Origin of the sequence: Parabacteroides bouchesdurhonensis (genome assembly GCF_900186615.1) — a bacterium.
GTDB lineage: Bacteria > Bacteroidota > Bacteroidia > Bacteroidales > Tannerellaceae > Parabacteroides > Parabacteroides bouchesdurhonensis.
Map to the genome: position 1 here is coordinate 707,280 of NZ_LT896588.1, position 57,671 is coordinate 764,950.

General features: G+C 40.2%; 51 protein-coding genes, 1 tRNA gene and 2 pseudogenes (1 of these 54 only partly in view). 27 read left to right on the plus strand and 27 right to left on the minus strand.

The window, feature by feature from the left end; genetic code table 11:
* Positions 1–696: hypothetical protein (locus tag C1721_RS03125; RefSeq protein WP_159063528.1), on the minus strand; the 696-nt coding region annotated here is incomplete at its 3' end.
* Between the two features lie 1,099 nt (positions 697–1,795).
* On the opposite strand from C1721_RS03125, the gene surE (C1721_RS03130) reads away from it, so the two are divergent.
* From surE (C1721_RS03130) to C1721_RS03165, 8 genes and pseudogenes are all read left to right on the plus strand, one after another.
* Positions 1,796–2,563 carry a 5'/3'-nucleotidase SurE gene (surE, locus tag C1721_RS03130; RefSeq protein ID WP_102407085.1) on the plus strand — a complete coding sequence of 256 codons (768 nt, stop codon included), beginning with the start codon at positions 1,796–1,798 and terminating at the stop codon, positions 2,561–2,563.
* Positions 2,564–2,579: 16 nt separating this feature from the next.
* Positions 2,580–3,107, plus strand: a pseudogene (locus tag C1721_RS03135) (lipid-A-disaccharide synthase); the annotation flags it as partial.
* An 824-nt stretch (positions 3,108–3,931) separates the two neighbouring features.
* On the plus strand, positions 3,932–4,699 hold the full coding sequence (gene surE / locus C1721_RS03140; RefSeq protein ID WP_102407085.1) for a 5'/3'-nucleotidase SurE: 768 nt from the start codon (positions 3,932–3,934) through the stop codon (positions 4,697–4,699).
* Positions 4,700–4,715: 16 nt separating this feature from the next.
* Positions 4,716–5,849 (plus strand): lipid-A-disaccharide synthase, encoded by a 1,134-nt coding sequence (gene lpxB / locus C1721_RS03145; protein WP_102407087.1) that lies wholly within the window; start codon positions 4,716–4,718, stop codon positions 5,847–5,849.
* A gap of 94 nt (positions 5,850–5,943) precedes the next feature.
* Positions 5,944–6,690 (plus strand): NigD1/NigD2 family lipoprotein, encoded by a 747-nt coding sequence (locus C1721_RS03150; protein ID WP_234347273.1) that lies wholly within the window; start codon positions 5,944–5,946, stop codon positions 6,688–6,690.
* A 132-nt stretch (positions 6,691–6,822) separates the two neighbouring features.
* Entirely contained in the window at positions 6,823–7,353 is a 531-nt protein-coding gene (locus C1721_RS03155; RefSeq protein WP_102407092.1) for an RNA polymerase sigma factor, read from the plus strand.
* Position 7,354: 1 nt separating this feature from the next.
* On the plus strand, positions 7,355–7,900 hold the full coding sequence (locus tag C1721_RS03160; protein WP_102407094.1) for a hypothetical protein: 546 nt from the start codon (positions 7,355–7,357) through the stop codon (positions 7,898–7,900).
* Positions 7,901–7,907: 7 nt separating this feature from the next.
* Positions 7,908–8,999 carry a DUF4097 family beta strand repeat-containing protein gene (locus C1721_RS03165; RefSeq protein WP_102407096.1) on the plus strand — a complete coding sequence of 364 codons (1,092 nt, stop codon included), beginning with the start codon at positions 7,908–7,910 and terminating at the stop codon, positions 8,997–8,999.
* A gap of 66 nt (positions 9,000–9,065) precedes the next feature.
* Here C1721_RS03165 and C1721_RS03170 read toward each other — a convergent pair.
* The 8 genes and pseudogenes from C1721_RS03170 to C1721_RS03205 form a co-directional block, all read right to left on the minus strand.
* A pseudogene (locus tag C1721_RS03170) lies at positions 9,066–9,479 on the minus strand (ORF6N domain-containing protein); the annotation flags it as partial.
* Positions 9,480–9,517: 38 nt separating this feature from the next.
* Entirely contained in the window at positions 9,518–9,913 is a 396-nt protein-coding gene (locus C1721_RS03175) for a hypothetical protein (protein ID WP_102407098.1), read from the minus strand.
* Entirely contained in the window at positions 9,910–10,473 is a 564-nt protein-coding gene (locus C1721_RS03180) for an RNA polymerase sigma factor (protein WP_102407100.1), read from the minus strand. Before C1721_RS03180 ends, C1721_RS03175 begins: the two co-directional genes overlap by 4 nt.
* A gap of 12 nt (positions 10,474–10,485) precedes the next feature.
* Complete coding sequence (locus tag C1721_RS03185; protein WP_102407102.1) at positions 10,486–10,869, minus strand: DUF6249 domain-containing protein; 384 nt, start codon at positions 10,867–10,869, stop codon at positions 10,486–10,488.
* Between the two features lie 211 nt (positions 10,870–11,080).
* Complete coding sequence (locus C1721_RS03190) at positions 11,081–12,736, minus strand: Gfo/Idh/MocA family protein (RefSeq protein WP_102407104.1); 1,656 nt, start codon at positions 12,734–12,736, stop codon at positions 11,081–11,083.
* A gap of 7 nt (positions 12,737–12,743) precedes the next feature.
* Entirely contained in the window at positions 12,744–13,250 is a 507-nt protein-coding gene (locus tag C1721_RS03195; protein WP_102407106.1) for a DoxX family membrane protein, read from the minus strand.
* A 124-nt stretch (positions 13,251–13,374) separates the two neighbouring features.
* On the minus strand, positions 13,375–14,229 hold the full coding sequence (locus C1721_RS03200; RefSeq protein WP_102407108.1) for a 3-keto-disaccharide hydrolase: 855 nt from the start codon (positions 14,227–14,229) through the stop codon (positions 13,375–13,377).
* Between the two features lie 24 nt (positions 14,230–14,253).
* A complete protein-coding gene (locus C1721_RS03205) occupies positions 14,254–15,741 on the minus strand; it encodes a Gfo/Idh/MocA family protein (RefSeq protein WP_102407110.1) in 1,488 nt (495 codons plus the stop codon).
* A gap of 287 nt (positions 15,742–16,028) precedes the next feature.
* Here C1721_RS03205 and C1721_RS03210 point away from each other — a divergent pair, with 287 nt between their 5' ends.
* From C1721_RS03210 to cls, 6 genes are all read left to right on the plus strand, one after another.
* Positions 16,029–16,256, plus strand: a complete 228-nt coding sequence (locus C1721_RS03210; RefSeq protein WP_102407112.1) for a DUF4492 domain-containing protein — start codon at positions 16,029–16,031, stop codon at positions 16,254–16,256.
* Positions 16,257–16,267: 11 nt separating this feature from the next.
* Entirely contained in the window at positions 16,268–17,842 is a 1,575-nt protein-coding gene (locus C1721_RS03215; protein ID WP_102407114.1) for a cytochrome ubiquinol oxidase subunit I, read from the plus strand.
* Between the two features lie 36 nt (positions 17,843–17,878).
* The gene (locus C1721_RS03220; protein ID WP_102407116.1) at positions 17,879–19,033 is read left to right on the plus strand and encodes a cytochrome d ubiquinol oxidase subunit II; all 1,155 of its coding nucleotides are present in this window, start codon (positions 17,879–17,881) and stop codon (positions 19,031–19,033) included.
* Between the two features lie 252 nt (positions 19,034–19,285).
* Complete coding sequence (locus C1721_RS03225; RefSeq protein WP_102407118.1) at positions 19,286–20,203, plus strand: ribonuclease Z; 918 nt, start codon at positions 19,286–19,288, stop codon at positions 20,201–20,203.
* Between the two features lie 154 nt (positions 20,204–20,357).
* Positions 20,358–20,678 (plus strand): hypothetical protein, encoded by a 321-nt coding sequence (locus C1721_RS03230; RefSeq protein ID WP_102407120.1) that lies wholly within the window; start codon positions 20,358–20,360, stop codon positions 20,676–20,678.
* Positions 20,679–20,772: 94 nt separating this feature from the next.
* Complete coding sequence (cls, locus tag C1721_RS03235) at positions 20,773–22,209, plus strand: cardiolipin synthase (protein WP_102407123.1); 1,437 nt, start codon at positions 20,773–20,775, stop codon at positions 22,207–22,209.
* On the opposite strand, the gene rsmD is transcribed toward cls, so the two are convergent.
* The 3 genes from rsmD to C1721_RS03250 are packed head-to-tail and all read right to left on the minus strand — an operon-like array spanning position 22,181 to position 24,275.
* Entirely contained in the window at positions 22,181–22,759 is a 579-nt protein-coding gene (rsmD, locus tag C1721_RS03240; protein WP_102407125.1) for a 16S rRNA (guanine(966)-N(2))-methyltransferase RsmD, read from the minus strand. The two genes, cls and rsmD, sit on opposite strands and share 29 nt — an antisense overlap.
* A complete protein-coding gene (locus tag C1721_RS03245) occupies positions 22,747–23,574 on the minus strand; it encodes a DUF3822 family protein (RefSeq protein WP_102407127.1) in 828 nt (275 codons plus the stop codon). The genes rsmD and C1721_RS03245 overlap by 13 nt, the downstream gene beginning before the upstream one ends.
* 11 nt (positions 23,575–23,585) lie before the next feature.
* Positions 23,586–24,275 (minus strand): hypothetical protein, encoded by a 690-nt coding sequence (locus tag C1721_RS03250; RefSeq protein WP_102407128.1) that lies wholly within the window; start codon positions 24,273–24,275, stop codon positions 23,586–23,588.
* 93 nt (positions 24,276–24,368) lie between these two features.
* On the opposite strand from C1721_RS03250, the gene C1721_RS03255 reads away from it, so the two are divergent.
* From C1721_RS03255 to C1721_RS03275, 5 genes are all read left to right on the plus strand, one after another.
* Positions 24,369–25,784, plus strand: coding sequence for an ATP-dependent DNA helicase (locus C1721_RS03255; RefSeq protein ID WP_102407129.1), 1,416 nt, complete (start codon positions 24,369–24,371; stop codon positions 25,782–25,784).
* Positions 25,785–25,887: 103 nt separating this feature from the next.
* The gene (locus C1721_RS03260; protein WP_102407130.1) at positions 25,888–26,574 is read left to right on the plus strand and encodes a hypothetical protein; all 687 of its coding nucleotides are present in this window, start codon (positions 25,888–25,890) and stop codon (positions 26,572–26,574) included.
* An 8-nt stretch (positions 26,575–26,582) separates the two neighbouring features.
* The gene (rsmI, locus tag C1721_RS03265) at positions 26,583–27,287 is read left to right on the plus strand and encodes a 16S rRNA (cytidine(1402)-2'-O)-methyltransferase (RefSeq protein WP_102407131.1); all 705 of its coding nucleotides are present in this window, start codon (positions 26,583–26,585) and stop codon (positions 27,285–27,287) included.
* A 19-nt stretch (positions 27,288–27,306) separates the two neighbouring features.
* Positions 27,307–28,179, plus strand: coding sequence for a Cbp1 family collagen-binding glycoprotein adhesin (locus C1721_RS03270; protein WP_102409212.1), 873 nt, complete (start codon positions 27,307–27,309; stop codon positions 28,177–28,179).
* A complete protein-coding gene (locus C1721_RS03275) occupies positions 28,179–28,871 on the plus strand; it encodes a YjjG family noncanonical pyrimidine nucleotidase (RefSeq protein WP_187117335.1) in 693 nt (230 codons plus the stop codon). Before C1721_RS03270 ends, C1721_RS03275 begins: the two co-directional genes overlap by 1 nt.
* Before the next feature lie 302 nt (positions 28,872–29,173).
* Here the strand turns inward: C1721_RS03275 and C1721_RS03280 are convergent, their stop codons facing one another.
* From C1721_RS03280 to C1721_RS03290, 3 genes are all read right to left on the minus strand, one after another.
* Positions 29,174–32,305 carry a DUF6383 domain-containing protein gene (locus C1721_RS03280; protein WP_102407134.1) on the minus strand — a complete coding sequence of 1,044 codons (3,132 nt, stop codon included), beginning with the start codon at positions 32,303–32,305 and terminating at the stop codon, positions 29,174–29,176.
* Between the two features lie 804 nt (positions 32,306–33,109).
* Positions 33,110–33,871 carry a Fic family protein gene (locus C1721_RS03285; protein WP_102409213.1) on the minus strand — a complete coding sequence of 254 codons (762 nt, stop codon included), beginning with the start codon at positions 33,869–33,871 and terminating at the stop codon, positions 33,110–33,112.
* 197 nt (positions 33,872–34,068) lie between these two features.
* Positions 34,069–34,143: transfer RNA gene (locus tag C1721_RS03290), tRNA-Pro, on the minus strand.
* Between the two features lie 323 nt (positions 34,144–34,466).
* Here C1721_RS03290 and C1721_RS03295 point away from each other — a divergent pair.
* Together C1721_RS03295 and C1721_RS03300 are read left to right on the plus strand one after the other, a co-directional pair.
* Positions 34,467–35,774, plus strand: coding sequence for an inositol-3-phosphate synthase (locus C1721_RS03295; protein ID WP_102407135.1), 1,308 nt, complete (start codon positions 34,467–34,469; stop codon positions 35,772–35,774).
* A gap of 48 nt (positions 35,775–35,822) precedes the next feature.
* Positions 35,823–36,722 (plus strand): PIG-L deacetylase family protein, encoded by a 900-nt coding sequence (locus C1721_RS03300; RefSeq protein ID WP_199830395.1) that lies wholly within the window; start codon positions 35,823–35,825, stop codon positions 36,720–36,722.
* A gap of 98 nt (positions 36,723–36,820) precedes the next feature.
* Here the strand turns inward: C1721_RS03300 and aroB are convergent, their stop codons facing one another.
* Positions 36,821–37,885 carry a 3-dehydroquinate synthase gene (aroB, locus tag C1721_RS03305; protein ID WP_102407136.1) on the minus strand — a complete coding sequence of 355 codons (1,065 nt, stop codon included), beginning with the start codon at positions 37,883–37,885 and terminating at the stop codon, positions 36,821–36,823.
* 161 nt (positions 37,886–38,046) lie between these two features.
* On the minus strand, positions 38,047–40,668 hold the full coding sequence (gene alaS / locus C1721_RS03310; protein WP_102407137.1) for an alanine--tRNA ligase: 2,622 nt from the start codon (positions 40,666–40,668) through the stop codon (positions 38,047–38,049).
* Between the two features lie 94 nt (positions 40,669–40,762).
* Between alaS and C1721_RS03315 the strand changes: the two genes are divergently transcribed.
* The 4 genes from C1721_RS03315 to C1721_RS03330 are packed head-to-tail and all read left to right on the plus strand — an operon-like array spanning position 40,763 to position 43,564.
* Positions 40,763–41,746, plus strand: coding sequence for a M23 family metallopeptidase (locus C1721_RS03315; RefSeq protein WP_102407139.1), 984 nt, complete (start codon positions 40,763–40,765; stop codon positions 41,744–41,746).
* A 17-nt stretch (positions 41,747–41,763) separates the two neighbouring features.
* A complete protein-coding gene (locus tag C1721_RS03320; RefSeq protein ID WP_102407141.1) occupies positions 41,764–42,156 on the plus strand; it encodes a MerR family transcriptional regulator in 393 nt (130 codons plus the stop codon).
* Positions 42,157–42,208: 52 nt separating this feature from the next.
* A complete protein-coding gene (locus C1721_RS03325; RefSeq protein ID WP_102407144.1) occupies positions 42,209–42,607 on the plus strand; it encodes a DUF3127 domain-containing protein in 399 nt (132 codons plus the stop codon).
* 6 nt (positions 42,608–42,613) lie between these two features.
* Complete coding sequence (locus C1721_RS03330) at positions 42,614–43,564, plus strand: calcium/sodium antiporter (RefSeq protein ID WP_102407146.1); 951 nt, start codon at positions 42,614–42,616, stop codon at positions 43,562–43,564.
* 12 nt (positions 43,565–43,576) lie between these two features.
* On the opposite strand, the gene C1721_RS03335 is transcribed toward C1721_RS03330, so the two are convergent.
* The 5 genes from C1721_RS03335 to C1721_RS03355 all read right to left on the minus strand — a co-directional run bounded on the left by C1721_RS03335 (position 43,577) and on the right by C1721_RS03355 (position 49,946).
* Entirely contained in the window at positions 43,577–45,859 is a 2,283-nt protein-coding gene (locus tag C1721_RS03335) for a RelA/SpoT family protein (RefSeq protein WP_102407148.1), read from the minus strand.
* 92 nt (positions 45,860–45,951) lie between these two features.
* On the minus strand, positions 45,952–47,517 hold the full coding sequence (locus C1721_RS03340) for a lytic transglycosylase domain-containing protein (RefSeq protein WP_102407150.1): 1,566 nt from the start codon (positions 47,515–47,517) through the stop codon (positions 45,952–45,954).
* 10 nt (positions 47,518–47,527) lie between these two features.
* Positions 47,528–48,253, minus strand: coding sequence for a DUF5683 domain-containing protein (locus C1721_RS03345; protein WP_102407152.1), 726 nt, complete (start codon positions 48,251–48,253; stop codon positions 47,528–47,530).
* Positions 48,250–49,134, minus strand: coding sequence for a ParB/RepB/Spo0J family partition protein (locus tag C1721_RS03350; RefSeq protein ID WP_102407154.1), 885 nt, complete (start codon positions 49,132–49,134; stop codon positions 48,250–48,252). The genes C1721_RS03345 and C1721_RS03350 overlap by 4 nt, the downstream gene beginning before the upstream one ends.
* A 47-nt stretch (positions 49,135–49,181) precedes the next feature.
* Positions 49,182–49,946 carry a ParA family protein gene (locus C1721_RS03355; protein ID WP_102407156.1) on the minus strand — a complete coding sequence of 255 codons (765 nt, stop codon included), beginning with the start codon at positions 49,944–49,946 and terminating at the stop codon, positions 49,182–49,184.
* A gap of 450 nt (positions 49,947–50,396) precedes the next feature.
* Here C1721_RS03355 and C1721_RS03360 point away from each other — a divergent pair, with 450 nt between their 5' ends.
* Both C1721_RS03360 and rprY read left to right on the plus strand, forming a co-directional pair.
* Positions 50,397–51,956: a sensor histidine kinase gene (locus C1721_RS03360; RefSeq protein WP_102407158.1), complete on the plus strand. Its 1,560-nt coding sequence runs from the start codon at positions 50,397–50,399 to the stop codon at positions 51,954–51,956.
* Positions 51,957–51,958: 2 nt separating this feature from the next.
* Positions 51,959–52,690 carry a response regulator transcription factor RprY gene (rprY, locus tag C1721_RS03365; protein WP_102407161.1) on the plus strand — a complete coding sequence of 244 codons (732 nt, stop codon included), beginning with the start codon at positions 51,959–51,961 and terminating at the stop codon, positions 52,688–52,690.
* 172 nt (positions 52,691–52,862) lie between these two features.
* Here rprY and C1721_RS03370 read toward each other — a convergent pair whose 3' ends face one another.
* The 5 genes from C1721_RS03370 to C1721_RS03390 form a co-directional block, all read right to left on the minus strand.
* Complete coding sequence (locus C1721_RS03370; protein ID WP_102407163.1) at positions 52,863–54,272, minus strand: carbon starvation CstA family protein; 1,410 nt, start codon at positions 54,270–54,272, stop codon at positions 52,863–52,865.
* A 102-nt stretch (positions 54,273–54,374) separates the two neighbouring features.
* Entirely contained in the window at positions 54,375–54,824 is a 450-nt protein-coding gene (locus C1721_RS03375) for a GatB/YqeY domain-containing protein (protein WP_102407164.1), read from the minus strand.
* Positions 54,825–54,848: 24 nt separating this feature from the next.
* Positions 54,849–56,219, minus strand: coding sequence for a cell division protein FtsZ (ftsZ, locus tag C1721_RS03380; RefSeq protein ID WP_102407165.1), 1,371 nt, complete (start codon positions 56,217–56,219; stop codon positions 54,849–54,851).
* A gap of 27 nt (positions 56,220–56,246) precedes the next feature.
* Positions 56,247–57,584 carry a cell division protein FtsA gene (gene ftsA, locus C1721_RS03385; RefSeq protein ID WP_102407166.1) on the minus strand — a complete coding sequence of 446 codons (1,338 nt, stop codon included), beginning with the start codon at positions 57,582–57,584 and terminating at the stop codon, positions 56,247–56,249.
* Positions 57,585–57,589: 5 nt separating this feature from the next.
* Positions 57,590–57,671, minus strand: the 3' portion of a protein-coding gene (locus C1721_RS03390) for a cell division protein FtsQ/DivIB (protein WP_102407167.1). It continues 647 nt past the right edge of the window; only the last 82 of its 729 coding nucleotides appear in the window; its start codon lies beyond the right edge, outside the window; the stop codon is at positions 57,590–57,592.

A 57,671-nucleotide genomic window follows, 5' to 3' on the forward strand; every position in this document is an offset into this window, starting at 1 on the left:
TTCCGACAGGATGTTACCTTCAGTCGGTTTAACCGGAGCATTCTTATCACTGGTATTGACAGCATTGAAATAGAATTTACCCTTTACAACATTGTTGAACTGAGTAGCATTCATTGCAAATTCTGTGCGTACGAAACGTGCCAATACATTAGCTTCATCAGTAGTAGGAGCGGTTGTTCCAGCAACAGCCTGTACATAAAACTTCTTATCAGCTTCACTCCAGCACAATGTACGTACGGAGTCTTTTCCGTTTACATTATTAATTGCATAGAAAGCACTTCCGTTATAAGCCCAGTCGGTAATACCGTCTGCTGTAAATTTAGCATCAACTTTACCATCTTCGCTTGTAGAAACCTTCGGCATAGCCAGGTAAGCCAAAGTACGTTTGTTTTGCAATTTGTAAGTTACACCGGCAGTTGTTACAGTAGACTGTACAGTCCACAACATAGAGTCGGCACGCATCCAGCTTTCACCGGGTTTAATGGCTGTTGTATCAGCTTTTGCCATACCGAAAGCCGGAGCTAAAACCCCTGCTAATGGAATTGCTGTAGCATCAACCTTTACAGGAGACAAATAGATGTAAGTACCGGACTTAACATCTTTCAGATCCTGTTCTCCCATAATTGCCTGTTGAGCACTCACGGAAGAGACAGCTACCAAAGCGGTAGCCAATAATGTAGAGAATCTCTTGTTCATACTTTTTCTCATTTAATATTAATAATAGTGTTCATTAAAAAACTTATTTATCAAAGGCTTTCGCTTTCCACAAGACATTGGAAATGACTAACGAAAACGTTGGTCTAGAATCGTCGTTTTTTAGCCTGTTTTTGAAGCGTTCGTAATACGAAGCCTTTGTTTTGTAACTAATAGCCTATATTATTGATAAGAAAGCATATAGAGGGATAAAAAATTATTCAAAAAGGGTTGCAGGAATAAAAGAAAGATGTACCTTTGCATTGACGAATCTAGACGAACGTTTTCATTAGTCATTTAAACGCCTCTTAAACACATAGTTTTGGAAGGTGAGCCTACTATTCTGTTTTTCCTAATAAATAAATGTACGCGCGTACATTATATATAAGAAAAAAATCCACTCCCTAAAATTTCTTTATTTTATCCTTTTATCTTATTCGCGCAACCGGAAAGTGATTTATAAATCATCGGGATCTTTTTCCAAAATCATCCCGATGATTTCAAAAAAGGCCTCGATGATCCCGTATATATTAACAGTCCGGAAAAGGACTTTCAAAAGAGCTATCTTTTGAATACAGAAGTCCCGTCTTAACACTTCAAAGGTCTGCTCTTTTGAAATGTTAAGACGGGACTTTTAAGTGCAAAAGTCAGCTCTTTTAAAACGAAAACAGAAATACCTCTCCGGATTAACAGATATTAAGGAAAACCAGCTTATCCCTAAATCTTCAACAAGTTGTTGAAGATTTGGGCCTCATTTCATGGAGGCATTGTATCCGCATTATTTATATTACATCTTAAAAAGACGAGCTGGACGAAAATTCAGTTACCAAGAAATTCTCGATAACTGAATCAGAAGGAAAGGCCTAAAGAGATAAAGTGAATTGAAGGAAAACGAAACAATTCCAATAACTAAAAGGCTATCGGATTTTAGGAAAATAGAATAAAAATGTCGATATTTGCAATGAGTTATTTGCGGGAATGTAGCGTAAAACGCAGAAACAGGCACGGTTGCCGGCCCGTTACCCCTACCGCTGAAATATTCCGCTTATAACCTTTTGTTCAAAGGGTTATCTCTCAAAGATGATTTTATAAAATAAACATTATGGCAAAAGAAAGACCGCTCATTCTAATTACAAATGACGATGGCGTTTTAGCAAAAGGAATAAATGAATTGATTGGATGCCTCCGCGATTTAGGAGATTTAGTTGTGTTTGCGCCGGATGGTCCTCGCTCAGGTATGGCAAGTGCCATCACATCGCTCATTCCTATTAAATATACGTTGCTGAAAAAAGAAGAAGGCTTGACAATATATAGTTGCACAGGGACTCCTGTAGACTGCGTTAAGCTGGCTATAAATGAGATATTGGATCGTAAACCGGATTTGTTGGTTTCCGGCATCAATCATGGCGGAAACATGGCGATCTGTGTAAACTACTCCGGCACAATGGGAGCTGCCGCCGAAGGCTGCATTTTCGACGTTCCTTCTATGGGAGTATCCTTACTGGACCATGCGGCAGACGCCGACTTTACGGAATCTTGTCGTTTGGGACGCATGCTTGCCCGTCGTGTGCTGAAAGAGGGCTTGCCTCATGGCGTTTATCTGAATCTGAACGTCCCGAAAACAGATCATGTACTGGGACTTAAAGTTTGCCGCCAGGCGGATGGTAGATGGATTAAAGAGTTTAAACGTTCAGAAGATGCCGGCGGGAAACCGGTATTCTGGCTTACGGGAGAATTTAAAAGTTACCAGCCAATCCTTCCGGACAACGATATGCTGGCGCTTGACAATGGTTATGCCTCTCTTGTTCCCTGTAAAGTAGACATCACCGATTACGATTTCATGTCTACCTTAAATACATGGATCGACTGACAAGAATGAATTTGATATGAAGTATTACCTGATAGCCGGCGAAGCCTCCGGAGACTTACATGCCTCCAACCTGATGGCTGCATTAAAGGAAGAAGATCCGGAAGCCGATTTCCGCTTTCTGGGCGGGGATCTTATGCAATCGGCAGGAGGCACACTGGTAAAGCATTACCGTGAAATGGCTTTTATGGGATTCATTCCGGTACTGCTTAATCTCCGCACGATACTTAATAATATGAAGACGTGCCGGGAAGATATCCGCCGCTATCAACCGGATGTGGTTATATTGATTGATTACCCCGGATTCAACCTTAAGATTGCCAAGTTTGTAAAAACGCAATTACACCTGCCGGTATATTATTATATCTCCCCCAAGATATGGGCCTGGAAACAATACCGCATTAAGGATTTCAGGAAATATGTAGACCGCATGTTCTGCATCCTTCCTTTTGAAACCGAGTTCTTCCGGAAGCTCAATTATCCGGTAGACTATGTAGGTAATCCTTCTGTGGACTCGGTGGCACAATACAAAGAACATCAAGCCACATCAAAGGAANATTAGTCATTTAAACGCCTCTTAAACACATAGTTTTGGAAGGTGAGCCTACTATTCTGTTTTTCCTAATAAATAAATGTACGCGCGTACATTATATATAAGAAAAAAATCCACTCCCTAAAATTTCTTTATTTTATCCTTTTATCTTATTCGCGCAACCGGAAAGTGATTTATAAATCATCGGGATCTTTTTCCAAAATCATCCCGATGATTTCAAAAAAGGCCTCGATGATCCCGTATATATTAACAGTCCGGAAAAGGACTTTCAAAAGAGCTATCTTTTGAATACAGAAGTCCCGTCTTAACACTTCAAAGGTCTGCTCTTTTGAAATGTTAAGACGGGACTTTTAAGTGCAAAAGTCAGCTCTTTTAAAACGAAAACAGAAATACCTCTCCGGATTAACAGATATTAAGGAAAACCAGCTTATCCCTAAATCTTCAACAAGTTGTTGAAGATTTGGGCCTCATTTCATGGAGGCATTGTATCCGCATTATTTATATTACATCTTAAAAAGACGAGCTGGACGAAAATTCAGTTACCAAGAAATTCTCGATAACTGAATCAGAAGGAAAGGCCTAAAGAGATAAAGTGAATTGAAGGAAAACGAAACAATTCCAATAACTAAAAGGCTATCGGATTTTAGGAAAATAGAATAAAAATGTCGATATTTGCAATGAGTTATTTGCGGGAATGTAGCGTAAAACGCAGAAACAGGCACGGTTGCCGGCCCGTTACCCCTACCGCTGAAATATTCCGCTTATAACCTTTTGTTCAAAGGGTTATCTCTCAAAGATGATTTTATAAAATAAACATTATGGCAAAAGAAAGACCGCTCATTCTAATTACAAATGACGATGGCGTTTTAGCAAAAGGAATAAATGAATTGATTGGATGCCTCCGCGATTTAGGAGATTTAGTTGTGTTTGCGCCGGATGGTCCTCGCTCAGGTATGGCAAGTGCCATCACATCGCTCATTCCTATTAAATATACGTTGCTGAAAAAAGAAGAAGGCTTGACAATATATAGTTGCACAGGGACTCCTGTAGACTGCGTTAAGCTGGCTATAAATGAGATATTGGATCGTAAACCGGATTTGTTGGTTTCCGGCATCAATCATGGCGGAAACATGGCGATCTGTGTAAACTACTCCGGCACAATGGGAGCTGCCGCCGAAGGCTGCATTTTCGACGTTCCTTCTATGGGAGTATCCTTACTGGACCATGCGGCAGACGCCGACTTTACGGAATCTTGTCGTTTGGGACGCATGCTTGCCCGTCGTGTGCTGAAAGAGGGCTTGCCTCATGGCGTTTATCTGAATCTGAACGTCCCGAAAACAGATCATGTACTGGGACTTAAAGTTTGCCGCCAGGCGGATGGTAGATGGATTAAAGAGTTTAAACGTTCAGAAGATGCCGGCGGGAAACCGGTATTCTGGCTTACGGGAGAATTTAAAAGTTACCAGCCAATCCTTCCGGACAACGATATGCTGGCGCTTGACAATGGTTATGCCTCTCTTGTTCCCTGTAAAGTAGACATCACCGATTACGATTTCATGTCTACCTTAAATACATGGATCGACTGACAAGAATGAATTTGATATGAAGTATTACCTGATAGCCGGCGAAGCCTCCGGAGACTTACATGCCTCCAACCTGATGGCTGCATTAAAGGAAGAAGATCCGGAAGCCGATTTCCGCTTTCTGGGCGGGGATCTTATGCAATCGGCAGGAGGCACACTGGTAAAGCATTACCGTGAAATGGCTTTTATGGGATTCATTCCGGTACTGCTTAATCTCCGCACGATACTTAATAATATGAAGACGTGCCGGGAAGATATCCGCCGCTATCAACCGGATGTGGTTATATTGATTGATTACCCCGGATTCAACCTTAAGATTGCCAAGTTTGTAAAAACGCAATTACACCTGCCGGTATATTATTATATCTCCCCCAAGATATGGGCCTGGAAACAATACCGCATTAAGGATTTCAGGAAATATGTAGACCGCATGTTCTGCATCCTTCCTTTTGAAACCGAGTTCTTCCGGAAGCTCAATTATCCGGTAGACTATGTAGGTAATCCTTCTGTGGACTCGGTGGCACAATACAAAGAACATCAAGCCACATCAAAGGAAACATTTATCCGCGACGCCGGATTGTCCGGCAAACCCGTTCTTGCTCTATTAGCAGGCAGTCGCAGGCAAGAGATAAAGGATAACCTCCCTGTCATGCTGGAAGTAGCCTCCTCTTATCCGGATTATGAACCGGTAATTGCCGGAGCTCCGGGAATAGAACCGGCGTATTATGACCTGTACACCGGCAACCGTTCTGTAAAAATCGTATTCGGCCGGACTTATCCGTTGCTCCAACACAGCTATGCCGCATTGGTGACTTCCGGTACGGCAACGCTCGAAACATCTTTATTCCGCGTCCCGCAGGCGGTCTGCTATTACGTGCCCGCCGGGAAGCTGGCCAGCTTTATTTTCCGGCATTTCTTTCATACTAAATATATATCACTGGTGAATCTGATAGCCGGAAAGGAGGTTGTGCAAGAGTTGTTCGGAGATCGCTTTTCACACCGGCAAATACAAGACGAACTAGGACGCATCCTGCATGATACCGACTACCGGAATACAATGCAGAGCGGCTATGATGAAGTAATACGTGCTCTTGGTGCTCCGGGAGCTTCAAAGCGTACGGCACAACTAATCTATAAATCTTTGCAGCATTAACATCTTTTATTAACCGCCTTTGCAGCATTTCATTACGAACATTCATCTTCCTTAATATAACAGAAAAAATAATATTGTAATGATACTAAAAGGCATGAAAACGTTGAAATCAATTTTACTTGTTGCGGGAGTTACCTTAACTTCACTCCTTTTTCATTCCTGTCTGGATGACGACAGTTATTCTCTGGATAAATTCTGGATAGAGCCGGCTACAGTAGTACCTATTAACGATAATTCTTTTTATCTGAGAACAGATGACGGGGCTACCTTATGGCCTGCGGCTCCTATTTATATCAACTATGAAGCAAAAGCCCGCCAAAGAGCCTGGGTAGACTATACGATATTGGGAGACTCCATCGGCCCGTATTCCCATTCCGTAAAGATCAACCGTATCTGGAATGTATTGACGAAAGACATTGCGGAGAATCTGGGAGACAAGAACGATGAGACCTATGGCACAGACCCGGTACTTATCAATTCACCGAAAAACAATCTTTGGATTGCGGATAACTTCCTGAATGTTGTATTCCGTGCGAATTACGGAGGTTCGGAAAAACATTTTATCAATGTAATACAACCGGACAAAGAGAATGATCCTTATACATTGGAATTCCGTCATAATGCTTACAATGATCCGGCTGTAACAGCCGTAGAAGGGCTGGTATGCTTCCGTCTGGACGAGTTGCCCGACACAAACGGGGAAACGGTAAAGCTGAAACTGCATGTGAAGACATTTACCGGAGATGAAGTATATGAGCTGGATTACAATACCAGTAAGCAAGCCCCCTCGGGAAATAGCAAAAGCATCAGTCCGACAGGGGATTTAAACAACTTAATGTAAACCTTCCCACATAACTTTTATTTTTATCATTTAGTTCAGGAGGAGAGGCGTCGCGATGATGCCTTTCTTTTTTTGTATATTTTTGTACGGGATATGCAACGTTGGGGTTGTTATCCTCGTTTATATAAATAAATGGAGAAAAATACTGCACATCTGATAGAAGATTGCCGCTCCGGTAAACGAACTTCACAGCTTGCCTTGTACAAACAATATGCGCGATGGCTTTATGTGGTTTGTCTACGAATTACAGGCAATCAGGAAGAAGCGGAAGAAGCAATGCAAGATTCGTTCTTGAAAATCTTCTCCCGGCTGGATCAATATCACGACGACCAGTGTTTTGAAGCATGGATGCACCGTATAGCCATCCATACCGCCATCGATTACGTTCGTAAACAAAAGCCGGAATGGGAAGAGATTCCCGACAATTATGCTGAACCAGAACCGGACAGGCCGGATGAAGAACAAATCCGATATTCGGTAGCTCTGGTAAAAGAAGGCATGAAGAAACTGGCTGCCGGTTACCGCGTAATCCTCTCGCTTTACCTCTTTGAGGGATATGACATGGAAGAGATTGCCTCTATCCTCAACATTCAACCGCCCAGTGTACGCAGTCAATACCTTCGTGCCAAACGGAAACTTTTAGAAATTATAGGAGTCAACTGATATGGATAAATTAAAAGATTTCATTGATGCCAACAAGGATGAGTTCAACGATGAAACGCTTCCTGCAGGACACCTTGAACGGTTCGAACAAAAACTACCCACTTCGCCTAAACACAGGAAACGGGTCTATATAATAGCGGCATTCGCCGCGGCAGCCTGTTTTGCTTTACTGTTCCTGCTTCGCTTACCGGGAGGAACTTCTATTCCGGAACCGGGCAGCAAACAGACGGCTTACCAAGCTTGCGAAAAACAGGAAATAGAAGAACTGCGTATCTACTACAACATGCAAATAAACGACGTAATGGCGCAGATGGAGGAGATATACAAGTCCGGCAAGACTCCGGGTACTACCGGATTATTGGAAGAAACAAAACAAATTCTTCGTGACAATTATATGTTTGAGCAAACAGTTCTTCCTACTCTGCCTTGTACCAATGCAGGAGTATATGCCATGACCTTGCACTACAACAACAGCCTGGAAGGGCTTTCTTTCATGCTCAAACAAATGGAGAGAGTTGCTAATAAAGAAGATAACAATAATAAATAACAGGATCATGAACACATTACAAAAAACAAATCGCCCGCTGATTTTATTGGCTATATTAATGTTTGCTTATTGTCTGCCGGCGTTGGCTAAAGATCTGGAATATTCCAAACGTAAAGAAATAAACAAATCGTTCAATGTTAGCATGAGTGATCTTTTGCAAGCAGACAACCGCTATGGGAACATCACCGTTAGCTATTGGGATAAAAAGGAAGCGGCATTCCGGATTGTAATAGAGGCAAAATCGAACGACGAATCCAAAGCGCAGGCCAATCTGGATCGCGTGGAGATAAACTTTACCAAATCAGGAAGTACAGTTTCTGCCATTACGAACCTGAAAGAAGTGAAAAGCAGCTTTTGGGGTGATTGGGGCGATGGCAACAATAACCGTCTTACCATCCAGTATTACATCAACATTCCGAACGGATTGGCGATGGACTTAACGCAAAAATATGGAAACATAGACCTGCCAAGAGATAATAAAGGGAAATGCAACCTGCACGTAAAATACGGGAATCTGGCCGGTGGCAACTTTAAAGGGGATGTGGAAATAGAAGCAAAGTATAGCAATGTTAATCTGGGAGACCTTGCCAATGCCGATATAGACCTGGGCTACGCAGGTAGTACCGTTATAGGTAATGCAGACGAACTGACAATAGACAGTAAATATTCCAATCTGGAAATACAGAACGTAAAAAGACTTACTCTGGAAAAGAAATACGGCAACCTGAAAGTGAATACTGTTGATAAGGCGAATCTGGAAATAAAATACAGTGATATAACGATACAGTCTGTAAACGATGAACTGATTGTTGGCTCTTTGAGCTATAGTTCACTGAACGTAAAAGAGCTTTCCGACAGGTTCAAGAAGGTAAATGTAAGCGCCCGTTATGGGAATCTGACGCTAGCTATTCCTGAGCATACAGCTTTTACCGTAAAGGCGGACAACATGAAGTATGGAGATTTCAGCATCAAAGGTTTCAATATTACAAATTCGGAGAAAACAAATTCGAACTACCGTTCCGAAATAAACAACGGAGGTGAACAAACCATTTATTTTGATGGTAACGGATACAGTAACCTCAAGATAAAAGCGAAATAAGGACTAATAAAATAGGAAACATAGGAACAGTCCATAAGATTGCAAAAACAAATCTTATGGGCTGTTTCATTTTTTCTTTTGCCGGGATGCCAGATATCCAATAGGATTACGAGGCTTGCCGTTCTGTTTGTTTTGTGCTTGTAATTCCGTCAATGTTTCATTGATTAATTCCAATTGAGTACGAGTATCGTCGTTGATGTCGTTGTAGTCGGCAAAGACTTCTTCTATGTAATCTTTTAGTTGTTTTACTTCCTGTTGAAGTTCCTGAACAGGGTTTGCCGGAGGGTTTAATATTAAATGACGCATGGCAACAAAAGCACGCATGATACCTATATTGATTTGTATAGCCGCCTTTGAATTGAGAACACTACTAAGCATTGCGACGCCTAATTCAGTGAACGCATAGGGATTGCGCCTGACACCCATTTTTATAGAATTGGAGGTCACAATTTGTGACTTCCAATCTTGCGTCTCTTCATTAAGTGGAAGATTGATTCGGGAACGGGGAGCAGAACTTCTTACCCGATTTTCTTTCCGACATTAGTTTTCATCGACTCTTTTGTATTCAACCAGTTATCGAGCTGAGTGAAGAAAAAGAACAATGATACACAAGTGCCTATAGTTAATAGCATAGGAAATATATTTTTTAATCCTTCCAACAAATTACTCATCGTTTCGGATTGCTTCATAAATAAAGAAGCAACACCGGCTATTAACATCATATAAACAACAAAACAGCCTATTACCATACTAAGCGACGGCATCCGTTTTATATAGCATTTACGGATCAAAGACCGTTTTTCACCCATAATCAGTGCCATAATACGGGTATTCAGGGATGGAGATGGCTGCTCAAAAGTACCGTTCATCAATTTCTTCGTTAATTTGTCAATATGTTCTTCTGATGTATTCATAACAAATCGGAAACTTCTTGTTTCATCATTTTCTGTAATGTCTCGTAAAAGTGTTTACGTCCACGAAACAATTTAATTTTAACATTGGAAGCTGTCAAGTCGGTAATCTGACGAATCTCATCTACCGAACATTCTTCCAGATAATAGAGGGTAAGCAACAGGCTTTCATCAGCCGGAAGCTTTTTTAATACACCGGAAATAATCTCCTTGCGGTCTTCTCTTTCCAATATGGAAGATGCCGCATCCATCTCGGCCATTGTCAGGTCGGTTGCTCCGGCTTCTTCATAATCAGCAAAATTACGTTGTTGACGCAATGCACTCAGGGCGGTACGATAAACAATGCGATAAAACCATGTAGAGAACTTACTTTCAAACTGGAAATCGGGTAATGCGCGATACATCTTTACAAAAGCATCCTGTACAGCTTCTTCCGCCTCCTCACGGTTTTCGAGAATACGAAAAGCTATCGTATAAGCCATCTTCTCATACTTCGCGACGAGGCAGGAGAAACTTTGCGTATCCCCTGCCAAAATGTGCATTATCCACTTTTGCTCATCCATCCAAACCGGATTCTATCGGTTATCATCTTCTTGCATTTCTTTTTTCTGCATATTGCGGGATATAAAGAAATACAAAATGAACGCTAAACCGGCAAACAATAGCAACATTGTAGGAATTGTAAGATTCATCCATCCATTATCCAAATACATATATGGATAAAATACAATACTCATTACTAATCCTACAGCCAGACCTATCATCACCATTCCATTTCTCAAAGCCGGATAGCGATTGGCTTTCTTTTCCGGTTCTTCCAAAATCATACCGTTTGAAATCATAGCCATCCTCTCTTCATGGCGACCTTTAATTGTGTAATAACAAGCAACTATTCCCAACACGACGGGAAGGCCTACCGCACAAACAATTGCAATAATCGGAATCCACAGCTCATTCATATTTTTAAGTTTTTATCGTTAATAATCTTGTTTTGTATATAGGACACAAAGTAACGAAAATCGGTTACAGAAAAACGAAAGTTTTTTCTTTTTTCCTCGACTTACTGATTCATACCGGGTAGAACATAAACGGTTTGACGAGCCAACATGGCAACAAAAAAGGGGTTGCCTATTAGTAAGCAACCCCTCATTTCCTTTATATTTAAAGCATTTACGCTTTTTCGCCTCTTACTATTTCTTCTTTATCCTTATCCCAATACATAGTACGTCCTTCCAGATAAGCACGAGTACCCATATGGGCAGTCATGGCTTCCTCAAATGCACGGTCTATATTACAACTTGGTGTTTTACCCTGACGGATACATTCCAGCCACTCGCGGATATGCAGATGACTTGTGTCGTAGCGACGTCCGTTGACATAAGTATAAAGCAAACCACGTTTCGCAAAATACAACTCCGTAGGAGATGTTACAGAGTCGGTACTATTCTGACCGGGCACATAAGTATAAAACGGTGTATCCGTAGGAATAATACCTTGTGCAATCTTCTCAGCATAGCGGGTTGAATCTCTGTCTACTGTAATAGCCAGCATATTGGAAACTTCCATAGAAGCATCATGCCCCATAAATACTTTACCCCGTTCACGGGTACTTGACAAGGTAGCGCTATACAACATGGAGAGATCTCTATCCGGCCATTCAAATACGGTTTGCAGAACATCCGGAACCGTACGTCCATCCTTATAGAAATAAACTCCTCCGGAAGAAGTTGCGGAGTGAGGAATACCTACGTGCATAATTTGATTAACAGCATCATACTCATGCGTCAGCAAATCACCGGAAAGACCGGTACTGTAATCCCACCAGCAGCGCCAGCGGAAGAAGCGTTCCAAACTGAACTTATCGCGTTCATCCGGACCGATATATCTTTCCAGACCGTTCTTTGTCATATAATCCATGTATTCTTTTATGCGGTCGGGATTACCTTCAAACTGTTTCCAATCGATAGTCTGTGGAGATGCTCCTTCTATAATATCGTAAACCCAGGCACCATTGGGTGAGTTACGGTTAGTGCATACTTCAATCAGATTAACGTCGCCCAGTAATCCTTTATTGATGATTTCCGCAGCTTTCTGATAGCAATCAGTCTGGCGTCCCTGATGACCTAATTGAAATACAACGCCTGTTTCTTTAATAGCCTGGCGAACCATATAGGTTTCGGGAACAGTCCATGAAAGAGGCTTTTCACAATAAACATGCTTGCCTGCGCGAGCAGCATCCATCGCCATTGTGCTATGCCAATGATCAGGCGCAGCGATAATCACAGCGTCAATATCATCTGCCGCCAACAGTTCCTTATAAGTACGGTAACGTTTCGGAGCGGGACCGAACTTACCATTACTGCCCTCGCGACGGATATTGGAACCTGCCAACTGAGCAGCCTCTCCATATTTATCAAATATATCGCACACACCGTTTACAACGACATTCAAGTCATCCTGTGCCATATATTGCTCGTAATTGGTATCCTTTTTATTTTTTCTATGAGCTTCTATAACTGTATCTATCCACGAAGGTTCGGCGAATCCGGCGGCACGCAGCAAGTCCTTTCCACGAATACCGAAACCGATAATGCCTAAACGGATTTGTTTACCGTCTTTAACAGGTTCGAGATACTGTGCCTGAGCGTTGCCTACCTGAAATACATCTGAAATGTTACGTCCTTTAAGGGCATCTTTTTTCTTCTGATAAACGCCATAAGCTAAAGCGCCCAATACGGGTACGGTTGCCAGTGTTTTCAACGCATCCCGACGTCCTTTATCGGGTTGCTTATCTTGAGCGGGAGTCTTATTTACATCTTCTGCCATAATCGTATCAAATCAATTTAAGTTTATGTAATATAGGACAAACACGTCCTACCACACGGTCGAAACCAATTATTTGGGAAGTAGGGAACACGCACAACAATCCCAATGCCGCAAACTCAACCAAGTTCTTGTCAATCCACAAATAAGATCCTTCAAAAGGCATCATGTAATCCGCTCCGATAAAAGACGGATGCGATAAGGTATACATAGCCAATAAAATCATACCTCCCACAGAAGAAAGGCGATAAAGAAGCCCTAACGTTAGTCCCAAACCTATCAGCAAAAGTGCCCATTCATTAACAAAATTGACTAATTCCATCAAATCCGCATTCTGCGTCAGATCAATAAAAAAGGAAGAAGCAAAGCCTTTCGAATCGAGCAGGTAAGGAAGAGAAGTCCATTTAGGATTCATAATCTTTACCATACCTTCATACATGAAATGCCAGCCAATAAAAAGCCGCAACAACATCAACCAAGTAAGCTGCGCCTTTGTGTAACAATGTTCTGTACTCATCATTCTATATTATTAAGTCTGAAATTCGATTCACTGAATATCCGTTTTTACAAATAAATGCCCGAAGCTAGAATAGTAAGTTCCGGCCCCGGGCATTTGTTTATTCTAAATCTGGTGTTAATGATCAATCAAGAACCTTAACTGTAATATTACGGAACCAAGCATCTTCACCATGGTCTTGGAGTCCAATAAAGCCTTCCTTATTTTCACCACCACAATTTAACAACAACTCATAAGCCAAGGGCCATTTATCCTTGCTGAACTTGCTCTTGTCAAGCATTTCCTTCCACTGCGGAGTCCACAAGTGATATTCAACTACAGCCTCATCGTTCTGATAGTAAACAACTGTTCCTTTGTAGCAAAGAATCTTACCTTTGTTCCATTCTCCAAACGGTTTAGAGTTCTGCGGCTTAGCAGGAATCATGTCATAAAGAGATGCAGACATACGGTTACCATCTTTACCTAATTTAGCATCCGGATGGTTTTCATTATCCAATACCTGATATTCCGGAGCAGAAATGTAAGAAGGTTCCCCTTCCACTTCCTGAATCAGAATAAACACACCGGAGTTAGCCCCTTTTCCAACTTTCCATTCAAACTCCAATTCGAAGTTCTTTAGCTTGCTGGCAAAAATCAGGTCGCCACCGTCTTTTGCACCGGCTTCACCTTCACCAGAACCTTTGATATGGATTGCTCCGTCATCAATAACCCATGCACCCGGAACATCAGTTTTGTCATAACCTCTCCAACCATTAAATGATTTTCCATCAAAGATTGTAATCTTTCCATCTTTATCTTTCGGGAAAGTAGATAAGTCTACAGTAGGAAGATCGTTCATGAGTTTATATTCAGGAACCGCAGCTTCTGCTGTTGCAGTTTCCGCAGTAGCTGGAGCTTCTTCTGTTTTCTTTCCACCACCGCAAGATGTAAAGTAACACATCATCACAGCAGCGCTAGCTAATAATACTGACTTTTTCATTTTGGATTTATAATTTAATACTTATTATCTTGGCATATCAGGTAATTTCCATCCATCACGATATGTATGCTTAACCAATTCAGCTGCAAATTGCTGTGCATTGATTGGATCAGTCCATATCTTATTGAATTTCGGGTCACCATCAACAACTTTGAAATCATCCTTAATCAATATCTTCAACATTTCGTCATCACCGATATTAGTGAACTTCATGTTAGGACCATCCCAATACAATTCTTTATTAAGAGTTTGCAAACGAACTGCCAACACACCCATTACTACCATTTCGTTGAACGGACCTGCAAAAGAGAAGTCTGATTTTGATTTCACGCGGCTTCCTGCACTTTCTTTACAAGCACGAATCCAATCTTGTTCATGTCCACCTCTCGTTGCATTAGCCACACGACGTTCCGTCTTAGGAACATTAGGAACACGACCTGACAGCAACCAAGGATTCTGTCCATAGCAACCGCAAATTAATGTATCTTTCGTTCCATGGAAGATACACAAACCGCCACCGTAACCCATAAGTTCTTTACCTTGAGGGAATCCAGCTGGACGATCAGGCATCAAACCACCGTCATACCAATGAATTTCTACTTCCGGCATAGCAACTTTAGGCATATTGTCACGAGCAGGGAATGTCAATTTTACATGCTGAGCCTGAGGTGCACAGTCACGAAGTAATAATGTAGAAGAACCTTGTGCTTTAGTAGGATAACCTAACTTTAATGACTTAAACGGAGCACTCATTATATGGCAAGCCATATCACCTAGTGCACCTGTTCCGTAAGCCCACCATCCACGCCAGTTCCAAGGATGATAAATATGATTAAACGGACGAACTTCTGCAGGACCGGTAAACAAATCCCAGTTCAATGTAGAAGGAATCTTATCTGCCTTTTCAGGAGCATTCAAACCTTGCGGCCAGATAGGACGGTCTGTAGCACATTCTACTTTCGTCACTTCACCGATTTCACCGTTCCAAATCCATTCACAAACCAGATTTTCGCCTTCATCGGAAGAACCTTGGTTACCCATTTGAGTAGCTACCTGATATTTATCGGCCAATTTAGTTAACAAACGAGATTCGTAAACAGAGTGCGTTAACGGCTTTTGAACATATACATGTTTACCTAAAGTCATTGCATCTGCAGCAACAATGGCGTGAGTATGATCGGCTGTAGCTACCAACACAGCGTCAATAGATTTGCCCATTTCATCATACATCTTACGGAAATCCCAATATTTCTTAGCTTGAGGATGACGTTCGAATACCGGTTTTGCATATTTCCAGTCTATATCACAAAGAGCTACGATATTCTCTGTAGTCTCCATGTTTTTCAGGTTTGCATTACCCATACCACCGATACCAACGGCAGCAATATTCAATTTATCAGATGGGGCTATATATCCATGACTTTTACCAAGAATAGAACCCGGAACGATTGAAAATGCAGCGGCTGCTGCAGCTCCTCTTTGAAGGAATGACCTTCTTGAAATGTTTGACATAGTAATAATTTTTTTATAGATTAGCACTTAACAATAATATTTCAACTGTTTTCTACCTATTTAAGGTTCAAATTGTCGCAAATATAACCAATACGGCAGTAAAGACAAGCTTCAAAAAGTGTTTTCTTATTTAAAATAGTTTTTTTTAACAGTGAATAGATGGTATCTATATTTTTATAAATAATATCTATTGCTTTGTAATTAAATTAAATACTTCTTTCCATATATTTGTACTTATCTAGGAACTTTCTTATTTTCACTTTTGTTGTCTTAATGAAAATACATGTATGAAAAAAGATTCTATTATCGTCCGGATTTACCATTTTTACCTGGAAGGTTTTAGGGAAATGACATTAGGTAAAACTCTTTGGCTGATTATTTTAGTCAAACTATTCATTCTATTTTTCATATTAAGGCTTTTCTTTTTCCCAAACTATCTAAACCAATTTGACAACAATTCGGAAAAAGAAAAACATGTTTCCGATGAACTTATAAACAGAGCTATTACTCCTTAAACATTGATAATATGATTGAAAGCATTGACACTTCTCTGATTGACTGGTCGAGGGCTCAATTTGCACTCACGGCCATGTATCATTGGCTTTTTGTCCCTCTAACATTAGGACTTGGCGTTATACAAGCCATTATGGAGACAATTTATGTCCGGACAGGTAAAGAATTCTGGAAAACCACTGCACAATTCTGGATGAAACTTTTCGGTATCAATTTCGCTATCGGGGTTGCCACCGGGTTAATTCTCGAATTTGAATTCGGAACAAACTGGTCTAATTATAGCTGGTTCGTAGGGGATATTTTCGGAGCACCTTTGGCTATAGAGGGTATCCTTGCATTTTTTATGGAAGCAACATTCATTGCCGTTATGTTCTTTGGCTGGAATAAAGTAAGTAAACGTTTCCATCTGGCATCTACATGGTTAACCATCATAGGGGCAACTCTATCGGCCTTATGGATTCTGATTGCAAACGCCTGGATGCAACATCCGGCAGGTATGCATTTCAACCCGGATACGGTACGTAATGAAATGTTCGATTTTTGGGCAGTAGCTTTATCGCCCGTAGCAATCAATAAATTCTTCCATACTGTACTTTCCGGATGGATCGTAGGGGCATTGTTTGTAATAGGGATCAGCAGTTGGTATCTATTAAAGAAAAGAGAAACTGAATTTGCTCTGTCAAGTATTAAAATAGGAGCAATTTTCGGACTTGTAGCGTCTATTCTTATTATTTGGACAGGTGATGGCTCTGCCTATCAGGTAGCCCAAAAACAGCCTATGAAGTTGGCAGCCATGGAAGGTTTATACGAAGGCAGCTACGGGCAGGGAATCGTTGCCGTTGGTATACTAAATCCAGACAAAACGAGTTATAAAGATAATGTAAATCCATTTTTATTCCGCATTGAAATCCCCAAAGTACTATCATTCCTTGCGGAACGCAAAGCAGACGCCTATGTACCCGGTATCGTCAATTTAATTGAAGGTGGATATACAACACATAATGGGACACCGGCACTTTCTGCCCATGAAAAAATTGCCAAAGGAAAATTGGCAATTAAAGCTCTGGCTGATTACAGAAATGCAAGAAAAAACAAAGACGAAGTAAGTGCCCAACAAAGCCTTACCATACTGAATGAGAACTTCCCTTATTTCGGATATGGCTACATTAAAGACCCGGCCGAACTAATTCCCCATGTAGGTCTCACTTTTTATTCATTCCGCATCATGGTTATACTGGGGGCTTATTTCATTCTGCTGTTTATCGTGGCTTTAATATATAGTAATAAGAAGAAATTCACTCAAACACGTTGGTTACAATACGTTTGCTTATGGTCTATTCCATTAGCCTATATAGCAGGACAAGCCGGTTGGATTGTGGCTGAAGTAGGACGTCAGCCATGGGCTATACAAGATATTCTGCCGACTTGTGCAGCTATATCCAAATTGAATCCCTCGTCGGTACAGACAACATTCTTCCTCTTCCTTTTACTTTTCACTATTTTACTTATTGCTGAGATCGGTATCATGGTGAAAGCAATAAAAAAAGGGCCGGAAAAGATTACTGTCAACGTTCCAAACAACGACTAATGGAAACTATTAAAAACATTTTAATAAACGAACACAATGGATAGTACATATATATTATTGCAACATTATTGGTGGCTCCTTGTTTCCTTACTAGGAGCACTACTTGTATTCCTGCTTTTTGTACAAGGCGGACAGTCTTTGCTTTTCACGATAGGCAAAACCGAATTACAACAAAAAATGCTGTTGAACTCAACAGGTCGTAAATGGGAATTTACTTTTACAACCCTGGTTACTTTCGGAGGAGCCTTTTTTGCATCCTTTCCTCTTTTCTATTCCACCAGCTTTGGTGGAGCTTATTGGGTATGGATGCTCATTCTTGCCTGTTTTGTAATTCAAGCTGTATCTTATGAGTATCAAGCCAAGAAAGGGAACTTCTTAGGAAAGAAAACCTATCAGATTTTTCTCATTATTAATGGGGTAGCCGGCCCTATATTATTAGGAACAGCCGTAGGAACATTTTTCAACGGTGCTGAATTTACAGTAAACAAAGAACAACTTACCGATATAGCAATGCCTGTCATATCCACTTGGGACAATCCATGGCATGGACTGGAAGCAGCTATTGTATTCTGGAATCTTTGTTTAGGATTAGCTGTATTTTTCCTTGCACGGGTGCAAGCTTTGCTCTATTTCATTAATAATATAGACGACCGGGAAATTACAGAGAAAAGTCGCAAGCAACTTATTCCAGAAACGATTCTTTTCCTCCTGTTTTTCCTCATGTTCATTATCCATCTGATGCTTACAAAAGGTTTTGCTGTAAATCCGGATACAGGAGAAGTCTTTATGCAACCCTACAAATACTTTATTAATTTAATTGAGATGCCGGCTGTATTAGCAATCTTGTTAATCGGAGTTATAGGTGTTTTATTTGGAATTGGAAAAACTTTATTATCTGCCGGATGGACAAAAGGAATTTGGTTTTCCGGTATTGGAACCGTATTAACGGTATTAGCTCTATTGCTTTGTGCAGGCTGGAATAACACGGCTTATTATCCATCTATAACGGATTTACAAAGTTCTCTTACCATACAGAACAGTTCATCCAGCCCATTTACCCTAAAGGTGATGAGTTTTGTATCCATTCTTGTTCCATTTGTATTAGCTTATATATTCTATGCTTGGCGTGCACTGGATTTGCACAAAATAGATATCAAAGAAATAAATGAAGATAAGGGACATACGTATTAAAATAAGGAAACGGCGAAGCTCGCGCTTGGCCGTTTCTACATTTAACCGTTTTAAACAAAAAGAAAAAGTTAGTTAAGGCTTAGAATATATCTTAAGTCTTAATTGCATACTGCATTGCTTCCTAAAGGACAGCAAACAAATATATGTAATCCTTCTCATCCTGCCTACACTACAACCATATTTTTTGCTATTTTTCACAGTAGACAGAAGGTTTTGTATTATCTTTGCATTGAATTATCCCGGTGATATTATATGGCTGAATTTGATGTAAATATATTAGGATGCGGCTCTGCATTACCAACAACCCGGCATCTGGCGACTTCGCAGATAATAAATTTAAGGGATAAATTATACATGATTGATTGTGGCGAAGGCACACAAGTACAAATGCGTCGTATGCGCATAAAATTCAGCCGGCTAAATCATATTTTCATCTCTCATTTGCATGGTGATCATTGTTTCGGATTACCAGGCTTACTTTCTACGTTGGGCATGTTGGGACGTAATGGAGAACTGGTAATTCATGGACCTAAAGAGATTGAAGACTATATGCGTCCGATACTGGCTATCTTCTGCAAAGGACTCCCCTACGAAGTTCGTTTTAACCCGGTAGATACCTATAGTCATGCATTGGTGATGGAAGACCGTTCATTATGTGTTTATTCTATTCCGCTAAAACATCGCATTCCATGCTGCGGATATCTGTTTGTTGAAAAGCAGAAAGAAGCCCATATTATCCGGGAAATGACAGACTTCTATCAAGTACCCATAAGAATGCTGCAAGAAATAAAAAGAGGTGCAGATTTCATAACTCCCGAAGGAGAAGTAGTACCCAACGCGCGACTAACTCGTCCGGCAATTCCTCCCAAACGATATGCTTATTGCTCAGACACAGCCTTCAATCCCAATATTATACCTTATATAGAAGGAGTAGATTTACTTTATCATGAAGCCACGTTTGCAGAATGCGATGCCCCGCGCGCCAAAGAAACTTTCCATTCTACAGCACGGCAAGCTGCCGAAATTGCCAAACAAGCCCACGTAAAAAAACTTGTCATAGGTCATTATTCAGCTCGATATGAAGAGTTGAGTATCCTTAAAAAAGAAGCCGACGAAATTTATCCCGGAACGATACTTGGCAGTGAAGGTATGGTTATTTCGCTAACATAAAAACTTAAAAGACATTGTCACCTTTCAATCTATTACTTCACTCATCTGTCCATCGCTTACCAAGTCATAAACTATAAGCAGACAAGCACGTTATGCAAATAAATAAGGCATTTCTTTCTTCATTTCCGGATTTCTTTCTACATTTGTACAAATTATGAAGGTAGTTATCACAATACTGTTAACCCTCATTTTACAGACGGGTTATTCGGTTTCAGCCAATGTTATGAAATCGAAGCCTGCTACTTATACCGTAAACCAAAAAGATCCTGAACCCATAAAAATAACTGTATCAGAAAACTGTATCCACGTAGAGAATGCCCCAATAGGCAGTGTTCTGGAAATATACAGTGTAGTAGGGATTAAAGTAACCGAAATAACAATGAAACAGCCCAACGGAGATTACACTGTCGACATTGTCAAAGGTTATTACATCATTCGCATAGGTGACACTGTCCGCAAAATAGCAATCCGCTAGTTAAATGACCACCGCAATATATATTTTCACCCGCTTATTTGTTTTTTTCACTTGTCTTGTATATTTTAGCTGATTATAGTGTAAACAAAAACGGATGTTAGCAACCATACATATATCGTTTATTGTAGGTACAGTGTTCATTATATTATACTGTCTCACGATTTTGGGATTAGTTGTCGTTATCATTACAGAGAACAGAAACCCATTGAAGACCATCCCCTGGGTAATCGTTCTGTTGCTGGCACCCGGCATCGGATTACTATTCTACTTTTTCTTTGGACAAGACAACCGTAAACAACGTATCATTTCACGCAGAACTTATAAACGTATCATGAAACGTCCTCAAGAAGGTAAATTACCTCAAGACGCGTGCGTTGTTCCTGAAACTTATAAACCTTTGTCAACCTTACTTAGTAACAGCAACCAGGCCTCTCTGCTATATGGAAGTGATATTACAATTTATACCAATGGAAAAGATAAACTACGAGAGTTATTAGCGGAAATAGGCAATGCCAAGCACCACATCCATTTGCAATATTACATCTTCTGCGATGATGAAACAGGCAACAAAGTAAAAGATGCCCTAATTGCCAAAGCACAAGAGGGTATCGAAGTACGTGTTTTATATGATGATGTGGGCTGTTGGAATGTAAAAAAGTCATTCTTTAAAGATATGCAAGCAGCAGGAATTGAAGTATATCCTTTCCTGAAAGTTGCGTTCCCTATACTAACCAGTAAAGTAAATTACCGTAATCACCGTAAGATTGTAGTAATAGACGGCAAGGTCGGTTTCATGGGAGGAATGAATATAGCGGACCGATATGACAAAGGTATTTCTTGGGGAACTTGGCGGGATACACATTTTAAGTTTACAGGAAAGGGCGTACACGGTCTCCAGGCCGCATTCTTAATAGATTGGTATGTAGTAAGTAAAAAACTACTGAATGACAAAATATATTATCCTCCGACAGAAACATTTGGAGATAACATAATGCAAATAGTAACCAGCGGTCCGGTAGGGCAATGGCGTATATTATTGCAGGCCACAATCTTTCTTATTGCAAATGCAAAGAAATATGTTTTTATACAAACTCCTTATTTCTTGCCAACGGAAGGACTAAACCAAGCATTGCAGACTGCCGCTTTGGGAGGGGTGGATATACGGCTTATGCTTCCAAAACGTTCAGACACCCGTACAGCAAACATGGCAAGCCATTCATTTATTGACGAAATGGTAAAAACCGGAGTGAAAGTATATTTTTATAAACCGGGATTTCTGCATTCCAAAATGGTAATCAGCGATGATGCCATCGCTTGTATAGGTTCTGCTAATATGGATTTCCGTAGTTTTGAACACAATTTTGAGATCAATGCCTTCGTCTATCAAAAAGAATTTACTTTACAAATGAAACGAATATTCCTTCACGACATGAAGCATTGCGAACGCCTTGTACCTTCCCGCTGGTTAAAGCGTCCTTTGAAGCAGCGAATGACGGAATCGTTTATGCGTTTGTTTTCTCCTCTTCTATAGTTAAACCGTTTTTCTCCTTTATAAATATGGAAAAGTTTACCGAACCGTAAACTCGTTGCTGATAGAAATAAGGAAGAGCGGAAAAATCATTTGTCTTCGGATGTTCCATAACAAAGATTCCGCCTTCACGCAACAAATCCCGTTCAAAGACAAGAGAAGGAATTTCCGGTAATTCTTTCAAAGCGTATGGAGGGTCGGCAAAGATAAAATCAAAACTTTGTGCCGGAGCAGAATGAAGGTATCGGAACACATCTCCACGAATCAGAGTCAAATCATCCGTTTTCAACTCTTTTGCAACTTTCGCTATGAAAGACGCATGTGCATTGTTCTTTTCTACAGCCGTAACGCTATGACATTCACGCGAAAGAAGTTCAAACGAAATATTACCCGTACCGGCAAATAAATCTAAGGCATCCAATCCTTCAAAATCGATCAGGTTGGATAATACATTAAATAAGTTCTCTTTGGCAAAATCAGTTGTCGGACGCGCACTAAAAGAAGAAGGCACATCGAAACGTCTGCGGCCGTATTTTCCACTTATAATTCGCATATTAATAAAGAGATTAAATCCATAGGAACCTGCCCAATATCTCCTCCTAACAGATAAGCTTCAGAAGGTATTTCCATTACAGAAACATGTTTCAGATATGTTTTCAATACTTCCATAATTCTATTACGCAAAACCGGATTACCTGCAATATAAAGCATATCTGCCACTTGATCCATATCCGTCCCACGCCATGCACTTAATATATAATACAGTATCTCATCCTCCGTATCCGTCTCAAAAGAATTGACAAACAACAAACTGCCTTGTGAATAACAAGCAATGTCCATCATTTTGTCATGAAGAAAAACGCACATCTGGCGGTAAGGATTCATCCGGCTACGTTTTTCCCACAAAGGAAGTAAAGATGTTATATGATGTGTAAAATCAGGATTCAACAATGAACGCGAACAAAATTCATACACTTCTTTGTCCAAGCCAAATACCACTTCGGCATTCTCTGTTTTCAGCGTATTATTAAGACAGGTCTTTTCCGGAGCAGAAAAGTTAAACGAAAGATACTCTCTCCTATCCTTTTCTTGAAAAAAAGCCTTCGGTACCAATGTATATTGAGAAGATACATAAATAACATGGATACGCTTATAAGCCCAACTCAAAAAATCGTTTTCAAAAAAGAAGTCCTTCAAAGAAGATACATAAGAATTACTCCGGTCGAATTCCACTTCCCGATAAAAGAAGCATCCTCCCTCCGAAGGTATATATCCGGAAAAAGAAAGTCCACCCGGACATAGCCGGATGGACAATATATATTTTTCCGAATTGTCAGTAGTCAAAGTATCAGGAATACTGATAGCCATATAACTGCCGATTATTCCCAGTTACCTGCGTTATTATTAATTTCTTCCAGTGAACCAACACGTAATCCCGGGAACTTAGACTGCTTTTCAGCCTTTTCGATCAAGTTGTAAGTTAACTGAGGATCCATATCGCGAAGATAATCGGCAAATTTAACTTGGCATTGGAACACTTTAATTTCATAACCAGAGCCTGATTTTAAAGTAGCTGTATCCATATCAAACTGGATTTTTTCACCCGGAACAGCAGGTACAAAACGCATAGCTTCCACATCATAATTTTTACCCAATAATGTATCTACAGCTGTGATCCAAACCGTATCACGTGTAAAGCCCTTCAAACCTGCACTCTCTACTTCTTTCCAGTTACCTGTTTTCTTTGCTTTTTCAATTAAAGCTACAGCTTTCTTCTCAGTCATACCTTTTTCCAACTGCTCATCAGACAAAACACCTTCTTTTACAAGGAACGGAAGCTTTTCTGTCTTCAAGAACTTTGCCAGTTCATCAAAATTGGCTGCATGTACCTTGTGGATATTCTTATACTCGATCTGAGCTTTACGGATATCCATCAGACGAGCTTTGATAGCAGTATCACGAATTTCTTTTTCTGCATCGTATTCCCTCGGTGCCTGAATACTTCTATAGCACATGTAAACTAGCAGTGCAACTGCGGCTACTAATAAAATCTTTAATGTAACTTTCATGGTTTGTATTGTTTTTTGAATTTATTTCGTTCGGCAAATTTAAAAAAGAATATTTAATACACTACCTTTATCGCGAAAATTATTATTGTCAAAATGATAAATAGTTATTTAAGTTGCCAAATTACTCAAAATTTTCCATATATTCCTACAAACGACCAAGTTTTAGCATTCCGGACACTCTCTGATTTCTTACTTTCAAGAGAGCCGGATGGTCTCCTTCTTCTTAAAGGATATGCGGGAACAGGAAAAACTTCATTGGTAGGCGCACTTGTTAAAACATTAAATGCCCTCGAGCAAAAAAGTATTCTTCTGGCTCCTACCGGAAGAGCAGCCAAAATATTCTCCGGATATGCCGATCAAAAAGCTTATACCATCCACAAAAAGATATACAGGCAAAAAGCCTTTTCCAACGAACCTACAAGCTTTCTTCCTGATACAAACTTACACAAAGATACATTATTCATAGTAGACGAAGCCTCCATGATTGCCAACGAAGGGCTGGATTCGTTCATATTTGGAACTGGCCGTTTATTAGACGATCTGATACAATATGTTTACTCCGGAGAGAACTGCCGCCTGATACTAATGGGAGATGTCGCCCAGCTCCCTCCCGTCATGCAATCCGAAAGTCCGGCCCTTAATCCTGAAATACTTCGAGGATACAATCTTCACATAGAAGAAATTACCCTCACACAGGTAGTACGGCAAAGTGAAGATTCCGGTATTTTATTTAATGCAACCCGGTTACGGGATGCTTTACGTACCAATACGGTAGAAATATTTCCCAAGCTCAAACTGCAGGGATTCTCCGATTTCAGAAAAATAAACGGAGACGAACTGATTGAAGAAATATCCGCGGCTTATAGTCGTGACGGTATAGAAGAAACCATGATCATTTCCCGTTCCAACAAACGTGCCACCATCTACAACAATGGTATACGTAACCGCATACTGTATCGCGAGGAAGAACTGTCTTCCGGCGACCGCCTGATGGTAGCCAAAAACAACTATTACTGGACATCCGGCTGCAAAGAGATGGATTTCATTGCCAATGGGGAGATAATACAAGTATTGAGAGTGCGTCGCACCACCGAACTATACGGTTTCCGTTTTGCCGATGTATTGGTTCGTTTTCAAGACTACGACCTTGAAATGGAGATTAAAATCCTGCTGGATACACTACAAACTGATACGCCGGCTCTTCCGAAAGAACTCAACGACAAACTGTTCTACACTATTTTGGAAGATTATGAAGATGTCCCCACTAAAGCCGGAAAGATGAAGAAAATGAAAGTAGACCCCCATTATAATGTCGTTCAGGTAAAATACGCTTATGCCGTAACCTGCCACAAAGCACAGGGCGGACAATGGATGAATGTGTTCCTCGACATTGGCTATATCACAGAGGAAATGCTGGGCGAAGACTTCTATCGCTGGCTCTATACGGCCTTTACGCGGGCAACCCACCGCTTGTATCTGGTAAATCTGCCGGAGGAGTTTATCGAATAACTATATACTTTTTTGCCGGAATCCACGTTACATTAACAAGAAATACCTATTTTTGCGAAAGTTAGATAATAGATTGTAATTCCGCGTGAATAGAAAAGAAAGAATGGCAAACAAAGAGAAAATAGATTATCTGCTACTGGACATCCGGGAACTCGAAAAGCAAGTTGCCGGAATGCGGGATGCCGAAGTATATCCGGTATCCTTCTTTAGCCAGACATTCGACCTGACACATAAAATACTGAATGAACTCCATACGCTTGAAACGACTCAACTGGAGCAACTCCGCAAGCAAATGGAAGAACATGCAGCCTTGATACAAAACATTCCCCAACCAATAGCAAAGCCTCAGCCTGTCGTTGAAAAGTCCGAACCGAAGTCTTTACCGACACCCGAGCCCATCATTCAGCCTGAACCCGCTCCGATGCAGGTAGTAGAACCTACCCCTACAGCTGAGCCGGAATCGGTCTCTGTTCCTGTAGCTGAACCGGAATCGGTCATAGAACATGAGGAAATACCTACAGATACAAAAGTGAGTCTTTCGTTGAACGACCAACTGGAAAAAAAAATCCTTTCGGATTTTCGCAAAGCGTTCAGCCTAAACGATCGCTTCCGCTTCCGTAGAGAATTGTTCGGAGGGAATGAAGAAAAAATGAATATGGTTATTGCCGATTTGAACGATATCCAGTCATATGAGGAGGCAATGGATTATTTAAACAATATATTAAAATGGAATCTTGAAGATCCTGCTGTTACCGACTTCATCAAGATGTTGGAAAAGCGGTATCTATAAGTAAATATATGGCAAAGCTAGTAGTAGTACCTACTCCTGTAGGAAACTTGGAAGACATGACATTTCGGGCTATCCGGATGCTGAAAGAGGCCGACCTCATTCTGGCGGAAGATACCCGTACCACCAGCGTTTTGCTAAAGCATTTCGAGATACAAAACAAGATGCAATCCCACCATAAGTTCAACGAACATAAAACAGTGGAACAAATTGCCGCCCGTATCAAAGCGGGTGAAAATATAGCGCTTGTATCCGATGCCGGCACTCCCGCTATTTCCGATCCCGGCTTTATGCTGGTAAGAGAATGCGTACGTCAAGGAGTAGAGGTAGAATGCCTTCCGGGCGCTACAGCTTTCGTTCCGGCACTGGTTGCATCGGGGTTACCAAACGAAAAGTTCTGTTTTGAAGGTTTTCTTCCCCAAAAGAAAGGAAGGCAAACCCGATTGAAAGAACTTGCCACAGAGCACCGTACTATCATCTTCTACGAATCCCCTTTCCGGCTTGTAAAAACGTTGACACAGCTAACCGAATTTTTCGGAACAGACCGGCAAGTTTCCGTATCCCGCGAAATATCGAAGATACATGAAGAAACGGTACGGGGAACATTGGAAGAGGTTGCCACACACTTTACAGTGAACGAACCGAAGGGTGAAATTGTTATTGTTTTAGCAGGCTTAAAAGATAAGAAGGACAGAGAGACAGAAAAGGATGTTTAACGAAACAAACAAAAAGACAATGAAGAAAGTATTAGTAGTATGTATCTGCACAGCTATGCTGGCCTCCTGCGGGCAGAATTCAGCCGATTACAAGAAGCTGAAAGCAGAAAACGATTCTCTCAGACTGGAAAACATCCGGAACACGGATGAACTGAACGAAATGCTCAATACATTGAATGATGTAGAAGCTGACTTTCAATCCATACGTGATGCCGAAAACTATCTGACCATCCAGCAACAAGCCGGAGGTGAGATGAACCAAAGCAAACGAGAACAGATCAGACAGAATATGGAGTTAATCACCCAGACTTTAAAAAAGAACAAGGAACAGATTAACGACTTACAGGAAAAACTAAAGAAAAGCGGAATTCAATCTGCTGCTTTAAAAAAGACGATAGACCGTCTGTCTTCCGAAATAGACCAGAAAACGACCATGATCGTTGCCCTGCAGGAAGACTTGGCTAAAAAGAACGTACGCATTCAGGAACTGGACGAAATGGTTTCCGCTTTGAATGAAGACGTAGAAGCTCTTGCTACGACAACAGCCGTACAATCCGAAAAGCTGAGTGCGCAAGATAAAGCGCTGAATACGGCTTATTATTGCTTCGGAACATCTAAGGAATTAAAAGATCAAAAGATACTTTCTGGCGGAGGTTTGTTTGCCAAATCGAAAGTATTGCAAAGCGGATTCAACAAAGATTATTTCATTTCCATTGACATCCGCGAAGTGACCGAGATTCCGTTATTTGCCGGTAAAGCAAAACTGAAATCCAATCACCCCGAAGGCTCCTATGAGTTCTTAAAAGACGAAGACGGTAATCTTACCCTTAAAATCACAGATACCAAGGCGTTCTGGAGCTTGGGAAAATATCTGGTAATTGAAGTAGGATGATCAGGTACAAGAACTTATTTATTGATCTGGACGACACCCTTTGGGATACGTACCACAACAATAAAGAATGCCTCGAAGAGATATATACCGCCCACAATTTTGGCCGGTATTATGCCTCCTTCGAGGCTTTCTTCAATATCTACATGCCCCATAACATGGACTTATGGGCCAAATACCGCAGTGGAGAAGTAGACCGCCAGACACTAATCATCGAACGTTTTCGCTATATGACACGCCCTATGGGAATAGAAGACGTAAAGTCGGTCATGGCAATCAACAACGACTTCCTGCAAAGAACAACCAAGAAAACCCGTCTTGTTCCGGGAGCTATCGAACTCCTTAAATATCTATACCCTTCTTACCGTCTGTTTATCCTGTCCAACGGATTCAGGGAAGTACAATTCAAGAAACTAAGCAACTCCGGACTGGCACCCTATTTTGAACGGATGATATTGTCCGAAGATGCCAACATCCAGAAACCCCATAAAGGAATATTCGACTTTGCTTTACGCAACACGAATTCACGCCGTAATGAAAGCCTGATGATCGGCGACAGCTGGGATGCCGACATTGTGGGAGCTTATAACTCTAAAATAGACCAGCTCTGGCTAAATCCGGAAGGACTTCCGGCAGAAGGCTTCACTCCTACTTACACCGTCCGCTCACTGGAAGAGATAAAAAACATTCTCTGACCGAAGTCGGGAACGCGTACCACTCAATACAAAACTTACGAAAAATAAACTTTACCGGTTTGCTCCGATAAAAATAAAAGCCCCGGCAGCATAAATACTACCGGAGCTTTTGTTAAGATGCTGCTTTCCATCCTCACGGAAGTACAGGCAGACAGATTTTTAATTTTATTACTTTAGTATTAATATTCGCTTTACCTTTTCACCCGTCACGGGTTAATTAGCTTTATTACAGGGTGGAGCATCAGCCACCACCCTGCATTGCTCCGTAAAGCCAGAATTATTTTATTAATTTTTCTGTTCTCTTACTTAACTACCACCTTAACAGCGTCTTCGCCGTCTACCTTAACAATAACTACTCCCATAGAAGCAGGAATTGTTTCAGCATCAGAAGTAGCGATCACTTTCGTGTTATGACCTACAACGTCTGATACAATGATAGTCTTACCTGCTGCACCGTATACGGTTACATTACCTTCGCCAGCTACTACACTGATAGTATTAGCTTCGATTGTTTCATTGCCGGTAGGAGTTTCAGATGCAGTTAAAGTTACAGCCAAACCATCAAATGGATTTGTAGTAGTAAATGACAACACACCATTCTTCTGAGCCAAATAGTTGCGAGTCTTATTGTTCTGAACTTTATAAACACCCTTTTCTGTTGTAGAAGCGAATGCCCATGCAGCACGGCTGTCTGTTACCTTAACATCCTTTTCAACACGAATACCTTTACTGTTGAAAATATCCATCTTATCTTTGTTATCACCTGTTTGTGCAGCTAATACAAATGTCGGAACGCTTGATCCATTTTCAGCATACAAGTAGTTACCAATACCTTTTTCTACATTTTCTGCAGCAACATTTTGAGTTGTCCAGATATAGAACAATGGTTTTTCAGGGTTTTCCAGACAAGCTGTGTCAACAAACAACTTGAAGTTATCAGAGAATGCATCAGCTTTCAATTCACTTTCTGCTTTCAATACTGCATTGTTCTTAGCATCAATAGAGATAGCCAATGTTGGGTTTTCATTAGAAGCAATGATATAGTGAGCAGGTTTGCTATTTGTTACATTAACAAATGCTGCTTCTTCAGGCAACTCTAATGTGAAATATCCAGAACCGGCAGTATTTAATGTAGTTGACATTAAATAAGCGCTTGTACCCTGAACATTCAATTTGTAACTAGCCAAAGAGTCTGCACGATAACGAACAAATGCCTTATCTGTACCATATACAGGCACTGCAGGTTCTGCATTTGAACGATTATAGCTAGCAGCCATAATTGTATCAGCTACATATAATTCATAACCATTAGCTTCTTCAATTGCACGGAATAAGAACGGTACCGCAACAGAGTCTCTATATTGAGCTAAGTTCCCTATGAAGTTACTAGCCTCCAGCTCATCAGCACCAATAGATTTCAAGACAAAGTTATCGCCATCTAAAACAACAAACTGAGTTTCATCTGCAGCATTTACCAAACGATAAGCATTACGCTTCATCTTACCATCATCAACCTTACCCTTAACGGCAGCAGTAACACCATAAGCTTCACCATTAGCACTCTTTAATTTAAACTGCAATGCTTTATCCGCAGCATCCTTTTCAACATTCAATTTGCCATCTTCTGCAACAACAACATACAAGTTATCACCTGCATAAGGTGCATTAAATTTCAATTTTGCAGCAAAGTTATCAGATTCATCTCCTGTTAGATGTTTGTAACCAACATAAGGATCAGCCATATCAACATCCAATTTCTTAATCTCATACTTCTTACCATTAACAATATATTGGTCTGCAGTAGCAGTTGTATTAACATACGTTGCTGTAACAAACGGATTCTGTCCATTCTCACGATTCAGAATTGTGTAACGGCCATTAACACCGTCAATATAGAATTGTCCGGCAAGTACAAGTTCATTTGAAGCAGTAGCATTGCTAGTAAACCAATTTCTAGTAGCACCTGCTTCGTCTGTATTAAATGTATTAGCTATAAGATATTTACCCTTAGCGGCAACTGGGTTATCTTCCAATGCTTTAATAGAGTAAACACCCTTTTCCAATTTAGCCAAAGAACCGGTGCTAAAGCCTACAGTAGCTAACGAAGCAGTATTTGCAGTAGACAAAGTTGTAGAATCGATTATAGTAAACAAACCAGGATTCTTAACATCACTTAGACGGTCGATAGCAAAGAAGCCGATAGAATCTTGCTTAGCAGCAGTTTCTGTACGAGCCTGTGTCAATGTTCCTGCATAGTTCTTCACGTCATCATACAATTGAGGGATAGAGTCTACTTTTACAACCAGACCTTCACCATTTACAGCTGCATGATTTTTGTAAATATAGAAACGATAATGAGCAGCAGCACGTCCTTGAGCCACACTGTCTTTATCTAAAGACAGGTAAGTATCTGTACCTGGCTTAGGACCGGCAGCCAATGTCCATGTTTCTGGTTTATCAGCGTTTTGACCCGGATTCCAGTTACAAACAATTGTATCTGTAGTAATAACCAAACCACGTCCAGTCTCAGTATTCTTAACAGAAGCACCGGCACTAAACACAGTATCCACTACTAAAAATATATGCTTGTTAGGCATATAATTACCCTTTGAATCCTTAATTGGACCAGTCTTTGACTTACCTTTAGCTTGCAAATAAACACCACCTACTAATGTTCCGCCTACTTTTGCATCATAAGCTATGTATGAATTTGCATTCAAATCGTCAGCACTGTTATTTGTAACTTCATCGTTTACGCGAAGATCAAAGCTGTTGCTATTGATTTTATTCAAATCCTGAGCATTCAATAAGGTTTGTTCCGGAGCTATAGCAACAGCGCCACTATAACTTTTGCCAGCCTCTACCTTCACAAACTTCACATTTTCAGTTTTATCTGCAGCAACAGCTGGCATAACGAAAGCATATCTTACTTGGTTACCATCATAGGCACACAATAAAGAGTCGCTGGATGAAGGATTCCATGCAAAACGAGAGAAAGCTCCTTCTGTTTCAGGATCTACCAAATAAGCTTTGTCAGCTTTGCTATCATATTGAACAGCCAGCTTCAATTCCGGATTCAACTTATTTGCAAACTGATATCCTTTGATACCATCTACAACAGTTACAGTAGGCAACCATAATGCAGAATCGATAGACATTGGATGTACTTCAGGGTCAGCTTCAATTGCCACCGCAATTTTACGAGTGATAAGGTAAGTTCCTTTATCGTCTTTTGCAAAAGCCAAAACGTAATTTACGTCTTTACCATCTTCGGTAACAGTTCCACCAATATGGATATAGCTGTCACCATTAACTTCTGCCATTTTCTCAGCAGGCTTCGTGTCAAATCTAGGCAATGTAGTTGTTTGTGCAAACACAGAACCTGAACTCAACAAAATAGCAGCTGCTACAATCGTAGAGAATCTTTTGTTCATAATCTAATTAATTTAATATTAATAATAATGTCTATTAAAAGTCCTATTTACCAAGGCCTTGAGCCTTCCACCATACATAAAAAATGACTAATGAAAACGTTGGTCTAGAATCGTCATTTTTTTGCCTGTTTTTGGAGCGTTCGTAATACGAAGCCTTTGTTTTGTAACTGATAGGCTATATTATTGATAAGAAAGCACATAGAGTGGTGAAAAATTATTCAAAAAGGGTTGCAGGAATAAAAGAAAGATATACCTTTGCATTGACGAATCTAGACGAACGTTTTCATTAGTCACTTAAATGCCTCTTAAACACATAGTTTTGGAAGGTAGTATAACTTTTCTGTTTTCCTAATAAATAAATGTACGCGCGTACATTATTATATATAAATAAAACTCTCCTCTAAAATTTCTTTATTTTATCCTTTTATCTTATTTGCGTAACCGGAAAGTGATTTATAAATCATCGGGAACTCTTCTTAAAATCATCCCGATCTTTTTCCAAAATCATCCCGATGATTTCAAAAAAGGCCTCGATGATCCTATGTATATTAACAGTCCGGAGAAGGGCTTTCAAAAGAGCTATCTTTTGAACACAGAAGTCCCGTCTTAACACTTCAAAGGTCTGCTCTTTTGAAATGTTAAGACGGGACTTTTAAGTGCAAAAGTCAGCTCTTTTAAAACGAAAATAGAAATCCTTCCCCTAATTAACAGATATTAAGGAAAACCGCCTGAATAATCAGACGGCTTCCTGCCTCCTTTAACAACTCTATTAACAAGTTGGCACAAGTATCGAAGTAATACTTATTATTTTAAAATACGAATATAGCGCTGCAATGCTTCCTTCTCCGCCTCAGCGACCAACATGTAAAAAACATTCGGTTCATGTTCCGTATGAGACTTCTCCAAAGCCTTGTAATACTGCAATTTCTTCTCGTTATCACTTTTCAGAATAACGATAATATAACCATGCCGCAAGAGGTAAAGATTCATTAAGAGGCGACAGGTCCTGCCATTGCCATCAATAAACGGATGAATCCGGACAAGTTCGTCATGTAGATAAGCCGCTATTATGACCGGATGAATACCATCTCTCTCCATTTGATGAAACTTCAAAATAAAATCCTCCATTTGTTTTTCCAGAAGATATGGCTGAGGCGGCATGTGAGTACTACCTGTTATCATAACCGGCACGGTCCGATAGCGGCCGGCATTCTCCCGGTTGATGCCGTGCAACACAATAGCGTGTATTTCTTTAATTGTCGGTTCGCTAATTTCTATATTCCGCCGGGCAATATCTTTGATAAAATCAATAGCCTGTGCATGGTTTATTGCTTCCAGGTGTTCCTGCATGGATTTGCCGGATATAGTTATTCCTTCATTCACAACAAGGGCTGTTTCCTGCAATGTAAGCGTATTTCCTTCTATCCGGTTACTCTCATAGGTATACTCCATTTCCAATGCGTCCTCAATCTTTTTCAGGGCATCCTGTGGCAATGGCCGCAAGGTAGACAGTTCTGCCTTAAGTGCATCCACTTCTTGTAATAAGGTACTTAAATCTTCGTTCATGGCGGAATATTTATTTTGTACAAATATACGGCTTGCCTGTAATTGTATAATTATAGCTACACTAAATAAGGTTAACAGAACAATGAAGGCAGCCGGATATCTGTTCAAACCGGGCAACTATTTTACGATTGCTTTACTACGGATAAATAAAAAGAAAAAGGTTAGACATTAAGCCTAACCTTTTCCTCTTTAATCAGTCGGGATGACTGGATTCGAACCAGCGACCACACGCCCCCCAGACGCGTACTCTAACCGGGCTGAGCTACATCCCGTTTGTGTTTTACGGGTGCAAAAATAGAGTATTATACGGGATTTTACAAGTTTTCCCTTCCATTTTTACAGAAATTTGTCCCGTTCCGGACAAGACAAGTAATAACCTGTTGACTAACAGAATGTATATATAAAGCCTATATATGTACAGAATAAGCATTCTTTGGTCTAAATACAATTTTCCGCCAGATGTATATATGATACTATTAATAAATTATTACTTTTGTAACAAACCTTAGGATTAGTTCCTATAGAGAAAGCGCCTGAACTTTTTTTATAGATACTGTTCCTAAGGTTTTTTGCATTATAAATATAATCTAATTAAATGGAAAAAATGAATGTAAAACCGGCAACCGGTAAACTGGGGGTTCTTTGTGTAGGATTAGGCGCTGTTACATCAACGTTTATGACAGGAGTGTTGATGGCTCGCAAGGGTTTGGCTAAGCCTGTCGGCTCTATGACGCAATATGATAAAATGCGCGTAGGAAAAGGAGCAAACAAAAAGTATTTGCATTACGGTGAAATCGTTCCTTTGGCAAACCTGAACGATATTGTATTCGGAGCATGGGATGTTTATCCTGATAATGCTTATGAATCGGCAATCAATGCCGAAGTGCTGAAAGAGAGGGATATTAATCCCGTAAAGGATGAGTTGGAGAGAATCGTTCCTATGAAAGCCGCTTTCGATCATAACTACGCAAGCCGCCTGGATGGAAATAACATAAAGGAATGTAATAGCCGCTGGGATATGATGGAGCAAATCCGCAAAGATATCCGTAACTTTAAAGAGGCCAACAACTGCGAACGCATTGTTGTTCTTTGGGCTGCATCCACCGAGATTTATGTTCCGGTAGACAATGAAATTCACGGGTCATTGGCTAGTTTGGAAAAAGCGATGAAGGCTGATGACAAAACACATATTGCCCCTTCTATGTGTTACGCGTACGCTGCGTTGATGGAAGGCGCTCCTTTTATTATGGGTGCACCCAATACAACAGTAGACATCCCTGCCATGTGGGAGTTGGCAGAAAAGACAAAAATGCCTATCGCCGGCAAAGATTTTAAAACAGGCCAGACATTGGTTAAATCCGGCTTTGCTCCGGTTATAGGCACTCGTTGCCTCGGTTTGAACGGATGGTTTTCCACCAATATACTTGGCAATCGTGACGGGCTAGTACTGGATGAGCCGGCCAATTTCCATACAAAAGAAGTAAGCAAGTTGTCTACTTTGGAATCTATTTTAGTATCGGAAGAGCAACCGGATTTATATTCCGACTATTATCACAAAGTCCGTATCAACTATTATCCGCCTCGCAACGATAATAAAGAAGGTTGGGACAACATTGATATTTTCGGATGGATGGGTTATCCAATGCAGATTAAGATAAACTTTCTTTGCCGCGACTCTATTCTTGCCGCACCTTTATGTTTGGACCTTGTATTGCTGAGTGACCTTGCCGCGCGTGCAGGCCGTTACGGTATTCAGCGATTCCTTAGTTTCTTTTTGAAAAGTCCGATGCATGATTACCTTGAGAATGAGATTCCCGTCAATCATCTATTCCAGCAATATGCAATATTAAAGAACGCGATCCGAGAAATGGGCGGTTATGAGGCCGACCAGGAAATAGACTGATTCAGGGATAAGAGAAAATCACTAATTATATTCTAAAAATAAATTATTATGACAAAATCCTATCTTTCTTCTTTTATGAAAATCTTATGTGTTTCATTAATGAGCATTTTTTGTTTTTCGTATGCTGCCAATGCCTCAAAAAATGTTATCGTTATCTGTGCACATCCTGATGATTGTGAAATAACCGCCGGAGGCTTGGCTCTATTAATGACTGATGCCGGATGTAAAGTAAAATTCGTTTCCGTAACAAATGGCAATAAAGGACATCAAACGCTCTCGGAAGAAGAGCTGGCAAAAAGACGTTACAACGAAACCGTATGTGTAAAGAACCTGGCAAATATAGAATATGAAGTTCTGAATATTCCCGATGGAGAGTTAGTTCCATCTCTAGAGAACAGGTTGGAGATTATTCGGTTAATCCGTGAATGGAAAGCTGATCTGGTAATTACACACAGGCCTTCCGATTATCATCCCGACCATCGGAATGTGTCTATCCTTGTTCAGGATGCCGCTTTTATGGTTACCGTCCCGAAAGTATTGCCATCAGTTCCGGCCCTTTCCTATAATCCGGTATTTCTATATACCCGCGACCGCTTTACATCTCCCCGTCCATTCCGACCGGACATAGTTGTAGACGTAACTCCGGTTATGCGCAAAAAGGCGGAAATGATACATTGCCATGCTTCACAAGTGTATGAATGGCTTCCGTGGCTCAATCATACTGAAAATACCATTCCAACCGATGAAGAAGAAAGGATTAATCTCCAGGTAAAGAACTACGTTATAAAACGCGGATTTATAACCAAACAGGATAAGAAAATACTGAATAAGTTTTATGGTAAAAAACGCGCACAGAAGGTTCAGGCTGTTGAAGCATTTGAATTTTCGGAATACGGAAAGCAATTAACTGAAGATGAAATAAAAGAATGGTTTCCAATTTTTGATTAAATAAAATACGAAGTTAATAAAAAGCAAAGACAGAAAATACGGATATATTCCGGGCTTTCTGTCTTTGTTATATTAAAAACATAAAAGCAAATTCCGCTTTATACGCCAAAACTCTCACGGTAAAAATCCAAAGATTCCAATATCTTTTCCTTACTTACGTCTTGGTTAATACGGACATCTCCAATATTGGCAAGCAAAGTAAAATTGATTACTCCGCCTTCATTTTTCTTGTCGTGCGTCATCAGCTCATAAAGAGTTTCATAATCTTTGCAATCGAACACAAATGCCGGATAATACTCCTTTATATAATATACGACTTGACTAAGCTTATCCATCGGGAAACTGCATATTTTATGTGACAGATAAAGCTCGCTGATAATTCCGGCAGCCACAGCATGACCGTGCAACAACGGAGTCTTTTTCTTGAAGGATAAACTTTCATAAGCATGGCCAACCGTATGCCCAAAGTTCAATGCCTTACGGATTCCTTTTTCCTTTGGATCTTCGGTTACAATCTGCTCCTTAACAGCAACCGACTGAGCTACCATACGGTTCAGAAAAGCATAATCTATCTTCTGATCCAAATCGAACAACATAACCGAAGCATACGTATCCATCGAACTAATCAAGCCATGTTTTATCATTTCCGCATAACCGGACAACAGGTTATCTCTATCCAATGTCCGCAGAAATTCACAATCAACAAACACGCATAAAGGAGGATAAAAAGAGCCTATCTCATTCTTCAATCCGTTGAAATTGATTCCGGTTTTTCCTCCTACGGCAGCATCTACCGAAGCCATTAAGGTGGTTGGGATGTTGATAGTGCGTATGCCACGCTTAAAAGTAGCACCTGCAAAACCACCCATATCAGTAATCATTCCTCCTCCCAGATTGATCAATAATGAATTGCGGGACGCACCCTCATTAGACAGACGAGTCCAGATATATGACATTTGCTCCAGGCTTTTATGCATATCTCCGGCTTGGACAGTAATAACAGGAGCGTTTTGAACGGCCGGAACATCTTGTATTAAAGGGAAGCACTTGTCTTGTGTATTCGTATCCGTAAGGATAAACAATTTATCATATTTAAGAGCCGAAAGAAAGGTTTGTAACTCGGCTTTCAGATATTTGCAAATTACGACTTTTTGGTCTGACATACTTTTTCTATTTATAGAAGCTTTTCGACAAAGGTATTATTTGTATCGCTATTATCCAAAGAGGGATAAAAAAATCCTCCGGACGTAAAAAAGATTACATCCGAAGGAAATTTTATTTTCTCTCGAAAGAAATTTTATTTTCTTCCGAATGAAATGTTTTTTCAGTTCATTCCAGCAGCCTCGAAAATAGAGTTCACAGCAATAGATAAACCATTGAGGTTTTTACCTCCGGCAGTTGCAAAATGAGGTTGTCCGCCACCGCCTCCCTGTATATGTTTGGCAGCGTCTTTAACCAGCTTGCCGGCATTCAGTCCATCGGCAACCAAGTCTTCGCTAATCATCACCATCAGGGTACATTTCGCATCATCAACAATTCCGGCTACAAACATAAAGCTACCAGCTGTTTCATTCTTAATCTGGAAAGCAACATCCTTCATAGCATCAATGTTCCCTTTACCTACGTAAGTCATTAATTTAACGCCATTGCGTTCAGACGCTTTAGCTATAATATCTGCTTTCAGACGAGAGGCCTTTTCTTTAATATATGCCTCAAGCTGTTTCTTCATATCCGAATTTTCTTCAATAGACTTTTTGATAGCCTGAGAAATATTAGGCATATTATTGAATAAAGCACGCAATTCATTAATCAAATCTTGCTGAGCGTAGAAGTAATTGTCAGCGCTTTCAGCAGTAACAGCTTCAATACGGCGCACACCGGCTGCGATAGAGCTTTCGCCAATTATTCGCAATGAACCAATCATACCGGTTGCAGGAATATGAGTGCCACCACATAACTCAACAGAGCTGCCATATTTAACGACGCGTACTTCATCGCCATATTTTTCACCAAACAAGGCCATAGCGCCCATAGCCTTTGCTTCGGCAATAGGCATAGCACGATGTTCTTCCAACGGATAATTAGCCCGTATTTTCTGGCTTACCAGGCATTCTACTTTGCGTAGTTCTTCGTCTGTTACTTTCTGGAAGTGTGAAAAGTCGAAACGTAATGACTGAGGAGATACATAAGAACCTTTTTGCTCTACATGCGTACCTAACACCTCGCGCAATGCCTCATGCAACAAGTGGGTAGCAGAGTGATTGCATTCACACTGAACACGTTTCTTTTCATCTATCTTAGCAACAAAAGTAGCAGTAACATCCTTCGGCAAATTCACTACCAGATGAACAGGGAGATTGTTTTCACGCTTGGTGTCTACTACATCGATCTTTTCATCATCATTAATCAGCCAACCCGTATCACCAACCTGACCTCCCATTTCTGCGTAAAAAGGAGTTTGATCCAGAACGACCTGATATAATACTTTATTTTTCTGTTTAATCTGGCGATAACGCAATATTTCCGATTCACATTCAAACAGATCGTAACCTACAAACTTACTCTCTCCTTCTTTCAATACAACCCAGTCGCCGGTTTCAATAACAGCAGCGTTGCGTGCACGTTCTTTCTGCTTCTGCATTTCGGTATTAAACTCTTCGATATTAGCCTCCATACCGTTCTCACGGAGGATAAGCTCTGTCAAGTCTAACGGGAATCCGTAAGTATCATATAAAGTAAAGGCATCCACACCACTAATAATTGTCTTCCCGGCTGCTTTTGTTTCCTCCATTTTCTTATCAAGCAAACGAATACCGGTTTCCAGCGTACGAAGGAAAGATTCTTCTTCTTCCTTAATAACCTTTTCAATTAAAGATTTCTGAGCAATCAATTCAGGGTAAGCATCTCCCATCGTTTCGATCAGCACAGGAAGTAATTTATACATAAATGCTTCACGACGGTCTAAGAATGTATATCCGTAACGAACAGCACGACGCAATATACGGCGAATTACATAACCGGCTTTCGCATTAGATGGCAACTGACCGTCAGTAATAGAGAATGCAATTGTACGTATATGGTCGGCAATCACACGCATAGCTACGTCTTTCTGTTTGTCTTCTCCGTATTTAGAACCGGTCATACCGGCTATTACCTTAATAATGGGCTGGAATACATCCGTATCATAATTGGATATTTTACCTTGCAAAGCCATACACAAACGTTCAAATCCCATGCCCGTATCAATAACTTTTGCAGGCAGCGGCTCCAAAGAACCGTCGGCTTTACGGTTGAATTGCATAAACACAAGATTCCATATTTCAATTACCTGCGGATGGTCTTTATTAACCATCTGTGCTCCCGGAACAGCCTTACGTTCTTCTTCCGGACGAAGGTCAATATGAATTTCCGAGCAAGGACCGCAAGGGCCTGTATCGCCCATTTCCCAGAAGTTATCGTGTTTATTGCCATTGATAATATGATCTTTCGGCAAATATTGTTCCCAATAACCGGCAGCTTCGTTATCCCGTTCCAAACCTTCGGCAGGACTTCCTTCAAATACGGTAGCATATAAACGTTCCGGATCAAGTTTCAACACTTCTACCAGATATTCCCATGCCCAATTGATAGCTTCTTTTTTAAAATAATCACCAAACGACCAGTTTCCTAACATTTCAAACATGGTATGATGATAGGTGTCATGTCCTACTTCTTCCAGGTCGTTATGCTTACCACTTACGCGAAGACATTTTTGAGAGTCTGCAACACGCGGATACTTACGAGGAACGTTACCCAAAATAATATCTTTAAACTGATTCATTCCCGCATTGGTAAACATCAATGTAGGGTCACCTTTCACAACCATCGGAGCGGAAGGTACAATCTGATGATCCTTTGATGCAAAGAATGCTTTGAAGGATTCACGGATTTCTTTTGCTGTCAACATATCTATATTAGTTCTCGTTAATATTCTGAAAAACAATTTGCAAAAGTACTGCAAATTATTATTTTTGCACACATTCAAGCAATAAAAAAAATCAATGGGACTATTTAAATCTCGAAAAACATATTACTTCTACAACCCAAACACTCTGAACTACGAGCGCGTTTATCCTTCCACAAAGGACCGCGTCCTTATTGTTATACGGCATTTGAGCACCGGGATAATTGTTGGAGTCGGGATATTCTTTGCTATGCTTTATCTTGTTGATTCTCCTATGGAATCGCAGTTGAGAAAAGAAAACAAGTTACTGCAAACACAATACGAAGTACTCTCATTACGGCTAACCAACGCTTTAGAAATACTGGATGATATCCAACAAAGAGATGAGAACTTATACAGGGCGATCTTCCAGGCAGAATCTATTCCGGAATCTGTCCGCAAATCAGGATTCGGAGGCAGCAACAGATATGAACATCTAATGAATCTTTCCAACCCGGAACTTATCGTATCTACTACACAGAAAATGGATATGCTGCGTAAACAACTATACATAGAAGCTAATTCTTTGGAAGAACTTATCAAGATGGGCAAAAATCTGGAAGACAGAAGTAAATGCATTCCGGCCATCCAGCCTATCGCCAATAAAGACCTACGCCGTACGGCGTCCGGATATGGAGTACGTATCGATCCGATTTACCGTACGCCACGTTTCCATGCAGGCATGGACTTTTCGGCAAAAGTAGGTACGGAAATTTATGCTACGGGAAACGGAGTTGTAACCTTTGCCGGTTGGAAACAAGGATATGGAAACTGTTTGATGATAGACCATGGTTACGGTTATCAAACGTTATACGGTCACATGAGTAAGTTTAAGGCTCGTGTAGGACAAAAAGTAACACGTGGAGAAATCATTGGAGAAGTAGGAAATACAGGAAAGTCTACGGGGCCTCATCTACACTATGAAGTAATGGTACACGGCAAGCACGACAATCCGTCCAAATATTATTATATGGATCTTACTCCGGAAGAATATGACCGAATGATTCAGATTGCGGAAAACCACGGTCAGGTTATGGATTAAATCTATTTTAGAGACGTATGGCATTAAAGAAAGATAAACCACAGAAGCTCTATTTCTCTATCAGGGAAGTAGCACAGATGTTTAGTGTCAATGAATCTACATTACGCTTCTGGGAGAAAGAATTTGATATTATCCGCCCGAGAAAGACCGACAAAGGAACTCGTTTCTACAAACAAGAGGATATAGATTCCATACGCCTTATTTATCATTTGGTAAAAGAACGGGGAATGACATTGGCCGGAGCCCGGCAAAAACTAAAAGATAACAGAGAAACGACTATCAGACAAGAGGAAATAGTGAACCGACTAAAGCAAATCAAGGAAGAGTTACTTTCTTTAAAGGCTGCTTTTGAAACCTTAAACCCGGCTGAACAACAGTCATCCATTGATAAAAACGGCTTGAACATTTAGTATATTATCTCTAAAAAACGTACCTTCGCACACGATATATAAACTAATTGACATGGAAATTACAGGAAAAATCATTGCCGTACTGCCAGAACAAAGCGGTATAAGCAAAACCGGAAACGAATGGAAAAAACAAGAGTACGTATTAGAAACACACGATCAATATCCTAAAAAGGTTTGCTTCCAATTATTCGGGGCCGACCGTATCGCGCAAGCTGCCATACAACCGGGAGAAGAACTGACTGTTTCATTTGACATAGACAGCCGCGAATATCAGGGACGCTGGTTCACTAATATAAGCGCCTGGAAAATAGAACGTGCCGGAGCAATACCTGCTCAAGGTAATCCTGTTGAGCCATCTACACCGGAGAATTTCGCTCCGGCATCTGCTCCTATTGCATCACCGGCTCCGGATTTCGGCCCGGCTAATCCGATAGACGACCTGCCATTTTAATAGATTATGAATATAGTCCTACTCATTGGAGGATTAGCTCTTATATTAATAGGAGCTAATGCTCTTACTGACGGTGCCGCTTCAATAGCCAAGCGTTTCCATATATCCAGTCTGGTTATCGGACTTACGATTGTGGCATTCGGAACATCAGCTCCCGAACTGACTGTCAGTATCGTTTCCGCACTGAATGGAAGTGCGGATATGGCATTGGGCAATGTAGTAGGAAGTAACATATTCAACACCTTAATGATTGTCGGTTGTACGGCGGCGATTGTTCCCATCAGCATAACAAAAGGGACATTAAGCAAAGAAATACCTCTATGTATTCTTGCATCTGTTGTTTTATTTATATGTGCGAATGATATACTTATCAATAAATCGGCAAAGAATATCATCAGCAGTAGCGACGGCTTACTGTTACTTTGTTTTTTCCTGATTTTTTTGAGTTATACCTTTGCTATTGCGCATAATGGAAATGGAGGAGAAAGTGACACGCAAATAAAGAATATGCCTATATGGAAGTCTGCATTATTCATCTTAGGAGGTTTGGCAGGCTTAATTTACGGAGGACAATTTTTTGTAAGCGGAGCATCAGGAATCGCACGTAGCCTGGGTGTAAGTGAATCTATTATCGGGCTTACCCTAGTAGCCGGCGGGACATCGTTACCCGAACTGGCAACGTCCATTGTTGCCGCTTTGAAAAAGAATCCTGAAATGGCAATAGGGAATGTAATCGGCTCCAACCTGTTCAACATCTTCTTTGTATTAGGCTGTAGCGCCACGATCAGCCCGATGAATATCCAAGGCATTACAAATGTAGATTTAGGTGTGCTAATCGGATCATGCGTATTATTATATATAGTAGGACTATTTTTCAAGAAACGCACAATTACCCGTTGGGAAGGAATCATTATGGTCTTATGTTACATAGCCTACACCATTTATCTGATACGATAAAAGAGATACGGATTAATCCGCAATTCGTCCTACCGACTTTACATTGCTAATTTTAGAAAGGGTAACACACATCTTTTGTATATCCTCAACATCATGCACCTTCATTTTAATCTTACCTTCAAACACACCGTCTTTAGCCTCTATCAATAAGCGCTGGATGTTAACATTAAAATCTTCCGAAATAGTCTTTGTTATCGTATTCAACACGCCAATAGAATCGATTCCTTTAATCTCCAAAGTAGCTTCGAAAGAAGCATTTTTATGGCTGCTCCACTCCGTATTCAATATACGTTCTCCAAAGCTGCTTTTTAATCGCATGGCTATCGGACATGAACGCTTATGCACCACTACATTACCGTCGTCATTGATAAAACCTAAAGCCTCATCTCCAGGAATAGGTTTACAACATTCCGCAAGAACATAGTTACGCTCAAAGGCTTCTTCCCGAAGGATATATGGTTTGCTTTTATCAAACTTAGGTTTCTCTCGAGGTTCATCTTTTTCTTCGGTCGACTTAGGTTTCGTTCCCATACGTAAGGCCTGTTTTACGTATTTGAACAGGACATTGTCTGTCTTTTCCTTTAACAGTTTCTTTATGTTTTCAGGCAAAACCACATCCCCTTTTTCTATGGCATAATAGAACTCTTCCCGTTTAGAGAAACCAAAATACATGCAAAGTTTATCCAAATTTGATGTATTCAATTCCATATCGGTATTCTTAAAAGCAGTAATAACTTTCTGCTCACCAATCTTTGCAGCATCCTTACGAACGCGCTTTAGCACAGCATCAATCTTAGCACGGGCTTTAGCTGTAGTAACAAAGTTCAGCCATTCAACCTGAGGTTCTTGTGAACGGGAAGTAAGTATTTCCACCTGATCTCCACTAGCCAACGGATGACTGAGTGGAACCAAACGATGGTTTACTTTAGCTCCGATACAATGATTTCCGATATCGGAGTGAAGGGCATAAGCGAAATCCAATGCTGTAGCCCCTTGAGGAAGAGTTTTTATATCTCCTTTAGGAGTAAAGACAAATATCTCAGAAGAAAATAAGTTTAACTTAATGGTATCTAAAAAGTCTAGCGCATTCGGATCCGGACTTTCCAGAATTTCGGTAATTGTCTGAAGCCATTTATCCAATTCCGTATCTTCTTCTACATGATGTTCTTTATATTTCCAATGGGCAGCAAAACCTTTTTCTGCTATTTCATCCATCCTGCGACTACGTATCTGGATTTCTACCCATTCTCCATCCGGCCCCATTACTGTAAGATGCAGAGCTTGATAACCATTCGCTTTCGGACGGCTCACCCAATCGCGAATACGATCCGGACGAATACGGTAAATATCCGTAATAGCGGAATAAATATCCCAACATTGGTTCTTTTCATCTACACCAGGCAGAGGATCAAAAATGATACGTACGGCATATATATCATATATATCTTCAAAAGTAACCCCTTTACTTTCCATTTTATTCCAAATGGAATAGGCTGATTTTACACGCGCACGCATTTCATAATTCAGCCCCATTGCTTTCAGCTTCTCATCCACCGGCTTAGCGAAATGCTCAAATAAGGCATTACGAGCTGCTTCCGTAGCTTTCAGCTTTTCTTTGATAAATTCATACTCTTGGGGATGTTCATACTTGAAACTTAAATCTTCCAGTTCCGTTTTAATAGAAAACAGGCCTAAACGATGAGCTAAAGGCGCATACAAATAAAGCGTTTCACCGGCAATCTTGAATTGCTTCGCCGGCAACATAGACCCCAAAGTACGCATATTGTGCAAACGGTCTGCTATCTTAATAAGAATAACACGGATATCGTCACTCATAGTAAGGAGCAACTTGCGGAAATTTTCGGCTTGGGCAGAGGCTTGTTCTCCGAATATACCACCGGAAATCTTTGTCAATCCATCTACGATTTGAGCGATTTTATCGCCAAACATATCCCGTATATCATCTACCGTATATTCGGTATCTTCCACTACATCATGTAAAAGTGCAGAGCAAATAGAAGTAGACCCCAACCCCATCTCTTTACAAACAATACGCGCTACAGCAATAGGGTGCATAATATATGGCTCACCCGAACGCCGTTTCACGCCGGCATGTGCCTGATTAGCAAAGTTGAACGCCTTAGTGATACGTTCTATTTTTCTTCGGTGGTTAGACGCCAGATAATCTTGCAGCAGCGCATTGAATCCGTCTTGAATCATTTGTTCGTCAGCGGATAAAGTCGGCTGCACTTCAACCGTACCTTCTATATCTTTTGTGTTCTTTGCATCACTCATCGTAACTTACCTCCCTGTTTATAAAAACATCACTAGGCACAAATATACAAATATTCATAAGAAGGCCAGCATAATGCGACGAAAATAGCTATCTATCCTACAGGAATTTTCAACACCTGTCCGGGACGCAAACCAGTGCCGGTTAAACCGTTTGCTTTCTGTAATAATGACGTAGTAACACCGGGATACTTCTTTGAAATGGAATAGAGTGAATCTCCGGGTTTTACCTTATAGGAAATAAAATTCTTGCCTGCAGTCTTTTCATCGGCAGTTTTAACATCTCCGGGGTTCTCTTTAGAGATCGTTTGTGCTGTAGTTACCGGTTGTTTTTCTTTATCTTTTGCACTTTGGTTGGAAGCAAACGACACACCTCCGTTATCTACATATAATTTCAGACGTTTCCCACGGGGAACGCGATTAGATTTAAGTCCGTTCCATTTACGTATATCCTTCGCTGTCACACCATAACGATTGGCTATGGTATAAAGATTTTCGCCACTGGCTACAACATGGGTAATTTTTTCTTTCGTGGCAGTATGAGACATAGCACGGTCTGCCGCATTTAAAGGAATACAATTTGCCAATAATTCTTCGGCTCGATACAAATGCACGGTATCTTCCTTTCCAACGAAAGCATATGTTTCGGCAGCCGGAAGTTTCAATACGGAGGGTTTCGCATTGCCAGGAATAATATCTCGCTTGTACTGAGGATTCAGAGCCCGAAGCTGTTCTATATCCAAATGAAGGAGTTCAGCTACCTGTTGCAGATGTAACATATTGTTGACCATTACGGTATCCGTCGCCAAAGGAAGATTGGTTTGCATGGGACAAATATTATGGTCGCAATAATAATTCATTATATAATTGGCGGCAATGAATAAAGGCACATAAGAACGGGTTTCCCTAGGTAAATAGGGAAAAATATCCCAAAAATTATTTTTCCCTCCCGAACGTCGGATCGCTTTATTTACATTACCCGGACCGCAATTATAAGCAGCAAGCACTAGATTCCAGTCTCCATAAATAGCATACATATCTTTAAAGTATTGACAAGCAGCTTCTGTCGCTTTTAGCGGATCACGACGTTCATCAACCAAACTGTTAATCTCCAATCCGTAACTTTTTCCGGTAGGTAACATAAACTGCCACAATCCACAAGCACCTACGCGAGAAAGAGCTACCGGATTCAAAGCGCTTTCTACTACAGCCAAATATTTTAATTCAAGGGGTAATCCGTGCTTATCAAGTATTTGTTCAATTATAGGGAAATAGAAATCTGCCATACCCAGCATATACCGAACCAGATCACGACGGCGTCCGGCATACAAATCAATACAATCACGTACAACCTTATTATATGGTAAAGATATTATACGAGGTAACCTTTCCAAACGCTGAACATAAATAGAATCCGGGAAATATACATTCTCCACATCGTCATGGCAATACTCATCTATCTTTGAAAAATACTGCACATGCCATGTTCGGAAGAGGCTGTCTACATTCGCATCCAAACTTTCAGGAATCAAGCCCACCTCCGCTACGATAGAATCCGCCGATAAAGAAGAGTATTGTTCTCCAATGGCATCTTCCTGAGCTTTAACACCCACAAAAGAACAAACCAAACATAATAAAGTAGTAAGTAAATGCTTTCTCATGTATTATTTATCAGAATGTTAAACTGCAATTTATTCCATATGTCCGGGAACTGTAATTTGTTCTCGGAGTAACAGTAGGTTCCAAATGCATTGACAAATCGGGAGAAATGTCAAAATCAAACAATTGGGCATCTATATAGGCATCCACAATACTGAGTGCATATATTCCAACAGTAATAATAATACTCAAATCCCTATATCTGCGATAATAGTCTTTACGACTTTTCAACTGATTATGAAATTGAGTATTTCTTAAATATTCAGCATAATCACGTCCGTTAGGCAGAATTTCCTTCCAACTATTATGCCATTCATCCTCTGGCAACGGATTCCCATTATTATAATCTATCATGATATCCTGATAAGCCGTAGAGTAATCCTGATAGTTCTTGTTGTTCCATGTAATAGCATACAGACATCCCATAAATCCACCATAAACGATCGGCAATTTCCAATATTTACGGTTATATATCTGCCCCAATCCGGGAACTAAAGCCAATAAAGTAGCAGTCGTCGGATTTGGTTTAAATTCCGCCTTCATCTTGGTCACAGCCGGAATAGCCGCAGAATCCGCACTTTTTAATACCGCAGCAATGGACGAATCTGGCATAGCTACCGACATTTGAACAGAAGACATCTTTAGCGTATCAGACATCGCAGTCTCCACTTCCTGCGCCTGTATTGTATAAGGATAGCCTATCAGAAATATCAGAAAGAATATAATAATATGTTTCATTTCAGTTTGTCCAACAGGCTAATCAGTTTTTCTAATTCTTCCTCCGATGCAAAAGGAATAGTGATACGGCCTTTGCCTTTTTCATCACATGCTAATTGCACCTTTGTATTAAAGAAACGGGATAGATGTTCTTTCAGTAAATTAAATTCTTCGGGAAGCATAGATTTACGGGCTTTTGCAGTACTTTTTTTCTCAGGTTTCACACCATCTGCTACACCTCGTACCAATTCTTCCACGCTACGGACTGATAATCCGTCAGACAATATCTGTTCATATAAAGCCAACTGGATTTCCGGATCTTCCACAGGTATAAGAGCACGAGCGTGTCCCATATCTATTTTCTTGTCCTTTAATCCCATTTGTATCTCAGCAGGAAGTTTCAACAAACGCAGATAATTCGCAATAGTAGCCCGTTTCTTTCCTACCCGTTCGCTTAACTTTTCCTGAGTTAATCCGTAATTATCTATCAGTTTTTGGTAAGCCAAGGCAATTTCTATAGAATTCAGGTCTTCACGCTGAATATTTTCTATCAATGCCATTTCCACGACATTCTCATCGGCTGCCGTTTTAATATACGCGGGAATTCTATCAAGCCCTGCTTTCAAAGAGGCACGGTAACGACGCTCGCCTGAAATAATCATGTACTTGTCCGCTCCAATTTCTTTCAGGGTTATAGGTTGAATAACACCCAAAGAACGGATAGAAGTAGCCAATTCATCCAATGCTTCTTCTTCAAAGATTGAACGGGGTTGTTCCGGATTAGGTTGTATCTTGCTTAATTCTATCTCACTTATTGAAGATGAACCACCAGTTTTCAAGTCGTCCATTGTTATAAGAGCATCTAATCCGCGGCCAAGTGCCGATCGTTTCATTACTGCCATTTTCTAAGATTTAGAATTTATGTTTTATGATTCGTAAATCATAAACCTTACTTATTTTTATCTATCAATTCCTGCGCAAGCTGCATATGGTTGACCGCTCCTTTTGATTCTGCATCATATAATAAAACAGGCTTGCCGTAGCTTGATGCCTCGCTTAATTTAACGTTTCGTTGAATCACTGTAGTAAATACCAAATCGCGGAACGGACGTTTCACCTCTTCATATATCTGGTTAGCCAAACGAAGACGTGAATCATACATCGTCAGCAAAAAGCCTTCTATCTCCAAAGCAGGATTTAGTCTGGATTTAATTATTTTAATCGTATTCAACAACTTACTGATACCTTCCAGCGCAAAGTATTCGCATTGAACAGGAATAATAACCGAATCGGCAGCGGTAAGCGCATTTACTGTAATCAGTCCTAATGACGGAGAACAGTCTATAAGAATAAAATCGTATAAGTCCTTCAACGGGATTAATATCTGTTTCAATATTTTCTCCCGGTTTTCCATATTCAACATTTCAATTTCGGCACCAACCAGATCGATATGGGATGGAATAATATCCAAACCTTCCACCTCGGTAGGCGTAATAGCGCCTTTTGAATCCTCGCCATTCACCAGACATTCATAGATAGAAAGCTGTACATTACGAATATCAATGCCCAACCCGGACGAAGCGTTTGCCTGCGGGTCTGCATCCACCACCAGTACTTTTTTCTCAAGTGCTGCTAATGATGCAGCCAGATTAATAGTGGTAGTAGTCTTTCCAACCCCACCTTTCTGATTTGCCAAAGCGATAATCTTTCCCATACTCTAATACTATTAATTAGGAGCAAAACTAAACATTAAAAACCGAATAGAATCGAGTTCTATCAAAACAATGCCTGTTTTGTTGATAAGTCGCCCTAACTGTTGATAACTTGCAAAGATAACCAGAATTATTGAATAAACAGCTACTGCTTAAGTATATGGAAGTTTTTTTGGAAATGATAACGAAGTTTTAGGAAAGAAATAGAGAAATGAAACATACCTTTGTTATATGATTAGACTAGGTACGGAATAATTATTCTATAGATCATTAACGTAAGAACGTACATTTACAATCATAAAACAAATTGATTACCAGCCTATAACAACACTAAAAGAGCAGTCACGACCAACCATTATTAACATTACGAGCCTTCTATTTTTACTTTTTTTGTGTAAATATTAAACTAAAACACGCGTTATTTGTTACATTATTAAGAGATATAAATTGATATGAGGAAGTCGACTATCTGGTTGCTTGCAGTAGTGATGGCTTTTGCTTTTACCGGCCTGCTATATTTACAGGTTAGTTATGTAACCATCCTACTAAAGGCACGCAGTGAACAGTTTAACGAAACTGTAAAAAGAAGTTTGCACCAAGTATCTAAGAATCTGGAATTGGATGAAACCAGGAAATACCTGGAAGAAGATATAAATCGTGACCAAACCAGTTTTATGTATCAAAATGCTCCAGACGTACAAAGCTTAGGCCAAGTAATCAATAAGGAAAGATACAAACTGCAAATTACAGATTCCAATGGTACAGTGCAACAAATAGAATTGCAAAGTTTCAGCAGTCAGAAAATAAAACCGTTATCATCTTTATCCGGACGAGAAGCATCCGGCAGTATTGTAAACACTTCAAAAGATTTGCAACGTACGCTAAAAAGACGTTACCAATACCAAGGAGGACTGATAGAAGAGGTGATTCTGAACATTTTATCTACTGCAAGTCCAAAGCCAATTGAGGAACGTATAGATTTTAAAAAGCTAAATAATTACTTAAAAACAGAATTTATTAACAACGGATTGAACCTGCCGTTCGTTTTTTCTGTTATTAACAAAGATGGAAATACAGTATATCAGAGTGGTGAGATACCAAAGGAACCGGTCGCATCCGACATCTTTACCAGAGCGCTGTTCCCCAATGATCCACCGTCAAAGCTGAATTATCTGAAAGTGTATTTTCCAACAAAAGGAGATTATATATCCAGTTCGGTAACGTTTATCGTACCATCCGTGATCTTCTCGCTTTTACTATTGGTAACATTTATTTTTACCATATATATAGTATTCCGCCAGAAGAAACTTTCGGAAATGAAGAACGATTTTATCAACAATATGACGCACGAGTTGAAGACTCCGGTATCAACCATCTCTCTCGCTGCCCAGATGTTGAAAGATACGGATATAACAAAAAGCCCGGATGTGTTTAAACATATATCCGGAGTCATTAATGATGAAACAAAGCGATTAGGCTTTCTGGTAGAAAAGGTATTGCAGATGTCGTTGTTTGAACGGCAAAAAGCCACCTTGAAACTAAAAGAACTCGACGCAAACGACTTGGTGGCAAATGTAGCAAACACATTTGTTTTAAAGGTAGAAAAGTACGGAGGTACAATGGATATAGATTTACAGGCAACCGAGTCGGATATTTATGTAGATGAAATGCATATAACCAATGTATTGTTTAACCTGATGGACAACGCTGTAAAATATCGTCGTCCGGATGTTCCACTTGCATTGATGGCACGTACATGGAATGAAGGAGGAAAACTTCTTATATCTGTGGAAGATAATGGCATAGGGATTAAGAAAGAATACCTTAAGAAAGTATTCGACCGTTTCTTCCGAGTACCTACAGGAAATGTACACGACGTAAAAGGGTTTGGTTTAGGACTTGCTTACGTTCGTAAAATTATAGAAGATCACAAAGGCACAATACGTGCGGAAAGTGGTACTGGAAATATTGGTACAAAATTTATTATTACTTTACCTCTTATAAAAAGTTAGTTATGGAAGAAAAACTGAAAATCTTCTTTTGTGAAGACGACGAAAATTTAGGAATGCTTTTAAGAGAATACTTACAAGCAAAAGGTTATGTTACGGATCTTTTCTCTGATGGAGAGGCCGGTTATAAAGGTTTCACCAAAGGTAAATACGATCTTTGTGTATTGGATGTTATGATGCCGAAAAAAGACGGTTTTACTTTAGCTCAGGAAATCCGTTCCATCAATCCGGACATTCCTGTAATCTTCCTTACAGCCAAGACTATGAAGGAAGATATATTGGAAGGATTCAAGATTGGTGCGGATGACTATCTGACAAAACCATTTAGCATGGAAGAATTATTGCTTCGTATCGAAGCTATTCTTCGCCGTGTAAAAGGTAAGAAGATGAAAGATATTCCTTTCTACAAATTAGGTAATTTCTTGTTTGATACACAGAAACAAACATTATCCATCGGTGATAAGGTAACAAAACTGACCACCAAAGAATGTGAATTGCTGAGCCTTCTTTGTGCACATGCAAATGAAATACTGGAACGTAACTATGCACTGAAAACGATCTGGGTAGATGATAATTATTTCAATGCCCGCAGCATGGATGTGTATATTACAAAACTGCGTAAACTGTTGAAAGATGATCCGGGTATCGAAATCATCAACATCCACGGTAAGGGTTATAAATTAATAACTCCTTCTGGTGAAGAACAGGCACGGGAAGAAGGTATTCAAGTATTGTAAGAAAACATTCTTTCTATAAATAATTATGACGCCAGACTGTCTCCGGTTTAAACCGGAAATAGTCTGGCGTTTTTTTGCAATAAACTTTAATTGGGGTATCTGCTTATTTTAATTTGTTCCCGATGATTTTGAAAAATCATCGGGAACATTTCATAAAATCATCGGGATGTTTCTATTTATTTCTATATTTCCAAACAAAGAAGAATATAGCAACTACCAAAGTTATTACGCCACCCAACATTTGAGAAATACCGGTAGCCATTCCCAATCCTTCGGGAGCTACAAAAATATAGGTGGAACAAACAGCTGTCATGAAGAGGGCGGGGATAAGAGTCACCCAATACAGTTTCTTTGATTTCACCAGATAAACCGTCAAAGCCCATAAGGTAAAGACAGCCAATGTTTGATTACACCACGCAAAGTAACGCCATATCATATCAAAACCATCTTTGTCTTTCTGGCTGTACAAAAGTAATCCGATAGCAATAAGGAAAAGAGGAATACAAATCACCAAACGTTTTACAACGTTTTTCTGTTCCAAATGCAAGAAATCTGCCACAATCAAACGGGCAGAACGGAAAGCAGTATCACCGGAAGTAATCGGGGCTGCAATAACTCCCAGGATAGCCAAAACACCACCAACAGCACCCAACCATTCTTTGGTAATACTATCCACAATAACGGCTGCATTATTCTCGGACATTCCGTTATTCTGGTAAAAGTAAGTTGCAGCAGCAGCCCAAATAAGAGCAACGATACCTTCTGTAATCATCGCACCGTAAAATACAGGTTTAGCATGTTTTTCATTCGTTAAGCAACGAGCCATTAAAGGACTTTGTGTAGCATGGAAACCGGAAATAGCCCCACAAGCGATACTTACAAACATGATTGGAAAAATAGGCAGTCCTTTAGGGTCTGTATTATGTAAACCATCTGTCAACTCCGGCAATGAAGGATGATGTATAAATAACATTACTAAAATACCCACAGCCATAAACAAAAGGGCCACAGCAAAAAGAGGATATACTTTGCCTATAATCTTATCTACCGGCAATAAAGTTGCCAAAACATAATAAATAAAGACAACAATAATCCAAAATGTAGCATCCAGGTAATCAGGTGTCAACTTTGCCAACAAACCGGCAGGACCGGCAACAAACACAGCGCCCACCAATATCATTAACAGGACAGTAAAACCACGCATAAATTGCTTGAAATTGTTTCCCAGATAACGGCCTATCATTTCAGGAAGACTCTCTCCTTTATTTCGGAGTGAAAGCATCCCTGCCATAAAATCGTGTGTAGCACCAGCAAAAATACTGCCCAGTACAATCCACAGGAAGGATGCCGTACCGAACTTAGCCCCCATTATTGCACCGAAAATAGGCCCCAGACCTGCAATATTCAAAAATTGAATCATAAACACTTTCCATGTAGGCAGCGGAATATAATCTACGCCATCTTGCTGAGTATAAGCAGGAGTTTTACGGGATGGGTCAATACCTATAATTCGCTCTATAAAAGAGCCATAAACGAAATAGCCTACAATCAGGGCTATAAGGCAACATGCAAATGTAATCATGGTTTTTCTTCTAATAATTGAAAGTTGAGAACAACAAAAGATCAAGATCAAGTAGAAAAGAGAAAATGAAGCTGTTTCACCCGGAAACAGCTTTCTTCAATATCAATTCAATAAACGCTTTACAGTTTCTGAAATAAGACGGCCTTCTGCACGGCCAGCCAACGCTTTAGAAGCAGCGCCCATCACCTTACCCATATCCTTGGCACTGGTAGCTCCAACTTGGGCAATAATTGTTTTCAGCTCTGCTTCCAGTTCTTCGGCAGACATTTGTTTTGGCAGATAAGCCTCTATAACTTTAACTTGTGCCAATTCTCCGTCTGCAAGGTCCTGACGGCCCTGTTGTATATAAATAGCAGCTGAATCTTTTCCCTGTTTTACAAGCTTTTGCATAATTTTCAATGCATCGGCATCAGTTAAAGTATCATTGGCTCCCGGAGCGGTTTTTGCTTCCAGAAAGAATTTCTTTACATTTCTCAATGTTTCCAAAGCGACTTTGTCTTTCGCTTTCATTGCGTTTTTAATGTCTTCGCTGACTTTTTCAAATAAATCCATAAAGCTATGTATCTAGTTAATTAATTATCGGAAACTGATCTTCGGCTTACCTCCTCCCGAAGAAGTTGTATTGTTATGACTTCCCGTACCGGTAGTTTTAGATGCAGCAGCAGCGGTTACTGCAATATCTTCGCCTGCCATCTTCGCACGCACACGGGCTACCGCTTTCGGATCACGGCTATATGTAGGATTGTCTTCTATAAAGGCAATTAATACATCATCATCCAATTCTTCCTGAGTAAGAACAATTGAAGAAGCGCGACAAACAAAACGCCCTACCTTTTTAGCAGAAGCTCCGTAATACTTATTGATAAGTTCCCGTTCTTTTTGTTCTTTCTGGAGACGTTCTTCTTCCTGACGGATTTGTTCTTCCGTCATTTGCATAGCCTCGTTACGACGTTTGTCGGCTATCTGAGGAATATCATCCATTGTAAAGCCGGTAGCAAGAATCGTTATCTTAACTTTCTCTCCTAATGTATTATCTACAGCCGTACCCCAAATAACTTCTATATCACGGTTAAACTCAGACATGAAGTTATGAACATCATTCATTTCCTCCATGCGAAGTTCGGATTCCTGACTGAAATAGACGTTAAACAATATCTTCTTGGCATTCTTTACATCATTATTACTCAGCAACGGAGAATTCAAGGCATCTTCAACAGCCTGACGAACACGACCGTCACCTTCACCAAATCCATTACTCATCAAAGCAACACCTCCATCTTTCATGGTTGTGTTTACATCGGCAAAGTCCAGGTTTATTATACCGGGAAGTGTTATGATTTCAGCAATACTTTTCGCGGCAATGGTCAGCGTATCATCTGCTTTACCAAATGCGTTCATAACAGTCAAGTCGGCATATATCTCACGCAAACGCTCATTATTAATAACCAGCAAAGCATCTACATTTTTAGCAATTTCTTCTACACCGTTCAGTGCCTGGATAATTTTACGTTCACCTTCGAACAAAAAAGGAATCGTCACAATACCAACAGTCAATATTCCCATATCTTTGGCTATGCGAGCGATAACAGGAGCTGCTCCCGTTCCGGTACCACCACCCATTCCGGCAGTGATAAAAACCATTTTCGTACCATCACTCAGCATCTTGCGGATATCTTCCATGCTTTCCTCAGCAGCCATCATGGCACGTTCCGGTTTATTACCAGCTCCCAATCCTTGGGTAATTTCATGTCCCAACGATAATTTAATAGGCACATCAGAACGGTTCAAGGCTTGATTATCAGTATTACACAACACAAATGTCACGTCGTGTATTCCTTCCTGATACATATGGCTAACTGCGTTACCACCACCTCCACCTACACCAATTACTTTGATGATCTTAGGGGTATCCGTAGGATAATTGAAATTTAATATTGTATCGTCCATTGTCGTCCGGTTTTATTACATTGCTGATTAATTCATCTCATCGTCAAACAAATCACCTGTCATATTGTCTATATTTTTCTTTAAACGATCGAAAATAGAAGGTTTCTTTTGTTTCTTTATTTTTTTCTCCGGTTCAGGAGTCGCCTTTACTTCTTCCTCTATTAATACAGATTCGAGAGGTTCTTCTTTTTGTTCCGGCTTCGGAGGAATATATAAAGCGCAATTCTTTGTTCCTTTCATTAACAAACCGATGGCCGTAGCATAAGAAGGATTAGTTACTACTATCTCTCCGTTTTGTACTACTCCCTTACGTATAGAAGAATAGCGAACTTCCATCTTCAACTGACTGCTTATCACTTCTGGAAGTCCTTTTAAGGCAGCAGCTCCACCTGTTATAATAACGCCCGCAGCTAAAGATCCCATTAATCCGGTATCCTCAAGACGAGCATATACATTTTCAAGAATTTCCTTCATACGAGCCTCTATCACATTATTCAATTCTGACAGTTTAATCTCGCGAAGTCCCATTCCATCAGCGGAATTAACGCTGATAGGCTGATCGTTATCTTTATCCATCACCGCACAACCATATGCCAGCTTTACACGTTCCGCTTCGGCTTCCACTAAATGAAGGTTTGTTATATCTTTCGTTATCAGATTTCCTCCAAAAGGAATAACAGAAAGACTTGCCAGTTTTCCATTCTTGAAAACAGAGAGAGAAGTCACTCCCGCTCCAAATCCTATCAAAGCGCAACCTAACTCTTTTTCGTCTTTCGTCAATACAACATCAGCCAATGCTAACGGCGACACTAAAATATCGGCAATTTCTATTTTCGCCCGTTCAGAAATACTGTTAATGATATGGCGCTTTAATGAAGGCCGTCCCACAATCAACTGATAGTGGGCTTCAATACGATTACAAGGTATCCCTTTAGGATTTACCTCTTGCTTATCATCTAAAAAATAAATTGGAGAAGTAATAGCAAGAACATCTAACATATCCGGATGATAATTCATACATTCCTGATAGAGGGCATCCAATACCTCTTCTGTTACCACACCATCAGCACCCAATACTTTAGGTACACTATGTTCTATGGAACGAATGGATTGTCCTCCTACTCCTACATATACTTTGTTAATCTGAGTATCGCCCAGTTTATTCTCAAGTTTACGGATAAGACGTTTTATTTTATTAGCAGTCTCCTCCACATTATATACACATCCTCTTCGTATACAGGTAGCGGAATTCTCAACTTCGTAGGCAATGATAGAAAGGATTCCTTCTTCATTCTTAGTTCCTACCATACCAACCATTTGGGATGTTCCCAGATCGATAGCTGCTATAAAGTCTGTGTATGCCATATAATCTATTTTTTAGTACAAACAATCTGATTCTTATATTTTAAATTAATTACACTATATTTCTCCCATCCAACTTTGGGAACGGCT

Coding starts and splice junctions, on each gene's coding strand:
- surE (WP_102407085.1), top strand. CDS start 1,796: ATGGCAAAAGAAAGACCGCTCATTCTAATTACAAATGACGATGGCGTT.
- surE (WP_102407085.1), top strand. CDS start 3,932: ATGGCAAAAGAAAGACCGCTCATTCTAATTACAAATGACGATGGCGTT.
- lpxB (WP_102407087.1), top strand. CDS start 4,716: ATGAAGTATTACCTGATAGCCGGCGAAGCCTCCGGAGACTTACATGCC.
- C1721_RS03150 (WP_234347273.1), top strand. CDS start 5,944: ATGAAAACGTTGAAATCAATTTTACTTGTTGCGGGAGTTACCTTAACT.
- C1721_RS03155 (WP_102407092.1), top strand. CDS start 6,823: ATGGAGAAAAATACTGCACATCTGATAGAAGATTGCCGCTCCGGTAAA.
- C1721_RS03160 (WP_102407094.1), top strand. CDS start 7,355: ATGGATAAATTAAAAGATTTCATTGATGCCAACAAGGATGAGTTCAAC.
- C1721_RS03165 (WP_102407096.1), top strand. CDS start 7,908: ATGAACACATTACAAAAAACAAATCGCCCGCTGATTTTATTGGCTATA.
- C1721_RS03175 (WP_102407098.1), bottom strand. CDS start 9,913: ATGAATACATCAGAAGAACATATTGACAAATTAACGAAGAAATTGATG.
- C1721_RS03180 (WP_102407100.1), bottom strand. CDS start 10,473: ATGGATGAGCAAAAGTGGATAATGCACATTTTGGCAGGGGATACGCAA.
- C1721_RS03185 (WP_102407102.1), bottom strand. CDS start 10,869: ATGAATGAGCTGTGGATTCCGATTATTGCAATTGTTTGTGCGGTAGGC.
- C1721_RS03190 (WP_102407104.1), bottom strand. CDS start 12,736: ATGGCAGAAGATGTAAATAAGACTCCCGCTCAAGATAAGCAACCCGAT.
- C1721_RS03195 (WP_102407106.1), bottom strand. CDS start 13,250: ATGAGTACAGAACATTGTTACACAAAGGCGCAGCTTACTTGGTTGATG.
- C1721_RS03200 (WP_102407108.1), bottom strand. CDS start 14,229: ATGAAAAAGTCAGTATTATTAGCTAGCGCTGCTGTGATGATGTGTTAC.
- C1721_RS03205 (WP_102407110.1), bottom strand. CDS start 15,741: ATGTCAAACATTTCAAGAAGGTCATTCCTTCAAAGAGGAGCTGCAGCA.
- C1721_RS03210 (WP_102407112.1), top strand. CDS start 16,029: ATGAAAAAAGATTCTATTATCGTCCGGATTTACCATTTTTACCTGGAA.
- C1721_RS03215 (WP_102407114.1), top strand. CDS start 16,268: ATGATTGAAAGCATTGACACTTCTCTGATTGACTGGTCGAGGGCTCAA.
- C1721_RS03220 (WP_102407116.1), top strand. CDS start 17,879: ATGGATAGTACATATATATTATTGCAACATTATTGGTGGCTCCTTGTT.
- C1721_RS03225 (WP_102407118.1), top strand. CDS start 19,286: ATGGCTGAATTTGATGTAAATATATTAGGATGCGGCTCTGCATTACCA.
- C1721_RS03230 (WP_102407120.1), top strand. CDS start 20,358: ATGAAGGTAGTTATCACAATACTGTTAACCCTCATTTTACAGACGGGT.
- cls (WP_102407123.1), top strand. CDS start 20,773: ATGTTAGCAACCATACATATATCGTTTATTGTAGGTACAGTGTTCATT.
- rsmD (WP_102407125.1), bottom strand. CDS start 22,759: ATGCGAATTATAAGTGGAAAATACGGCCGCAGACGTTTCGATGTGCCT.
- C1721_RS03245 (WP_102407127.1), bottom strand. CDS start 23,574: ATGGCTATCAGTATTCCTGATACTTTGACTACTGACAATTCGGAAAAA.
- C1721_RS03250 (WP_102407128.1), bottom strand. CDS start 24,275: ATGAAAGTTACATTAAAGATTTTATTAGTAGCCGCAGTTGCACTGCTA.
- C1721_RS03255 (WP_102407129.1), top strand. CDS start 24,369: ATGATAAATAGTTATTTAAGTTGCCAAATTACTCAAAATTTTCCATAT.
- C1721_RS03260 (WP_102407130.1), top strand. CDS start 25,888: ATGGCAAACAAAGAGAAAATAGATTATCTGCTACTGGACATCCGGGAA.
- rsmI (WP_102407131.1), top strand. CDS start 26,583: ATGGCAAAGCTAGTAGTAGTACCTACTCCTGTAGGAAACTTGGAAGAC.
- C1721_RS03270 (WP_102409212.1), top strand. CDS start 27,307: ATGAAGAAAGTATTAGTAGTATGTATCTGCACAGCTATGCTGGCCTCC.
- C1721_RS03280 (WP_102407134.1), bottom strand. CDS start 32,305: ATGAACAAAAGATTCTCTACGATTGTAGCAGCTGCTATTTTGTTGAGT.
- C1721_RS03285 (WP_102409213.1), bottom strand. CDS start 33,871: ATGAACGAAGATTTAAGTACCTTATTACAAGAAGTGGATGCACTTAAG.
- C1721_RS03295 (WP_102407135.1), top strand. CDS start 34,467: ATGGAAAAAATGAATGTAAAACCGGCAACCGGTAAACTGGGGGTTCTT.
- C1721_RS03300 (WP_199830395.1), top strand. CDS start 35,823: ATGACAAAATCCTATCTTTCTTCTTTTATGAAAATCTTATGTGTTTCA.
- aroB (WP_102407136.1), bottom strand. CDS start 37,885: ATGTCAGACCAAAAAGTCGTAATTTGCAAATATCTGAAAGCCGAGTTA.
- alaS (WP_102407137.1), bottom strand. CDS start 40,668: ATGTTGACAGCAAAAGAAATCCGTGAATCCTTCAAAGCATTCTTTGCA.
- C1721_RS03315 (WP_102407139.1), top strand. CDS start 40,763: ATGGGACTATTTAAATCTCGAAAAACATATTACTTCTACAACCCAAAC.
- C1721_RS03320 (WP_102407141.1), top strand. CDS start 41,764: ATGGCATTAAAGAAAGATAAACCACAGAAGCTCTATTTCTCTATCAGG.
- C1721_RS03325 (WP_102407144.1), top strand. CDS start 42,209: ATGGAAATTACAGGAAAAATCATTGCCGTACTGCCAGAACAAAGCGGT.
- C1721_RS03330 (WP_102407146.1), top strand. CDS start 42,614: ATGAATATAGTCCTACTCATTGGAGGATTAGCTCTTATATTAATAGGA.
- C1721_RS03335 (WP_102407148.1), bottom strand. CDS start 45,859: ATGAGTGATGCAAAGAACACAAAAGATATAGAAGGTACGGTTGAAGTG.
- C1721_RS03340 (WP_102407150.1), bottom strand. CDS start 47,517: ATGAGAAAGCATTTACTTACTACTTTATTATGTTTGGTTTGTTCTTTT.
- C1721_RS03345 (WP_102407152.1), bottom strand. CDS start 48,253: ATGAAACATATTATTATATTCTTTCTGATATTTCTGATAGGCTATCCT.
- C1721_RS03350 (WP_102407154.1), bottom strand. CDS start 49,134: ATGGCAGTAATGAAACGATCGGCACTTGGCCGCGGATTAGATGCTCTT.
- C1721_RS03355 (WP_102407156.1), bottom strand. CDS start 49,946: ATGGGAAAGATTATCGCTTTGGCAAATCAGAAAGGTGGGGTTGGAAAG.
- C1721_RS03360 (WP_102407158.1), top strand. CDS start 50,397: ATGAGGAAGTCGACTATCTGGTTGCTTGCAGTAGTGATGGCTTTTGCT.
- rprY (WP_102407161.1), top strand. CDS start 51,959: ATGGAAGAAAAACTGAAAATCTTCTTTTGTGAAGACGACGAAAATTTA.
- C1721_RS03370 (WP_102407163.1), bottom strand. CDS start 54,272: ATGATTACATTTGCATGTTGCCTTATAGCCCTGATTGTAGGCTATTTC.
- C1721_RS03375 (WP_102407164.1), bottom strand. CDS start 54,824: ATGGATTTATTTGAAAAAGTCAGCGAAGACATTAAAAACGCAATGAAA.
- ftsZ (WP_102407165.1), bottom strand. CDS start 56,219: ATGGACGATACAATATTAAATTTCAATTATCCTACGGATACCCCTAAG.
- ftsA (WP_102407166.1), bottom strand. CDS start 57,584: ATGGCATACACAGACTTTATAGCAGCTATCGATCTGGGAACATCCCAA.